At 71.0% G+C, this 56,320-nt stretch carries 55 protein-coding genes and 4 tRNA genes (2 of these 59 only partly in view); 21 read left to right on the top strand and 38 right to left on the bottom strand.

The window, feature by feature from the left end:
- Positions 1–997: the 3' portion of a nucleobase:cation symporter-2 family protein gene (locus tag QSK39_RS34735; protein WP_285482095.1), read on the top strand. The gene continues 335 nt to the left of window position 1, outside the view; only the last 997 of its 1,332 coding nucleotides appear in the window; the start codon falls outside the window, past its left edge; the stop codon is at positions 995–997.
- On the opposite strand, the gene QSK39_RS34730 is transcribed toward QSK39_RS34735, so the two are convergent.
- Positions 948–1,523, bottom strand: a complete 576-nt coding sequence (locus QSK39_RS34730; RefSeq protein ID WP_285482094.1) for a TetR/AcrR family transcriptional regulator — start codon at positions 1,521–1,523, stop codon at positions 948–950. The genes QSK39_RS34735 and QSK39_RS34730 overlap by 50 nt on opposite strands.
- A gap of 88 nt (positions 1,524–1,611) precedes the next feature.
- Here QSK39_RS34730 and QSK39_RS34725 point away from each other — a divergent pair, with 88 nt between their 5' ends.
- Complete coding sequence (locus tag QSK39_RS34725; protein ID WP_285482093.1) at positions 1,612–2,058, top strand: pyridoxamine 5'-phosphate oxidase family protein; 447 nt, start codon at positions 1,612–1,614, stop codon at positions 2,056–2,058.
- Here QSK39_RS34725 and QSK39_RS34720 read toward each other — a convergent pair whose 3' ends face one another.
- On the bottom strand, positions 2,059–2,562 hold the full coding sequence (locus tag QSK39_RS34720; protein ID WP_285482092.1) for a hypothetical protein: 504 nt from the start codon (positions 2,560–2,562) through the stop codon (positions 2,059–2,061).
- Between the two features lie 171 nt (positions 2,563–2,733).
- On the opposite strand from QSK39_RS34720, the gene QSK39_RS34715 reads away from it, so the two are divergent.
- Both QSK39_RS34715 and QSK39_RS34710 read left to right on the top strand, forming a co-directional pair.
- Positions 2,734–3,483: a rhomboid-like protein gene (locus tag QSK39_RS34715; protein WP_285482091.1), complete on the top strand. Its 750-nt coding sequence runs from the start codon at positions 2,734–2,736 to the stop codon at positions 3,481–3,483.
- 40 nt (positions 3,484–3,523) lie between these two features.
- Entirely contained in the window at positions 3,524–5,836 is a 2,313-nt protein-coding gene (locus QSK39_RS34710; protein ID WP_285482090.1) for a sensor domain-containing protein, read from the top strand.
- On the opposite strand, the gene QSK39_RS34705 is transcribed toward QSK39_RS34710, so the two are convergent.
- From QSK39_RS34705 to QSK39_RS34670, 8 genes are all read right to left on the bottom strand, one after another.
- Positions 5,830–6,615, bottom strand: coding sequence for an arylamine N-acetyltransferase family protein (locus QSK39_RS34705; protein WP_285482089.1), 786 nt, complete (start codon positions 6,613–6,615; stop codon positions 5,830–5,832). The genes QSK39_RS34710 and QSK39_RS34705 overlap by 7 nt on opposite strands.
- A gap of 33 nt (positions 6,616–6,648) precedes the next feature.
- Positions 6,649–6,999, bottom strand: a complete 351-nt coding sequence (locus tag QSK39_RS34700; RefSeq protein ID WP_285482088.1) for a YciI family protein — start codon at positions 6,997–6,999, stop codon at positions 6,649–6,651.
- Between the two features lie 49 nt (positions 7,000–7,048).
- Positions 7,049–7,630, bottom strand: coding sequence for a class I SAM-dependent methyltransferase (locus tag QSK39_RS34695; protein ID WP_285482087.1), 582 nt, complete (start codon positions 7,628–7,630; stop codon positions 7,049–7,051).
- A 68-nt stretch (positions 7,631–7,698) separates the two neighbouring features.
- Positions 7,699–7,772, bottom strand: a tRNA-Phe gene (locus QSK39_RS34690).
- A 31-nt stretch (positions 7,773–7,803) separates the two neighbouring features.
- Positions 7,804–7,877 (bottom strand) — tRNA-Asp (locus QSK39_RS34685).
- A 29-nt stretch (positions 7,878–7,906) separates the two neighbouring features.
- A tRNA-Glu gene (locus QSK39_RS34680) sits at positions 7,907–7,979 on the bottom strand.
- A gap of 99 nt (positions 7,980–8,078) precedes the next feature.
- Complete coding sequence (locus QSK39_RS34675; protein WP_285482086.1) at positions 8,079–8,867, bottom strand: SCO6745 family protein; 789 nt, start codon at positions 8,865–8,867, stop codon at positions 8,079–8,081.
- A 151-nt stretch (positions 8,868–9,018) separates the two neighbouring features.
- Positions 9,019–9,273, bottom strand: coding sequence for a hypothetical protein (locus tag QSK39_RS34670; RefSeq protein ID WP_284744594.1), 255 nt, complete (start codon positions 9,271–9,273; stop codon positions 9,019–9,021).
- 1,522 nt (positions 9,274–10,795) lie between these two features.
- On the opposite strand from QSK39_RS34670, the gene QSK39_RS34665 reads away from it, so the two are divergent.
- Entirely contained in the window at positions 10,796–11,224 is a 429-nt protein-coding gene (locus QSK39_RS34665; RefSeq protein WP_285482085.1) for a hypothetical protein, read from the top strand.
- Between the two features lie 84 nt (positions 11,225–11,308).
- On the opposite strand, the gene QSK39_RS34660 is transcribed toward QSK39_RS34665, so the two are convergent.
- Positions 11,309–11,512, bottom strand: coding sequence for a cold-shock protein (locus tag QSK39_RS34660; RefSeq protein ID WP_003097368.1), 204 nt, complete (start codon positions 11,510–11,512; stop codon positions 11,309–11,311).
- A 427-nt stretch (positions 11,513–11,939) separates the two neighbouring features.
- On the opposite strand from QSK39_RS34660, the gene QSK39_RS34655 reads away from it, so the two are divergent.
- From QSK39_RS34655 to QSK39_RS34640, 4 genes are all read left to right on the top strand, one after another.
- The gene (locus QSK39_RS34655) at positions 11,940–13,181 is read left to right on the top strand and encodes a L,D-transpeptidase (protein ID WP_285482084.1); all 1,242 of its coding nucleotides are present in this window, start codon (positions 11,940–11,942) and stop codon (positions 13,179–13,181) included.
- Between the two features lie 196 nt (positions 13,182–13,377).
- The gene (locus QSK39_RS34650) at positions 13,378–13,680 is read left to right on the top strand and encodes a hypothetical protein (RefSeq protein ID WP_285482083.1); all 303 of its coding nucleotides are present in this window, start codon (positions 13,378–13,380) and stop codon (positions 13,678–13,680) included.
- 4 nt (positions 13,681–13,684) lie between these two features.
- Positions 13,685–14,239: a SigE family RNA polymerase sigma factor gene (locus tag QSK39_RS34645; protein ID WP_285482082.1), complete on the top strand. Its 555-nt coding sequence runs from the start codon at positions 13,685–13,687 to the stop codon at positions 14,237–14,239.
- A gap of 5 nt (positions 14,240–14,244) precedes the next feature.
- Positions 14,245–14,712 carry a hypothetical protein gene (locus tag QSK39_RS34640; RefSeq protein WP_285482081.1) on the top strand — a complete coding sequence of 156 codons (468 nt, stop codon included), beginning with the start codon at positions 14,245–14,247 and terminating at the stop codon, positions 14,710–14,712.
- Positions 14,713–15,051: 339 nt separating this feature from the next.
- Here the strand turns inward: QSK39_RS34640 and QSK39_RS34635 are convergent, their stop codons facing one another.
- Positions 15,052–16,386: an MFS transporter gene (locus QSK39_RS34635; RefSeq protein WP_285482839.1), complete on the bottom strand. Its 1,335-nt coding sequence runs from the start codon at positions 16,384–16,386 to the stop codon at positions 15,052–15,054.
- 237 nt (positions 16,387–16,623) lie between these two features.
- Between QSK39_RS34635 and QSK39_RS34630 the strand changes: the two genes are divergently transcribed.
- On the top strand, positions 16,624–17,220 hold the full coding sequence (locus QSK39_RS34630) for a PaaI family thioesterase (RefSeq protein WP_285482080.1): 597 nt from the start codon (positions 16,624–16,626) through the stop codon (positions 17,218–17,220).
- A gap of 6 nt (positions 17,221–17,226) precedes the next feature.
- On the opposite strand, the gene QSK39_RS34625 is transcribed toward QSK39_RS34630, so the two are convergent.
- The 13 genes from QSK39_RS34625 to QSK39_RS34565 form a co-directional block, all read right to left on the bottom strand.
- Complete coding sequence (locus tag QSK39_RS34625; RefSeq protein ID WP_285482079.1) at positions 17,227–19,878, bottom strand: tetratricopeptide repeat protein; 2,652 nt, start codon at positions 19,876–19,878, stop codon at positions 17,227–17,229.
- A 55-nt stretch (positions 19,879–19,933) separates the two neighbouring features.
- On the bottom strand, positions 19,934–20,905 hold the full coding sequence (locus QSK39_RS34620; protein WP_285482078.1) for a glutamate ABC transporter substrate-binding protein: 972 nt from the start codon (positions 20,903–20,905) through the stop codon (positions 19,934–19,936).
- On the bottom strand, positions 20,902–22,323 hold the full coding sequence (locus QSK39_RS34615; RefSeq protein ID WP_285482077.1) for a GlnX family signal transduction membrane protein: 1,422 nt from the start codon (positions 22,321–22,323) through the stop codon (positions 20,902–20,904). The genes QSK39_RS34620 and QSK39_RS34615 overlap by 4 nt, the downstream gene beginning before the upstream one ends.
- 170 nt (positions 22,324–22,493) lie before the next feature.
- Positions 22,494–23,621 (bottom strand): sensor histidine kinase, encoded by a 1,128-nt coding sequence (locus tag QSK39_RS34610; protein ID WP_502873333.1) that lies wholly within the window; start codon positions 23,619–23,621, stop codon positions 22,494–22,496.
- 23 nt (positions 23,622–23,644) lie between these two features.
- The gene (locus QSK39_RS34605) at positions 23,645–24,907 is read right to left on the bottom strand and encodes a helix-turn-helix domain-containing protein (RefSeq protein ID WP_285482075.1); all 1,263 of its coding nucleotides are present in this window, start codon (positions 24,905–24,907) and stop codon (positions 23,645–23,647) included.
- A gap of 162 nt (positions 24,908–25,069) precedes the next feature.
- Entirely contained in the window at positions 25,070–25,378 is a 309-nt protein-coding gene (locus QSK39_RS34600) for a hypothetical protein (protein WP_285482074.1), read from the bottom strand.
- Complete coding sequence (locus tag QSK39_RS34595) at positions 25,375–26,376, bottom strand: alpha-ketoacid dehydrogenase subunit beta (RefSeq protein ID WP_285482073.1); 1,002 nt, start codon at positions 26,374–26,376, stop codon at positions 25,375–25,377. The genes QSK39_RS34600 and QSK39_RS34595 overlap by 4 nt, the downstream gene beginning before the upstream one ends.
- A gap of 12 nt (positions 26,377–26,388) precedes the next feature.
- Complete coding sequence (locus tag QSK39_RS34590; RefSeq protein WP_285482072.1) at positions 26,389–27,345, bottom strand: thiamine pyrophosphate-dependent dehydrogenase E1 component subunit alpha; 957 nt, start codon at positions 27,343–27,345, stop codon at positions 26,389–26,391.
- Positions 27,342–28,376, bottom strand: coding sequence for an ATP-NAD kinase family protein (locus QSK39_RS34585; RefSeq protein WP_285482071.1), 1,035 nt, complete (start codon positions 28,374–28,376; stop codon positions 27,342–27,344). Before QSK39_RS34585 ends, QSK39_RS34590 begins: the two co-directional genes overlap by 4 nt.
- A 478-nt stretch (positions 28,377–28,854) precedes the next feature.
- Positions 28,855–29,079 (bottom strand): heavy-metal-associated domain-containing protein, encoded by a 225-nt coding sequence (locus QSK39_RS34580; protein WP_284744579.1) that lies wholly within the window; start codon positions 29,077–29,079, stop codon positions 28,855–28,857.
- Between the two features lie 64 nt (positions 29,080–29,143).
- The gene (locus QSK39_RS34575) at positions 29,144–29,347 is read right to left on the bottom strand and encodes a cold-shock protein (RefSeq protein WP_013222289.1); all 204 of its coding nucleotides are present in this window, start codon (positions 29,345–29,347) and stop codon (positions 29,144–29,146) included.
- Positions 29,348–29,552: 205 nt separating this feature from the next.
- A complete protein-coding gene (locus QSK39_RS34570; protein ID WP_285482070.1) occupies positions 29,553–29,726 on the bottom strand; it encodes a hypothetical protein in 174 nt (57 codons plus the stop codon).
- Between the two features lie 214 nt (positions 29,727–29,940).
- On the bottom strand, positions 29,941–31,599 hold the full coding sequence (locus tag QSK39_RS34565) for a thiamine pyrophosphate-binding protein (protein WP_285482838.1): 1,659 nt from the start codon (positions 31,597–31,599) through the stop codon (positions 29,941–29,943).
- 135 nt (positions 31,600–31,734) lie between these two features.
- Between QSK39_RS34565 and QSK39_RS34560 the strand changes: the two genes are divergently transcribed.
- On the top strand, positions 31,735–33,015 hold the full coding sequence (locus QSK39_RS34560) for a hydroxyacid-oxoacid transhydrogenase (RefSeq protein ID WP_285482069.1): 1,281 nt from the start codon (positions 31,735–31,737) through the stop codon (positions 33,013–33,015).
- Positions 33,009–33,422 (top strand): acyl-CoA thioesterase, encoded by a 414-nt coding sequence (locus QSK39_RS34555; RefSeq protein ID WP_285482068.1) that lies wholly within the window; start codon positions 33,009–33,011, stop codon positions 33,420–33,422. The genes QSK39_RS34560 and QSK39_RS34555 overlap by 7 nt, the downstream gene beginning before the upstream one ends.
- 234 nt (positions 33,423–33,656) lie before the next feature.
- Here QSK39_RS34555 and QSK39_RS34550 read toward each other — a convergent pair whose 3' ends face one another.
- The 4 genes from QSK39_RS34550 to lanKC all read right to left on the bottom strand — a co-directional run bounded on the left by QSK39_RS34550 (position 33,657) and on the right by lanKC (position 39,965).
- Positions 33,657–35,462, bottom strand: coding sequence for an ATP-binding cassette domain-containing protein (locus QSK39_RS34550; RefSeq protein WP_285482067.1), 1,806 nt, complete (start codon positions 35,460–35,462; stop codon positions 33,657–33,659).
- A complete protein-coding gene (locus QSK39_RS34545; RefSeq protein WP_285482066.1) occupies positions 35,459–37,126 on the bottom strand; it encodes an ABC transporter ATP-binding protein in 1,668 nt (555 codons plus the stop codon). Before QSK39_RS34545 ends, QSK39_RS34550 begins: the two co-directional genes overlap by 4 nt.
- A 104-nt stretch (positions 37,127–37,230) precedes the next feature.
- Positions 37,231–37,371 (bottom strand): SapB/AmfS family lanthipeptide, encoded by a 141-nt coding sequence (locus QSK39_RS34540; protein ID WP_285482065.1) that lies wholly within the window; start codon positions 37,369–37,371, stop codon positions 37,231–37,233.
- 32 nt (positions 37,372–37,403) lie between these two features.
- Positions 37,404–39,965, bottom strand: a complete 2,562-nt coding sequence (lanKC, locus tag QSK39_RS34535; protein WP_285482064.1) for a class III lanthionine synthetase LanKC — start codon at positions 39,963–39,965, stop codon at positions 37,404–37,406.
- 449 nt (positions 39,966–40,414) lie between these two features.
- On the opposite strand from lanKC, the gene QSK39_RS34530 reads away from it, so the two are divergent.
- Together QSK39_RS34530 and QSK39_RS34525 are read left to right on the top strand one after the other, a co-directional pair.
- A complete protein-coding gene (locus QSK39_RS34530) occupies positions 40,415–40,780 on the top strand; it encodes a hypothetical protein (protein ID WP_285482063.1) in 366 nt (121 codons plus the stop codon).
- A 22-nt stretch (positions 40,781–40,802) separates the two neighbouring features.
- A complete protein-coding gene (locus QSK39_RS34525; RefSeq protein ID WP_285482837.1) occupies positions 40,803–41,174 on the top strand; it encodes a hypothetical protein in 372 nt (123 codons plus the stop codon).
- Here QSK39_RS34525 and QSK39_RS34520 read toward each other — a convergent pair.
- Positions 41,164–43,047, bottom strand: a complete 1,884-nt coding sequence (locus tag QSK39_RS34520; RefSeq protein ID WP_285482062.1) for a glycosyltransferase family 39 protein — start codon at positions 43,045–43,047, stop codon at positions 41,164–41,166. The two genes, QSK39_RS34525 and QSK39_RS34520, sit on opposite strands and share 11 nt — an antisense overlap.
- 255 nt (positions 43,048–43,302) lie before the next feature.
- Between QSK39_RS34520 and QSK39_RS34515 the strand changes: the two genes are divergently transcribed.
- Positions 43,303–44,016, top strand: coding sequence for a S1 family peptidase (locus QSK39_RS34515; RefSeq protein ID WP_285482061.1), 714 nt, complete (start codon positions 43,303–43,305; stop codon positions 44,014–44,016).
- A gap of 61 nt (positions 44,017–44,077) precedes the next feature.
- On the opposite strand, the gene QSK39_RS34510 is transcribed toward QSK39_RS34515, so the two are convergent.
- The 4 genes from QSK39_RS34510 to QSK39_RS34495 all read right to left on the bottom strand — a co-directional run bounded on the left by QSK39_RS34510 (position 44,078) and on the right by QSK39_RS34495 (position 46,683).
- Complete coding sequence (locus QSK39_RS34510; RefSeq protein ID WP_285482060.1) at positions 44,078–44,578, bottom strand: SixA phosphatase family protein; 501 nt, start codon at positions 44,576–44,578, stop codon at positions 44,078–44,080.
- 38 nt (positions 44,579–44,616) lie between these two features.
- A tRNA-Lys gene (locus QSK39_RS34505) sits at positions 44,617–44,692 on the bottom strand.
- Between the two features lie 262 nt (positions 44,693–44,954).
- Entirely contained in the window at positions 44,955–45,800 is an 846-nt protein-coding gene (locus QSK39_RS34500) for a COG1361 family protein (RefSeq protein WP_285482059.1), read from the bottom strand.
- 238 nt (positions 45,801–46,038) lie between these two features.
- Positions 46,039–46,683, bottom strand: coding sequence for a TMEM175 family protein (locus tag QSK39_RS34495; RefSeq protein ID WP_285482058.1), 645 nt, complete (start codon positions 46,681–46,683; stop codon positions 46,039–46,041).
- Between the two features lie 69 nt (positions 46,684–46,752).
- On the opposite strand from QSK39_RS34495, the gene QSK39_RS34490 reads away from it, so the two are divergent.
- Together QSK39_RS34490 and QSK39_RS34485 are read left to right on the top strand one after the other, a co-directional pair.
- Positions 46,753–48,192 (top strand): nitrosuccinate lyase, encoded by a 1,440-nt coding sequence (locus QSK39_RS34490; RefSeq protein ID WP_285482057.1) that lies wholly within the window; start codon positions 46,753–46,755, stop codon positions 48,190–48,192.
- A 107-nt stretch (positions 48,193–48,299) separates the two neighbouring features.
- Complete coding sequence (locus tag QSK39_RS34485) at positions 48,300–49,289, top strand: SCO0930 family lipoprotein (protein WP_285482056.1); 990 nt, start codon at positions 48,300–48,302, stop codon at positions 49,287–49,289.
- Between the two features lie 16 nt (positions 49,290–49,305).
- On the opposite strand, the gene QSK39_RS34480 is transcribed toward QSK39_RS34485, so the two are convergent.
- Positions 49,306–49,941, bottom strand: coding sequence for a DUF4383 domain-containing protein (locus QSK39_RS34480; protein ID WP_285482055.1), 636 nt, complete (start codon positions 49,939–49,941; stop codon positions 49,306–49,308).
- 190 nt (positions 49,942–50,131) lie between these two features.
- Between QSK39_RS34480 and QSK39_RS34475 the strand changes: the two genes are divergently transcribed.
- Positions 50,132–51,019 (top strand): serine hydrolase, encoded by an 888-nt coding sequence (locus tag QSK39_RS34475; protein WP_285482054.1) that lies wholly within the window; start codon positions 50,132–50,134, stop codon positions 51,017–51,019.
- A gap of 154 nt (positions 51,020–51,173) precedes the next feature.
- On the opposite strand, the gene QSK39_RS34470 is transcribed toward QSK39_RS34475, so the two are convergent.
- Both QSK39_RS34470 and QSK39_RS34465 read right to left on the bottom strand, forming a co-directional pair.
- Complete coding sequence (locus tag QSK39_RS34470) at positions 51,174–52,379, bottom strand: alpha/beta hydrolase (protein WP_285482053.1); 1,206 nt, start codon at positions 52,377–52,379, stop codon at positions 51,174–51,176.
- Between the two features lie 147 nt (positions 52,380–52,526).
- Positions 52,527–53,489: an alpha/beta hydrolase gene (locus QSK39_RS34465; protein ID WP_285482052.1), complete on the bottom strand. Its 963-nt coding sequence runs from the start codon at positions 53,487–53,489 to the stop codon at positions 52,527–52,529.
- 156 nt (positions 53,490–53,645) lie between these two features.
- On the opposite strand from QSK39_RS34465, the gene QSK39_RS34460 reads away from it, so the two are divergent.
- The 3 genes from QSK39_RS34460 (at position 53,646) to QSK39_RS34450 (ending at position 55,488) form a co-directional block, all read left to right on the top strand.
- Positions 53,646–54,095, top strand: coding sequence for a MarR family winged helix-turn-helix transcriptional regulator (locus QSK39_RS34460; RefSeq protein WP_285482051.1), 450 nt, complete (start codon positions 53,646–53,648; stop codon positions 54,093–54,095).
- A complete protein-coding gene (locus tag QSK39_RS34455) occupies positions 54,092–54,934 on the top strand; it encodes an SAM-dependent methyltransferase (RefSeq protein WP_285482050.1) in 843 nt (280 codons plus the stop codon). The genes QSK39_RS34460 and QSK39_RS34455 overlap by 4 nt, the downstream gene beginning before the upstream one ends.
- A gap of 86 nt (positions 54,935–55,020) precedes the next feature.
- Positions 55,021–55,488 carry a hypothetical protein gene (locus tag QSK39_RS34450; protein WP_285482049.1) on the top strand — a complete coding sequence of 156 codons (468 nt, stop codon included), beginning with the start codon at positions 55,021–55,023 and terminating at the stop codon, positions 55,486–55,488.
- On the opposite strand, the gene QSK39_RS34445 is transcribed toward QSK39_RS34450, so the two are convergent.
- Positions 55,471–56,320: the 3' portion of a patatin-like phospholipase family protein gene (locus QSK39_RS34445; protein ID WP_285482048.1), read on the bottom strand. The gene runs 89 nt beyond the window's last position; the window shows 850 of its 939 coding nt (coding positions 90–939); its start codon lies off the right edge, out of view; the stop codon is at positions 55,471–55,473. The two genes, QSK39_RS34450 and QSK39_RS34445, sit on opposite strands and share 18 nt — an antisense overlap.

Genomic DNA, 56,320 nt, shown 5'->3' with positions numbered 1-56,320 from the left:
GGCGTCCGGCGTCTTCGGGCTGATCATCGCCAAGCCGTTCGCGAAGCTGATCCGGTTCTTCCCGCCGCTGGTCACCGGGACGCTGCTGCTCGTCATCGGCGTCTCGCTGCTCGGCCCGGGCGCGGGGCTGATCGCGGGCAACGACCCCACCGCGCCCGACTACGCGGCCCTGTCGCACATCCTGCTGGCGTTCGGCGTCCTCGCGCTGCTGGTGCTGTTCACGCGGGTGCTGCGCGGGTTCGCCAACCAGATCGGGCCACTGCTGGCGCTGGCGATCGGGCTGGTGGCCGCGCTCCCGATGGGACTCGTGCACTGGGACGGGCTCGGCGCGGCGAGCTGGTTCGGGCTCGCGTCGCCGTTCCACTTCGGCGCGCCGACGTTCCCGGTCGCCGCGGTCCTGTCGATGTGCGTGGTCATGCTGGTGACGTTCACGGAGTCGACCGCCGACATGATCGCCGTCGGCGAGATCACCGGGCGCCCGCCGACGGACTCCGACCTCGCGCGCGGCCTGGCGACCGACGGCTTCTCGGCCGTGCTCGGCGGCGTGCTGAACTCCTTCCCCGACACGGCGTTCGCGCAGAACGTCGGCCTGGTGCGGATGACCGGCGTGCGCAGCCGCTGGGTGGTCGCGGTGACCGGCGGGATCCTGGTGCTGATGGGCCTGGTGCCGAAGATCGGCGCGTTCATCGCGGCGATCCCGCAGCCGGTGGTCGGCGGGGTCGCGGTGGTGATGTTCGCGATGGTCGCCGCGGTCGGTGCGCAGAACCTCAAGAAGGTGGAGTTTTCCGGCAACCACAACACTTTCATCGTCGCGGTCGCCCTCGGCGTCGGCCTGCTCCCGGCGTTCGCGCCGAAGATCTTCCAGCACTTCCCGGCCTGGCTGCAGACGATCTGCGGCAGCTCGATCACGGTGGCGGCGGTGCTGGCGTTCGCGCTGAACCTGCTGTTCAACCACCTCGGCCGGCGCGCGGAGCCGGATCTGCTGGAAGCGCCGTGAGCAACCGCTCGACGAGCCGGGCCCCGGTGCCCGGCTCGACCGGGCGCCGGAACAGCACCCGCAGGTAGAGCGGGGCCAGGACGAAGTCCAGCACCTCGTCGACCGTCGGCACGGGTTCGCCGCGCGCCGCGGCCTTGTCGAGGGCGGCCTGCAGGTCGTCCCCGCGAGCCTTGAGGTACTCCACCGGCTCCTGGTCCGGCGCCATGGTCGCGACGAGCGCGCGGAGCAGGATCTGGCCGCGGCGGTCGCGCATCGCGCGTTCGACACCCTCGGCCCAGCCGCGCAGGTCGTCGCGCAGGGAACCGGTGTCCGGGATCGGCGAAGTCGCGCGCAGGCGCGTCACGGCGGCGTCCAGCAGCAGGTGGTCGCGGCTGCCCCAGCGCCGGTAGATGCTGGTCGGGTTCACACCCGCGCGCTCGGCGATCTTCGGGATCGCGGCGTCGATCTCCCCGGCGGCGAGCAGCTCGACGACGGCTTCGTGCACCGCGTCGCGGACGCGGGCGCTGCGGCCACCGGGTCGGGTCATGCCACCACCTTAAAGCAAAGGCACTTGCTTTTGCAGTCCACCCGTGGCTAGCCTTAAGTCAAATCAGATTGCTTTAAGGAGAGCCGAGATGGCCCGCAAGATGACCAAGGACGGGCGCGAAGCGTTCCTCGCCCAGCCGCAGGTCGGCGTGCTGAGCGTGGCGGCCGAGCCCGGCCGGGCGCCGCTGACCACGCCGATCTGGTATCGCTACGAGCCGGGCGGCGACGTCGTCGTGATGACCTCACCAGGCCTGCGCAAGACCCGGCTGATCGAGGAAGCCGGCCGCTTCGCGCTGTGCGTCCAGCAGCAGGACGGCGTCTACAAGTACGTATCGGTCGAGGGCCCGGTCGTGGAGTCGTGGCCGATGACGAAGGCGCAGCGGCACGAGATGGCGGCCCGCTACCTGCCCCCGGGCGTCAGCGAGGCCTACACGGACGCGACCGACGACACCCACGGGAACAACATCGCGATCGTCATGCGCCCGGAGCGCTGGAACACCTCGGACTTCAGCGACCTCGCGGAGAAACTGGCCTGATCACCAGCAGATGATCAGCAGGCACGACGGCGGCGGTGGCGCGGGGGTCGTCGTGGGGTGGTGCCCACCCGGCGGGGTCGAGGTCGGGGTGACCGAGCTGCCCGGGGCGCCACTGGTGGGCGTGGTGGTCGGCGTCGCGGACTCGGTGCTGCTCTCGGTGGTCGTCGTGCGGCCCGGCACCTCGGTGACGGTCTCGCGGGGGACGCCGGCGCCGGGGACGACGTCGCCGCCGCCCGTGCCACCCTCCGGCGGGGAGTCCGTCGCCTGGCCGGCGCCACCGAGCCCGGTGGTGCGCTGCGGGAACGGGATCACCTGGATCTGGTCGACCGGGGACGCGTTCTCGGTGCCCTTGCCGCTGAGGCCGACCAGGACCGCGGCCGCGCCGCAGCCGATGACGACGGCGAGCATCACCGCGAGCACGCGCCAGCGCGACTGCCCCGTCCCCGAACGGTCGCCCCAGCCCTCGCGCACGAGCAGCTCGGCGACCGATACCTCGTCGTTCACCCCGACAGACCTTCCCGAGAGGGCCTTTCGGCCGACGTCGTGATCGTATTTTTACCGCACAAAGCACCCGAACGGGTGAGGTGTAGGCAAAAATTCGTCACGTAACGTTCGAATTGACCGTGAGTGACATTCCACAGCGGATTCACAGCTGCGGTTCGGGAGACTCCCAGCATGACCGGCGAAGCTCGAACCATGCTGCTGAAAGCCGATCGGCCGATCCCCCGGATCGCCGTGCCGCGTCGCAGCCTGACGGCATTCGCCAAGATCATCCCCAATCCGAAGGTAACCCCCTTCACGTTCGGTTACCTCCTTCTCCTGCTCGGCACGACCCTGCTGCTCAAGTTCGCCGACCCGGAGCTGACCAACCGGCTGCTCCAGCTGTCCAGCACCGACGCCCACAACCTGTGGCGGCGGCCGCTTACGTCGCTGCTGACCAGCGCGATCTGGCTGTCCGACGAAGGCTGGCTCGCCTACGTCGTGATCTTCACGATCGCCGTCGCGCCGCTGGAACGCCGCTTCGGCGCCCGCCGCGCGGCGACCGTGTTCTTCTCCGGCCACGTGCTGGCCACGCTCGTCACCGAGCTGCCGGTGATGGCCCTGATCAGCGCCCACGTCCTGCCGAACTCGGCCGGGCACTGGCTCGACATCGGCGTCAGCTACGGCTTCTTCACCACCGCCGGCGCGCTCGTCTTCCTGCTGCGCGGCCGCGCGCGCCTGGCCGCGCTGGCGGTCGTGGAAGCGTTCATCGCGGTGATCTGGCTCGGCGACGACCCGGCGAGCCTCGACTCGATCGTCACGCTGCTCGGTCACGCGGTCGCCGCGCACTTCGGGCTGCTGTTCTGGGGGCCGCGGCTGCGCGGCCCAGCCGCAGGCCGGACCCGGATTCCGGCGGGTAGGCAGGGGCCGGAGTCGGTGGTGTAATCGACCGAGCCACCCGCCGACCGCCAGGGGGACGACGCTCATGGAGGCAGGCTCCCTCGCCGCACTGGTCGAGCTGAGTCCGGACGCAATCTGCGTCCACGAGCACGGCGTCCTGACCTACGCCAACCGCGCGGCCCTCGAGACGTTCGCCGCGCGGTCCGCGGCCGAGGTCGTCGGCCGCCGGTTCACCGACTTCGTCGCCGACGAGTCGCGCGCCGCCCTGGTGGAGAAGCTCGCGCTGCTGACCGAACCGGGGCAGGCGAGCGAGCCGGTCGAAGCGCTGATGTCGCGGCTGGACGGGAGCAAGTTCGCCGTCGAGACGGTGTCGGTGCGCCTCGACGGCCGGCTCGCGTACCAGGTCGTCATGCGGGACATCACGGCGAAGAAGGCGGCCGCGGACGCCCTGCGCTACCAGGCCGCGCTCGTGTCGCACGTCAGCGACGCGCTGATCGCGACCACCGGCGAAGGCGTCGTGACCAGCTGGAACCCGGCCGCCGAAGCGGTTTACGGCTGGACCGCGGCCGAAGCCGTCGGACGGCGGGCGAGCGAGCTGGTCGGCGCGCCGCTGGACCTGTGCGGCGGCGGGGTCACCGAAGCGGTGCACCGGCGGCGGGACGGCGCTCCCCTGGCGGTCCGCGTTTCGGCAGCTGAGATGAACGACGGGTACGTGCTCGTCTGCGCCGATGAGACCGCACGGCGGCGGGCCGAGCAGAACTACCGCACGGTCGTCGCCTCGCTCGACGAAGGCGTGCTGGTGACGGGCCCGGGCGGGCTGATCGAAGCGGCGAACCCGGCGGCCTGCCGGATCATCGGCGTCACCGAAGCCGAGCTGATCGGCGTCCCCTGCCACACGCTCGTGCTGTTCACCGAGTCCGGGCAGTGGATCCCGCCCGACGAGACGCCGTCGGTGCAGACGCGGCGGACCGGCGTCACGCACAACGGCCTGGTCGTGCGCCTGCGCCGGCCCGACGGCCGCGACGTCTGGGTGTCGCTGACCTCGCGGCTGCTCAACCCCGACGACCCGGCGGCGCTGGCCGTGGTCACGTCGTTCACCGACATCACCGAGACCCGCGCGATCAGCGCGCAGCTCGCGCACGACGCGACCCACGACCCGCTCACCCGCCTGGCCAACCGGACCCTGGTGCTCGACCGGCTCGCCGGCACCGGGCGCGGCGCGCTCACCGTGCTGTTCCTCGACCTGGACAAGTTCAAGGTCATCAACGACTCGCTCGGGCACTCCGTCGGCGATCAGGTGCTGCGGATCGTCGGCGAGCGCCTGCGCCGCTGCTCCGGGCGCGACGACCTGGTCGGGCGGCTCGGCGGCGACGAGTTCGTCGTCGTCACCGGCGAGGTCACCGAGCCCGGCGAGGTCCGGGCGCTGGCCGAGCACCTGCGGGCCGCGCTGGCCGAGCCGATCGGCGTGCTCGGCAGGCAGCTGCACCTCGACGCCAGCATCGGGGTGGTGCTGGTGGGCGGCGCCGACCGCCGCAGCGCCGAGGACCTGCTGCGCGACGCGGACGTCGCGATGTACCAGGCCAAGACGCTCGGCCGCGGCCGCCACCACTTCTTCGACGTCGGCCTGCGCGAGCGGATGCAGCGGCGGCTGCGGATGGAACAGGACCTGCGCGACGCGGTGCACGACGGCCAGCTCTGGCCCGCCTACCAGCCGGTCGTCGACCTGCGGACCGGCGAGATGGTCGCGGTCGAGGCGCTGCTGCGCTGGACGCACCCCCGGCACGGCGCGATCTCGCCGGTGGAGTTCATCCCGCTCGCCGAAGAGAGCGACCTGATCAACGTGATCGGCAAGGAGATGCTCCGCGCGACGACGCGCGAGCTGGCCACGCGACGCCGTGATCAGGGCCTGGACCTGACGCTGAAGGTCAACCTCTCCACCCGCCAGCTCGACGACCCGCACCTGGTGCCCGCGGTGCAGGACGCGCTGGCCAACACCGGGCTGCCGCCCGGGGCGCTCTGCCTGGAGGTCACCGAGAGCGCGTTGATGCGCGACCAGGAAGCGGCCGGGCAAGTACTGGCGTCCCTGCGTTCGCTGGGCGTGCTGCTGGCGATCGACGACTTCGGCACCGGGTATTCGTCGCTCGCGCAGCTGCGCCGCCTGACGCTGGACACGCTCAAGATCGACCGTTCGTTCATCACCGGCATCGCCGAATCCCGCGACGCGGCGGCGATCGTCACCAGCATCATCGCGATGGCCCACGCCGTGGACCTGACGGTGATCGCCGAGGGCGTCGAGTCCGCGGAGCAGCTCGACCTGCTGCGCTCACTGGGCTGCGACCAGGCCCAGGGCTACCACCTGGGCCGGCCGGTGCCGGCGGCCGAACTCTTTGGTCAGTAGACCTCTTTGAGCCGGCTCAGTTCGTCGGCGGTCAGTTCGATGCCGAGATCCTTGAGGGTGGCGTCGAGCTCGTCGGGCGCGATGGTGGTGGTTTCGCTGCTGCCGCCGGGCTTTTCGACGGTCAGCTCGCGGCCCAGGAGCTTGCGGCTGACGCCCGGTTCGAGCGTCATGATCACCAGCCTCCCGGTGAACGGCGACTTCGGGTGCGTCGAGGTGTAGTGGTGGTAGACCTCGTAGTCGATCGGGTGCATGCCGTCGAGCCGGAAGTCGAGCAGGTCCTCGTCACCCTTCTTGAGCGTCCACCAGCCGTTGTTCTCGACCAGCCGGTGCGGCCAGCCGGCCTGGTCGGTTTCCCGGCCGTCGACGAGCGGCATCGGGGCGAGGATCCCGGCACCGAACCCGACGTCGGCGTGGAAGCGCTTCCCGTCGGCCTCGGCGACGAGGGTCATGTGGGTGTACGGCCCGGGCCGCCGCGGCTGGACGCGCGCGGCGAGCCGGTGGACGCGGTAGCCGAGCTGCTCGAGGACGGCGGCGAAGAGGCCACTCTGCTCGTAGCAGTAGCCGCCCCGCCGCCGCCCGACGAGTTTCGCGCTCACGACGTCGAGGGAAATCCCTTGGTGCTGCGCGAGAACGACGTCGATGTTCTCGAACGGGATGGCTTGGACGTGGGCGCGCATGAGGTCCTGGAGCGCGTCCTCCGACGGCGGCCGGCGTTCTTGCCCGATCCGCGTCAGGTAGGCGTCCAGGTCGACGGCGTCGATGCCCCATTCGGTGCTCATGGGTCCAGCGTGCACCCTCGACCTTGATCGAGGTCAACCCTCGTGGACGACCTTCCGCACCTCGACGGCGGTGTACTGCGCATCGGGAATCATCGCGGCAAGCTCGACGGCGCGCGCTTCGGTCTCGACGTCGACGACGTAGTAGCCGCAGAGGAAGGCTTCCGACTCGACGAAGGCGCCTTCCTGGATCCGGGCCGCGCCGTCCTGGACGCGGACGGTCTTGGTTTCGGCGGGTTCGGCGAGGGCTTTGGTCTCGACCATCTCGCCGGTTTCGGTGATGTGCTTGATGAAGGCGCCGTGGCCTTCGTAGACGCCGTTCTTCTGGTCGTCGGTGAGGGTGCCCCAGAGGGCCGGGTTCATGTGGAGGGTCAAGAGGAATTTCATGCCCGGTGGTCGGAGCGTGTCCCGGCTTCCGGACACGGCTGGCCAGATGTCACTCGTTCGGCCTAGCGACGAGGAGAAACCGCTGGTCGTCGATGGGCTTGCCCCACCACCTCGGGTCATCGAGCATCCGCAGCTCGACCACGGTTCCCCGCGCTTCGACGAGCTCCCGGCACTCGTCCGCACCGATCCCGGCGCCGGTGAACCACCGTCCCTCGACGAGGATCAGCCGGCCGCCGGGTCCGAGCAGCCCGAACCACCGGGCCACGGTGCCGGCCGGATCGGGCAAGGCCCAGAGAACGTGCCGCACGAGCACGACGTCATAGGTCCGCGTGGTGGGCGGATCGGCGGCGTCGCCTTGCCGGAAGTCGATGTCCAGGCCCGCGGCTTTCTTCCTTGCCACGTCGAGCATGCAGCTCGAGAGGTCGACCCCGCAGACGTCGTGCCCGGCTTCGGCGAGGAGGACGGCGAGACTGCCGGTGCCGCACCCGAGGTCGACGACTTTCGTCCTGGCGGCGGGCATGAGCGGGAGGAGGAGCTCCGCCCAGGCCGCGCGGACGGCGGGGTCCTTGAGGCCGTGGTCGGGCTGGTCGTCGAAGGTCGCGGCTTCCGCGTCCCAGGGGTTCGGCGTCACCCCGGAAATCTTGCCTTGCCCACCGACGAAAAAACCGCCCCGAACACTCGGGGCGGTTTTCGTAGCGGTGGCCAGGGCCGGGGTCGAACCGGCGACCTTCCGCTTTTCAGGCGGACGCTCGTACCAACTGAGCTACCTGGCCGGGAACGCCGGCAAGGAGCCGAACGATCTTGCGACCCTGACGGGACTCGAACCCGCGACCTTCGCCGTGACAGGGCGACGCGCTAACCAACTGCGCCACAGGGCCTTGCGTACTACTGGTGTTACGGTACTGCGTACTCCCAACGGGATTCGAACCCGCGTTGCCGCCTTGAAAGGGCGGAGTCCTAGGCCGCTGGACGATGGGAGCCCGGCCGGTTTCGGGTGACCGACCGACCGCGCTCTCAGGTCCCCCCGGGAGCGATTACAAGCATAGGGCACGCCGCCACCGCTTTGCACGGGGGTTCCCTTAAGCCGCCGGCGATGCCGCGACCTGCGCAAACAGCTCGGCCAGGCGGCTTTCGAGCTCCGCCTGCTCCGGGGGCGTCAGTGCCGACGTCAGAAGCTCGTCGATCCGATCGTCCGTCAAGGACTCCGCGCGCTGCCAGCGGTCGCGCAGATCCGGCTTCCGCGAAGCCGCCGCCACGAGCTCGTCGGCCGCCTCCGCCGGCCACGCCGTGCGCAGCAGCCGCTCGCGGCCGCCCTCCGGGTCCGCGATCACCGCCTCCGGCACCGACAACCCCATCGCCCGCAGCGCCGCGAAGTGCAGGCCGCCGCGCAGCTCGCGGAAGACCATCAGCGCGAACCCGAGCCGTTCGACGTCTCCGGCGGGGCGCGACGCGGTCTTCCAGCCGGCGAACAGCGCCAGCCCGCTCGCGTCCGCGGCGTCGACGACGCGGAACAGCAGCTCCGCCAGACGGCCGGGCTCCGATACGGCCGAAAGGCTGACGCGCGACCACCGAGCCGATGACTCCGCGTAGGCGCGGACGGCGGCGGGTGCGTCCAAGGCCGCCGTCGCCGGCGGCAGGACGAAGTCGAACAGCCAGTGCGGGAAGATCCCGAACAGCTCCGCGGCCACCTTCGGCGGGACGTCCCCGAGCACGGCCGAGCGCCCCCGCACGTACAGCGAACGCGGCGGCAACCCCACTTCCGCCTCGACCGCCGCCAGCTCTGGTGACGTCATGAACCTGCCACCCAGCACCTGGACCACCCCGCGGATCCGGTTCGCCAGTCCCGCCGCGCCTTCGATCGTCGTCATGACCGTCCCCTTTCGACCCAGCAAACGTAACACTGTTACGAAACTCGCGTCAAGAAGCTCGGACACCCTCGCGAATCACTCACCGAAAGCGGTGACAACCAGCACGAACATCACCGGACAGGCCCGGCGGCACCCGCCGGGCCACCCGAACTCAGCGCTGAACAGGCGCCTGCCCGTCGTCATCGAGGTTCAAGCCCAGCATCTCCAGCAGCTGCGCGCAGTCCTCGACCCCCAGCGCACCGTTCGCCACCGCCAGCCGGGCCCGCCGAACCTGATCGTCCGACACCCGCTGCGCATCCGCGGCCCCACTCCGCTGCGCCGGCAACCCCCCGGCGAACGGAGCACTCCCCCCATCGGCACCTTCGTACCGAAGGAGGAACTGCCGCACTTCAACAGACCCGCTCATAGCCCCTCCATACGGCTCACAACAGCTTGGCCGCGAGGCTAACCAGCACCGGCCGCCACACACAGCCCCCCGGAGAGTGAACCTGAGGCCACGCTCCGCTCAACGCAGCGCAATCAGCACGGAGAGAGAAGGGGACCACCCGAACGACGGTCACCTGGCCCGGAAGTGACACGGGGCGCGGAAATTTCCCGCTCTCCACTCGCCCAGAAGGGGAACTCGTGCAACAATCGAAGTGCTGACACACCCCCGGTCAGCGCCTGTGGAGATCCCCTCCGACCCCCGCGTTCCTCCCCCTGGCGCGGGGGTCCTCCATTTTCTGGGGTGCTCGGGCTTCGCCCTTCGCTCCCCAGTTCATTTCGGCGTATTACCCGGGGGGCCGAGCCCCCCGGACCCCCCACGGTGCCTCTGGTTCGGCTTCCAGCGTGGCCGGGTTTTCACTTCGGGCGCTGTGCGCCCTGGCGGCTGTCTCCGGCTCTCGCTCCACGTCCCGCTCTGTGGTCAGCTGGCGGCTCCTGCCTCTCCCGCTGGTCGCTGCCGCCGGCCCCCTTTGCTCGTTCTGCCGCTAGCTGCCTGGCGCTCACGCGCCCCTTCTCCCCGTGCGACCTCCGGCGCTCCTCCGCGTCCGTTCCGTGGTCGGCAGGCGGCTCCAGCTCTGCCTCTCCCGCCGGTCGCCAGCTGCCCCTCCACTCGTTCTTCCGCTAGCTTCCTGGCGCCGGTGTGCCTTTCCCTCCTGTGCAGCCCTCCGTTCTCTTCCGTGCAGCCCTTCGTTCTCTCCCGTGCTCGCCCGTGCAGCCCTCCGTCCTCCTGGCTGCCCCCTTCTTCCTCCTTGCTGCTGCCTACCGCCGCCCCGTGTGCCCCCCCTACCGCGAACGCGCCGCCCTCTGCCTGCGGCCTGCTGCCACCTTCGGCCCCCTCCGTCCGCCCTGGCTGCGCCCCCTTCCCCGCGCAGCCTTCGCCCTCCCGCAGCCCCCTGCCCTCCTGGCCGGCCTTCCTCCGCTGCCGCCCCAGCAGAGCCCCTCTCCTGTCGCGGCAACACCAACTCCTGCTCAGCTCGACTTCGATACAAGCCCCCTAGCCACTTGCCCCTCGCACCGCTTCCAGCTGCCGCCTCCCCACCCTCCGCCCGCCCTGCCGCCCCCTGCTCCCCCCGCCCCGCTCACCGCTCACCGCTCCTGCGGGGCTACGTGCCAACCCCCGGCACCCCGCCCCTCCCGCCCCAGGTGGCCCCCTGCGCGCTGCCGCCGCCCCTGACCCCTACCGACCCTTGGCGCGCCCCCTCCCCTACCCCCTTATGGCCAGCTGCCGCTCCGGCGTTGTCCCCTCCCGTGCCGTTGGCGCTGTCCGCACCGGCGCAAGACCCCTTGCCCCTTTGTGATCGACTCGTTGGGTTAGTGGGGGGTTGCCCTGTGTTCATGGTGGGTTGGGCTGAACGGGTGGTCGTTGGGCTGAATGGGGAAAGTCGGCAGCGTGTCGTGGCTCACAGTGGTTTGCGGGGTGAGACCTAACCGTTATCGTGGCTGGCGTGCCTCTTCCCTCCCTTGGCCGCCTAAGCAGCCGGACGAACCTCAAAGCCGCGTCCTCCGGACGCCATCGTGGTGCCGCTAAGCCTGCGGATGATGGTGTTGTCGAGGACAAGGAACTCACCTCCTACCTTGCCGCCCTGGCTCCCGATGCCGACAACGAAAGCACCGGGACCGGTAAGCGGTTCGGGGAAGCCCAGGTCATTCAGCTGCGGATGAGCCTCATCGCCAACCAGCAGCTCAAGGACATCGCCGCCGATCGGGACATCTCGCCCCAGGCGCTCGCTCAGGAATGGATCCTCGAGCGGCTCAACTGGGAAGGTCAGGCAGCCTCGCTGCAGGACCAGCGACAGAGCGACCTCACCGATCTCACCGACGAGTTCCACTTCCCCGCCGACGCCTTCGACGCGCCGGCCGTCGGACGCCGCTGAACTCGAACACCCCATGAGAAAGGGCCCCCGGCAGCAACCGGGGGCCCTTCACTCAGGCCTTAAGACAACGCTAAAGGGCCTGTCTCAGATCGCGCGGACCTTCTGGGCCTGCGGACCCTTCTGTCCCTGGCCGACCTCGAACTCCACTCGCTGGTTCTCCTCGAGGGTGCGGAAACCGCGGCCCTCGATCTCCGAGTAGTGAACGAACACGTCGCCTTCGCCGCCGTCCTGCGCGATGAAGCCGAAGCCCTTCTCCGCGTTGAACCACTTCACAGTGCCTTGCGCCACCGCTGTACTCCTCGTTACACAGATCCGCTTCGAATGCCACCGAAGCGGCACCCCGACCGTCCCGGGCGGTTCCAACGAGACGAGTCAAGAGCGGTTCGGCTCCATGGCTCGCGTCAGAAGTTCCGCGAGTGTGAAGCCACGAACACGCAAAACGACGGCCTGAGAGCAGACTACCGGGATCTGGCCAAAGTTGAACCCCGTGATCGAGGCGAAAAACGCCTGCCCGGGCCAAGGTCACCGGAACGTCGTAGGGCTCCCGCCACGTTCTGTCGGACCCACCGGTTAGTCTTGCGCAGCACAGCGACACCGTGATCACCGGATACGGCTCGGAGTCACTCGTGCCCCCTCTGTGAAGCAGCGTGGGCAAGCAGTTGTGACCTTCGTCACGCCACTCTTGCTCAACGTCGCAGGTCCGCGGGACGTCTCGATGAGGGGAAGCACCAAAGGGGCAAAGGGGAATGGGTTGACGGTGAGGACTTCCACGCGGCGCCGGGGCGCTGCTGTGGCACTGGGCTTGGTAGCCGTGCTCACGCTGGGGGCGTGCAGCAGTGAACCGACGGTGTCGGCGAGCGGGACGTCGGGCGGGGGCCCGACTTCCGCACCCGCGCCGACCGCGCAGCCGGCGAAGCTGACGGTGACGCCGGCCGGCGGCGCGCAGGACGTGCCGCCCGGCGAACCCGTCGAGGTCAAGGTCGACAGCGGCACGATCGTCTCGGTCACGCTGACCAACCCGGACGGCAAGCAGGTCCAGGGCCAGACGTCGGCGGACAAGAAGAGCTGGAACACCACCGAGCAGCTCGGCTACGGCAAGACCTACACCTGGTCCGGCCAGGCGCAGGGCGCCGACGGCAAGAACGTGCCGATCGGCGGCGCGTTCACCACGGTGAAGCCGAAGCGCCAGACGTCGGCCAGCCTGAACGTCGGCGACGGGCAGACGTACGGCATCGCGATGCCGATCGCGCTGTCCTTCCCGAGCCGCGTCACCGACAAGGCTTCGGTCGAGAAGGCGCTTTCGGTCGAGACCACGCCGAAGACCGAGGGTTCGTGGGGCTGGACCGACGGCGACACCTCGGTGCACTGGCGGCCGAAGGAGTACTACAAGCCGGGCACCACGGTGAAGGTCAACGCCAAGATCTACGGCGTCAAGATCGGCGAAGGCACGTACGGCAAGCAGGACGTGTCGGCCAGCTTCACCATCGGGCGCTCGCAGATCGTCAAGGGCAACACCACGCAGCACACGATGCAGGTGATCCGCGACGGCCAGCAGATCGCCGACTACCCGGTGAGCTACGGCCTCGACTCGGACCCGGGCCGCGTCACCCACAGCGGCACGCACGTCGTGATGGGCAAGCAGGCCACCTACGCGATGAGCAACCCGAAGTACCACTACGAGAACGTCGTGGTGCCGTGGGCGGTCCGGATCTCCAACAACGGCGAGTTCATCCACGGCCTGGCGGCCTCGGTCTGGGCGCAGGGCAAGAAGAACGTCTCGCACGGCTGCCTGAACCTCTCGCCGGCGCGGGCCAAGGAGTACTACGACGGCGTGCTCACCGGCGACCCGGTCGAGATCACCGGAAGCACGCAGACGCTGAGCGCCAAGGACGGCGACTACAGCGACTGGACCTACGACTGGGCGGGCTGGCAGAAGCTGTCGGCACTGGCCGGCTGAGTCCCTTCACGAACACCGGGCGGCCGGGAAGTCCCTCGCGGGCTTCCCGGCCGTTCGTCGTTCCGGGCCACCGAACGCCCCGCCGAACGTCTTCGAGATCGGCCGGAACTCGATGCAACCCCGGTGACCACCCGTCGCATGACTAAGGGCAGAGGCGCGGCGATCGACGGCCGCGCCCGCGAGAAGAGGAGCTGTCTTGCGTATCCGTATCGCCCTTTCCCTCGGCGCTCTCGTGCTCGCCGGTGGTGCCCTGACCGGTGGCATCGCGCTGGCTTCGGAGGCGCAGCCGCCGGCACCGACCGCGACGACCCGGCCCACCGCGCCGCCGTCCGCGATCCCGACCACCAGCCGCAAGCCGACCAAGGCCCCGACCGCCGTGCCCGCGCCGCCGCGTGAGGCGACGAAGGCGCCGTCCGCGCGTCCGCAGCGCGTTCCCGTCGCCGTGCCCGCCGGGCCGACCGGTGACCTGCACCTGCCGGCCATCGGGGTGACCCGGTAACTCGGTGATCTCCCGCTCCCGTCCGTCGACCGGGCCGGGCTCGCCGTGGGACGGCGAGTTCGCCCGGTACTTCGGCGAGCGCGCGCACAGCCTGCGGTCCACCGCCTTCCTGCTCTGCGGCGACTGGCACCAGGCCGAGGACCTCACGCAGGCCGCGCTGCTCAAGCTCTACCTCGCCTGGCCGAGGCTGTCGCGCCACGACGCCTTGGACGCCTATGCCCGCAAGGTCGTGCTGCGCACGTTCCTCGCCGAGCACCGGCGCAGCAGGTGGAAACGGGAGCGGCTCACCGACACCCTGCCCGAGCTCCCGGCCGAACCCGCCGGGAGCGACCAGGACATGCTGGTCCGGCACGCGCTGGCCGTGCTGGCCCCCAAGCAGCGCGCCGTGCTGGTGCTGCGGTACTTCGAGGACCTGAGCGTCGAGGAGACGGCGCAGGCACTCGGCTGCAGCACCGGCACGGTGAAGAGCCAGGCCTCGCGGGGCCTGGCGACGCTGCGCAACCGGCTCGGCCCGCACTACGAAGCGCTGACCTTCAGCGCGACCACGGAGGGGAGGTGACGAACATGGACCCCGAAGACGACGTCCGCGCGTTCCTGACCGGCGCGGCCGGTGGCACCCAGCCGCCGATGCGCCTCGAAGCCACCGACGTGATCGAGCGCGGTGGCCGGGTCCGGCGCCGACGCAAGCGCTGGGCGGTCGCCGGCACCTCGACGGCGACGGCGGTGATCCTCGCGGTGGCCGGTTTCCTGGCCGGTCACCGCGCCGGGCCGCCCGACCCCGTGCAGCCCGCCGATCCGCCGGGGTTGTCCACGGTCGGCACCACCGCTCCCAGCTCGGCACCGCCCACCGAGGTCCCGGCGACCTCGGTCCCGCCGCCGCCCGAGGCCCAGCCGGGCCGGTCGCCGGCGCGCGCGTCGAAGACGACGGTGCCGACCCCGTCCACCCGGAAGGTGGAGCGGCCGACGTCGCCGCCCTCGGCGAACCCGACGGAGACGAGCGCCAAAGCACCCGTGGCGACCACGTCGCGTTAGACGTTTCCGCAGGTCAGGGACGTGGCGTAGATCACCGCCGCGAGGTGGGTTTCCGACGAAATACCGAGCCGGGTCGTGGCGATATGCCGAGTGGTGTTCCGATCGGACGCCGGACAACTGCTCAGCCGGACGCTCAGCCGCCGGCCCGAGAACCCGAGGAGGAAGCACATGGTGTTCGCCGCACTCATCGTCGAAACCGGAATCGCTGTCGTGGTCGCGGGCGCGCTCGCCGCTTGGTCCCGCAAGCGCTTCGCTCCTCGGAGCGACGCCAGCTGACCCGCGACGCACGAGTGCCCCGCCCGGTGATCCGGACGGGGCACTCGTGTTCCCGGCGGAAGCTCAGCGCTGAGCGCCCGCGGAAGTCAGCTTGCCTCCGATGCCTTCGGTCTCGATCTGGTCCATCGGGACCTGCGACGTCTCCGGGATCTTGATGATCGGGAGGATCGCGATCAGCGCCGCGGCCATCAGGTAGTACGCCGGCCAGTCTTCGTTGCCGGTGCTCTTGATCAACGCCGTCACGATGACACCGCAGGTACCACCGAACAGCGACGTCGAGACGTTGTAGCCGATCGCGAACGAGCCGTAGCGCACGCGCGTCGGGAACATCGCCGGGAACGTCGAGCCGATCACCGCGAGCATCAGCACCAGCAGCAGCGCGACGATCAGGAAGCCGACGAACAGCCAGAAGATGCTGCCGGACTGCATCAGCTTGAGCGACGGCCAGCTCAGCACCAGGAACCCGATGGCCGCGGTGAGCAGCAGCGGTTTCCGGCCGATCCGGTCGGACAGCGCCCCGAGCGGGATGATGATCGCCATCTGGATCACTTCGACGGCGATGATGATCAGGGTCGACGTGTTGTCGTTGATCTTCAACGTGTCCGTGAAGTACGTCGGCATGGTCGTCAGCAGCAGGTAGTCCGCGACGTTCAGCAGCAGCACGATGCCGATCAGGTTGAGGATCATCCGCCAGTTGCGGACGAAGATCTCCTTGAGCGGCGCCTTCTGCGGCTTCTCGCCCGCGGCCTCCATCCGGCGGAACTCGGGGGTGTCCTCGAGCTTGTTCCGCAGGTAGAGCCCGATCAGGCCGAGCGGCAGCGCGACGAAGAACGGGATCCGCCAGCCCCACGCGTCGACCTGGTCGGCCGACAGGGAGAGCGTCACGGAGAGCACGACGAGGTTGCCGAGCACGTAGCCGCCCAGCGTGCCCAGCTCCAGGAAGCTGCCGAAGAAGCCCCGGCGTTTCGTCGGCGAGTACTCGGCGATGAACGTCGCCGCGCCGCCGTATTCACCGCCGGTCGAGAAGCCCTGGATGATCCGGAGCAGCAGGATCGCGATCGGTGCCGCGATGCCCATGCTGTAGCCGCCGGAGTACGTCGGCAGGACGCCGACCAGGAACGTGCACCCGGACATCAGCAGGATGGTGACGGCGAGGACCCGCTTGCGGCCGATCTTGTCGCCGAGCGGACCGAAGAACGCCCCGCCGAACGGCCGCACGATGAACCCGACCGCGAGCAGCGCCAGCGACTTGAGCACCGCGTTGCCTTCACCGGGGAAGAACTGCGTGCCGATGCTGACGGCGATCGCGCCCGAGGTGAAGACACCGTAGTCGTACCACTCGGTGGCGTTGCCCATCGCGGACGCCCACACGGCGCGCTTGACGGTTCTCTCGTCCACTGACGGTTTGCCCGTCGTTGCTGCTTCTTCGCTCATGCCGGCGACGACCTCCTCCGTGCAGTGCCCTTAGGGCCGTTCGAGCTCATCCCTTCAGTCTTGCCGGATCGACGCAGGTCGGCAGGCTGAGCCGAGAAATCTCTACGGTGGGGAACTTTCCGGCTACCGAGAGGTATACGTTGCCTGATTACCGCGCGGGCCGGGCGCGCCGGGCGGCTACCGGCGAGTTAACGTCAGCGCATGAGTCGTGTTTCTCAACCCTGGCCGCCGGTGGCCGTGGAGCCCGCGGTCCCGCACCCGAAGGCGCCGGCGCCGGGTACCGAGCTCGGCGTCCACTTCAGCGAGTGCTTCGGCTGCGGCGACGAGGCCGACGCCGGGCTGCACCTGCGCTCGACGGTCGGCGAAGGCCAGGTCGTCCACTCGCGGTTCACCGTGACGGCGGCGCACCAGGGCGCACCCGGGCTGGCCCACGGCGGCCTGCTGGCCTGCGCGTTCGACGAGGCCCTCGGGTCGACGGTCGGCAACCTGATCCGCCGGCCGGCGGTGACGGGCAAGCTCGAGACGGACTTCCGCCGCCCGGTCCCGGTCGGCTCGACGCTGTTCATCGAGGCCCGGCTGGACGGCATCGCGGGCCGCAAGATCTACGTCAGCGCCGACGGCCGCCTCGACGCGGAGGACGGCCCGATCGCGGTGAGCGCGCGGGCGCTGTTCATCGTCGTGGGCTTCGAGCACTTCAGCACGCACGGCGACGCCCAAGCGCTGGAGAAGCTGGCGGCGCAGCACGAGAAGAACCAGCAACGGCAGCGCGAAGAGCGCGACTGGGAGATCAACCCCTGACCCAGGTCAGGTCAGGGTGCGGGGGCGGATGGCGTTCGCCCGGTCCACGAGCTGCACGCGCTCGTCGACCGTGCCCGCCAGCCGCGCCAGCGCGCGGTAGCACCGCTCGAGCCCCAGCCGCAGCTCACGCTCGTCCAGCGAGCACCCCAGCACCCGCACGCCCGGGGTGGGTTTGCCCTGCTTGATCCAGTCGTGCGCGGCTTCGAGCACCCCGGCGGACAGCCGCGTCTGGCGCTCGAGGTCCAGCCGCAGCCGCTCCAGCCGGGCTGACGCGTCCAGCAGGTCGTGCTCGGTCACCGGCGTCTCGCGGCCGTTCGCCTTGGTCGCCGTGGTCTTGATCCGGATGGCCGCGACCTGCGCGTCGACGTAGTGCGTCGAGGACGGCGGGACCGTCTCCAGCACCTCCACCGCGCTGTTGCGCGCGCCCTGCGCGAGGTACACGCGCGCGAGGCCGAACGCCGCGCTGACGTACGTGCGGTCGGTCCGCCAGACCAGCTCGTAGAACCGCGCGGCGGCGAAGTAGTCGCCGACGCCCTCGGCGCTGATCCCCAGCGCGAGCTTCGGCGCGATCTCGCCCGGCAGGTCGTCGTACACGGATTCGAACGCGACCTGCGCGACCCGCGACCGGCCGCCCGCCAGCTCGATCAGGCCGCGGTACCAGTCGATCCGCCAGTCGTGCGGGAAGCCGTTCTTGATCGCCAGGTACTGCCCGGCCTGCAGCTGCCGCTGCGCCTCGGCCAGCTCGCCCAGCTCGATCCGGGCGCGCACGATCCGCAGCCGCACCTCGATCGACTCGCGCGGCGCGCCGGCCAGCGCCTCGATGGCGCCACGCGGCTCGAGCGCGGTGGTCGTGGCGAGCACGCCCGCCGCCGGGTCGTCCGTGTCGACCTGCGGGATCGGCAGGCCGGCGACGACCTCGTCCGCGCCGGGCAGCGGCACGCTCCGGCCGGCCTCCGGCACCACCAGCTGCACGCCGAACGTCCGGCTCTCCGGGCCGAACACCGTCGACGCGCCGGGCCGCGGCTTGCCGGTGCCGAGCGCCATGATCTCGCGCAGCACGCCGGTCAGCTGGTCGCCCATCTCCTCGGCGGAGAGGAACCGCCGGTCCGGGTCGGCGTGCGTCGCGCGCCGCAGGAACCGGTAGTACGAACCGAAGAGCGCGAACAGCGGCACCGTGTCCGGGCCGGGCAGCGTCGTCTTGAACTTGCTGGTGTAGCCGGTGAACTCGAAGCTCAGCACCGCGAGCGTGCGCCCGACGGTGAACAGGTCCGACGCCACCGACGCGCCCTGCTTCGCCAGCTCCGGCGCGCTGTAGCCGGTGGTGAAGAACAGCGGGCTCTCGTAGTCGTCCATCCGCCGGACCGCGCCCAGGTCGATCAGCTTCAGCTGCTCGTTGGTCTGGATCACGTTGTCCGGCTTGAGGTCGCAGTAGAGCAGGTTCTGGCTGTGCAGGTACCCGAGCGCGGGCAGGATCTCCAGCCCGTACGCGATGACCTGGCCGATCGGCAGCGGTTCCGGACGGCGGCTCTCGCGGTGGTGCGCGAGCGCGAGCTGCCGCAGCGACTGGCCGCCGACGTACTCCATGACGATGTAGCCGACGGTCGTCCCGCTGTGGGCGTCCGGGTGCTGCACGAAGTTGTGGATCTTGACGATGTTCGGGTGCTCGACCTCGGCGAGGAACCGCTGCTCGTTGGCCGCGGCCGCCATCGCCGTCTGGTCACCGGTGTCGATCAGTCCTTTGAGGACGACCCAGCGGTCGCTGACGTTGTGGTCCTGCGCCAGGTAGATCCAGCCCAGGCCGCCGTAGGCGAGCGCGCCGAGGACCTCGTACTGGCCGCCGACGAGCTCGTTCGGCCGCAGCTTCGGCACGAACGAGAACGGCGTCCCGCAGTTCTCGCACTTTCCTTCCGCCGCACCGGGTTTCCCGTCCTTGCCCCGGCCGACCTTCGCACTGCACTTGCTGCAGAACCGCTTTTCCTCCGACACCATCGGGTTCGTCAGCACCGCGGACGCCGGGTCGCGCGAGGGGACCGCCGGCACCTCGACGAGCCCGGCGCCGAGGCGGCCGCGGCGGGAGCGGGACGTCCGGGACGACGTCCGCCTGCCGGTACCCGGGAACGCGCCGGAGCCGGAGCCCGAGCCGCTGCCGGTTCCCGAGCCGGTCCCGGTGCCGGTGTGCCGGCCTTCGCTGGTGCGTTCGGGCAGGACGCTTTCGGTGCCCGGGTCGGGCAGCGGCGTGTCCGGGCCGGCGTCCGGCCGCGGCGCCGGCGGCATGATGCTCTGCGTCTCCGGCGCCGGGGCGGCGAGCACGCTCGTCGGCTGCGGCGCGTTCGGGTCCGGGCGGATCGCCTGCGTCGGCTGGACCGGCGGCACGACGGGGTTCATGCTGCCCGGCGGGCGGGTCGGATCGTCCGCGCCCGGGATCGTCCCGCGCACGGACGTCGGCTGGCCGCGCGGCGGCGTCGGCGGACGGCGGACGGGCGCGCGGAAGACGTTCTCCTCGCGGCGGGGCGGCTCACCGTCGTCGAGGCGGCCCGAAATCGACGGCTCGGGCGTCTCCCACCGCACCGGGGGCGGCGGCTGCCAGCTCGGCGGCGCCACCTGCTGCTGCTCGTCGTCCGGTGCGGCGTGCCGAGGACGGCGCGGCTCCTCCGACACTGCTACCTCCCAGATCCCCGGCGACGTACGGAGATCGATCCTAGTCGCGACCGGTTCACTTGTACTGCGGCGACGGCGGCGACGCCGGGCCGAGCGAGGGCTCCACCCAGCGGCGGTAGCTGTTCTGCCACACATCGCTGCTGCGGATCTTGTCCAGCACGGCGTTGACGTACCTGACCATGTCCTCGTTGTCCTTCGGCACGCCGATGCCGTAGTTCTCCTCGGTGAACTGGTCGCCGACCACCTTCAGCGTCGGGTCCTGCGCGGCCATCCCGGCGAGGATCGTGTCGTCGGTCGAGACGGCGTCGACCTGGCCCTGCTGGAGCATCACCAGGCAGTCCGACCAGTTGTCCACCGAGATCGGCACCGGCTTCGACGGGTCCGTCGCGATCTTCGCCGCGGACGTCGACTTCTTCGCCGCGCACACCCGCTTGCCGGTGAGGTCGGCCAGCTTGGTCACCTTCGACTCCTTGGTGACCAGGATCCGCTGCCCCGCCTTGTAGTAGACGGACGAGAACTGGACGTTCTTCTTGCGTGAGCAGGTGATGCTGTAGGTCCGGACCACGATGTCGACCTGGTGTTCTTCCAGGACGTCCTCACGCTGCCCCGACGTGATCGCGCGGAACTGCACGCGCCCCTCCGGCGAGCCGAAGATCGACCGGGCGATCTCGTTGACCATGTCGATGTCGAAGCCCTCGAGGTTGCCCGTCGTGGGGTTGCGGAAGCCGAACAGGTAGGTCGTCTGGTCGACGCCGGCGATCAGCTTGCCGCGTTCCTTGATCTTCGCCATGGTCGAGCCGTCGGGAACATTGGTCCCGTTCGGCGCGAGGCTGACCAGGGGGTCGCAGCTGGTGTCGGTGGCGCCGCCGGCCGACGAGTCGGGGCCGCCGACGTGCGCGGGCTGCGGCCAGGCCGCGTTGCTCACCGGGGCCGGGTCGACCGGCTTGCCGGGGCTCCCGCAGGCCGCCAGCAGCAGCGCGGCGACCGCCAGCGCACCCGCCCGGACCGTGTTCCCCCGCCTGCTCACCGGTACTCCCTCAGTCGCTCCCGGATCCCCATGGTGACACCCGCCGCGGCGACCACGGCGAGCACGGCCAAGCCGGGCGCGAGCAGCGTCAGCGCGGCCTCGCCACCGTGGGTGTCGTCGAGGAACTCCTGCCTGCCGACGTCGATCGCCGCCTGGAGGCTGTCGTCGAGCCGCCGGAAGGCCGGAGCCGAGCCGTCGGTCTTGTCCTCGAGGACCGCGGCGTCGACGGCTTCCTGGTATGCCCCGGCGTTGTCCTGGTCGCGCACCTGCTTGTGCGCCTTCATCCAGTCTTGCGCGGCCTTCGTCGCGTCGGCGACCTTCGCGGCGCCGTCGCCGTCCTGGATCAGGCCGCGGGCTTCGGCGAGCAGGCCGCCCTGGCCGTCCGGGCCGACCAGCTGGGCCGCGTTGGTGCCGAAGTCCTTCTCGTAGGCCGCGCCGTCGCCGCGGGCGACCAGCGTCAGCGTTTCGTCGGCGCGGGCCTGCAGCGCGGCGATCCGGGCGCGGACGAGGACGTCGACGCGGTGCGAGCCGTCGTCCTGGCCGCTGCCGACCAGGCTGCCCTGCACGACCAGCGCGACCGCGCCCCACAGCAGCGACACGACGACGGCGGCCGTCGCGACGACGAGCCCGACGTTGAGCAGCCGGTTCGTACGCCGGGTCAGGTAGACCTGGGCGACGATCAGCGCGGCGAGCAACGCGAGCACGAGGATCGTGGCGAGCCACGGGAAGCCGGTGGCGCTGTCCTGCTCCTCGACCAGCCGCTCGGTGTCGACGCGGTAGAGGTCTTGGGCGGCCGGCAGGATCTTCGCGCGCATCAGCTCGGACGCCTCGCGCAGGTAGGAGGCGCCGACCGGGTAGCCGAGGCGGTTGTTCGCGCGGGCCGTCTCGACGAGCCCCGTGTAGACCGGCAGCGACTGGTTGAGGACGTCGACCGGACCGGCCGCGCCGGCGACGTCGGAGGAGTCGGAAGCGGCCTTCGCGAGTGCGGCGCCGGCTTCGGCGATGTCACGCTCGTAGCGCGAGCGAAGTTCGGGCGGCTCGGTGCCGATCGACAGGAACGCGCTCGCCGCGGTCGCGTCGGCGTCCGAGAGCGACTTGTAGACCTGCTGCGCCGCGGCGGCGAGCGGCTCGCGGTGGTCGATGACGCCGGTGATCGTGTCGTCGCGGTCCTGCACCGACAGCGTCGCGGCCAGCCCGGCGACGAGGGCCAGCAGCACCAGCCCGACGGCGATCACCGTGAGCCGGCCCGGCGTGGTCGCGGCGGACCGGATGATCGCGCGCACCGCCTGGCCCGGCAGGTCCAGCAGGCCGAGGAGGCCACTGCGCCCCCCGGCGCGGTCGCGGCCGTCCGGTGGCGGCGGCGGTGGGGGTCCCGGCGCGGGCGCCGTGGGACCCGGGGCCGTCGCAGTGCTGGTCATCCCCGATTCCTCCCCGTGCCTTCCGGGGCTTCACCCCAGGCCGGGGGCTTCGCCACCCGGACCCCCGAAAAGCTGCTGTTTAGCCGTACCCCGAGAAGGTAGCCGAGTCGCCGTCCGCGCGGGCACGGGCACCGCCCGCTGTCACCAGCACGTGATCTCGGGCGTGCCGGTCAGTGCCGGATTACGGCGAGTACGCGCCAGTAGCCGTCTTCTGGTCCCGATTCCAGCGTGCCACCGGCGAGAGCCAGGCGCTCCCGCATGCCCGCCAAGCCGAAACCTTCACTCGTCCGAGTGAATTCGCCGAGCTTGTTGCGGACGTCGAGCCGGACGGCGCCGGGCTCGTGCTCCAGCCGCACCCGGACGTCCTCGCCGGGCGCGTGCTTGCCCGCGTTCGTCAGGGCTTCCCGCGCGACGCCCACCAGCGCGACGACCGCCGCCGACGGCAGCGGCCGGGCCTCGCCGGCGGTCTCGAACCCGACGTCGACACCGTGGTTGCCGGCGTGCTCGGCGGCCACCGCGGCCAGCGCCCCCGCCAGCGGCGGGACGTCCCGGCGGAGTGCGGCGACGGCGTTGCGCGCTTCGGCCAGCCCGTCGGCGGCCAGGCGCCGCGACCGGCGAACCGACCGCAGTGCACCGTCCACATCGGACCGTTCGGTGAGCAGCGCCTCGGCGAGCTCGAGCTGGACTCCCAGCGCTCCCAACGAATGCGCCAGGACATCGTGGATCTCGCGGGCGATGCGCGTGCGTTCGTCGAGGGCGGCGGCGCGCGCGTGCTCGGCCTGCGCGAGCCGGGTCTGTTCGAGCAGGGCCCCGGACTGGATGGCCTGGACCTCGTACTGGCGGCGGTTGAGCCCGACCAGCACGAGCATCAGCATCACGGCGGCGTCGGCGAGCGCCGCGCCGAGCGAGTGCCCGGCGACCAGGTGCGCCGTCACCGCGAGCGCGACGTCGAGCAGGCCGGTCCCGAGGATCACGCCGACGCTCACCGTGGTGAGCGCCGCGAGCCGGCCGAGCGGGATGACGGACAGCAGGATCGCCGACGAGTCCCCGGCCCGGCCCACGAGGGCCGCCGGCAGCACGCTGGCCGCGGCGAGCAGGGCGGCCGCGGTCTTCGGCAGCCGGGACGCGAACCCGACGAACCCGAGCCAGCAGGCGCTCGCGACGCCGTAGGCGGCCCAGATCCGCGCGTCCGGCTCGCGCGCGGTCACCAGCGTCGCCGCGACGAACAGGGTGCCGAGGACCTGCACCACGAGCCAGCTCGGCGCGATGGTGTCGGGCAGCAGCGGACGTTTCGGCACGTCCCCCATCCTGCCCGGCGGGATCAGCCCCGGATGGCGGGGGCGAGCGAGTGCGGCAGCACCTCTTCGGGGCTCGGCGGGCGCCGGACCAGCACTTCGACGTCGTCGGCGAAGCGGTACGGCTTCGCGCCGAGGATGCCGCCGAAGTGGCGGCGCAGCCGGGACATCTCGGCGCGGACGGTGACCGTGCGGCCCGCGTCGCCGAACAGGTCGGACGACAGCTCGGACGCCGACCGGCCGCCGCGGTGGCTGGCCAGCACGTACAGCATCTCGGCGTGGCGCGGGCTGAGCCGGTGCGTCCAGGTCCCGGCCGCGCCGGCCACGGTCAGCTCGGGTTCGCGCGGCGACCGGACGTCGAGGACGACGCGGGTCGGCGGGGCGGCGTCGTTGTCGGCGGGGCGGATCAGCCAGCCGCCGGGCACGGGCTCGACCGCGCAGTGGCCGTACGCCGGCAACCAGACCCCGCCGGGCGCGAGGTTCGCGGGCAGCGCGATCCGGTCGACCGGCGCGAGCCCGGCGGCCGCGGCGACCCAGCCGTGTTCGTCGGCGACGACGGCCTGCCCGCCGACCTTCGCGAGCACCGGGACGGCGAAGCCGCGCAGCCGTTCCAGCTCGGTGAGGTGGGTGGTGCGCAGCTGGGACTCCGCGAGCCGCGTCACGGCGTCGACCAGCGCCAACGTCGTCGCGTGGACGGTCGAGGCCGGCCCGGAGAGGTCGACGACGCCGAGCAGCCTGCCGTCGCGCGGGTCGTGCAGCGGCGCGGCGGCGCACGTCCAGGAGTGGTGCGCGCGGACGTAGTGCTCGGCGGCGTACATCTGGACCGGGCGGCGCGTGACCAGCGCGGTGCCGATCGCGTTGGTGCCGACGGATTCTTCCTGCCAGTCCACGCCTTCGACGAACCCGAGCCCGTCGGCGCGGCGGCTGACCGCGGCGCTGCCGTCACGCCAGAGGACGTGTCCCCCGGCGTCGACGATCACCATGATGTGCGCGGCCTGCTCGGCCAGGCTGATCAAGCCGCCGCGCAACGTCGGCAGTGCCTCGGCCATCCCGCTCGTGCGGCGGCGCGCTTCCAGCTGTTCGACGCTCAGGACGGGCGCGGCGGACCGGCTGTCGGGGTCGATGCCGAGCCGGCGCATCCGCTGCCAGGACGCGTCGATGACCGGCCGCGGCCGGCTGGGCAGCGCCTTTCCGGCCAGGGCCGCTTCGTGCACCTGCGCGAGGACACGAGCGTGCCGCCGGGGGTCCGCCCCGGCAGGCAACGCTGCCTCGAGGTCTCGCTGCCCCAACCGCCGCTCCTTGCGCTCCGCCTCCTCAGTCTGCCTTTTCGGTCCGCTGATCGGAAGGTGGCGACAATCTCGCCGAAGGACTCTTCGCCGGCGAGGGAGATGCCGGCGAAGAGCCCTTCAGCGTCCTCCGGCGGGGCCAAGAGCCACCGGAGGGCGGGCGGGTCAGCCCGTGATCGCGGTGAGCACGGCTCCCGGGACTTCGAGGTGGACCAGGTGCCCGGCGTTTTCGACGTAGACGTCGGCGTTTCCCGGCGGCAGGACAGCGTCCTGGCCAGCCCAGATCGTCGTGGTCGGTACGTCCACTTCGGATAGCAGTGGAGCTGCGTCGATGGCCTGCGCGTCGCCGTCGAGAAGCGTGTCCAGCAGGGTGCCGCCGACCGGCACCTCCTCGCCGGCCGCGGCGATCACCCGCCGCATCCGGCCGCGCTCCGTCGAAAGGCCCCACTCGGGCATCGTGACCGGCTGGATCATCGCCGGTACTCCACGACCGCCTTCGCCGCGTTGAGGACCTTCTGCGCGTCCGGGATGTAGAGGTCCTCGAGCGCGTCGGAGAACGGGACGGGCGTGTGCGGCGGCGTCACCATCTCGATCGGGGCCCGCAGCGAGCCGAACCCCTCCTTCGCGACGAGCGCGGAGATGTCCGTGGCGAGGTTGCAGCGCGGCGAGGCCTCGTCGACGACGACCAGGCGTCCGGTGTTCCCGACGCTTTCGAGGATCGTTTCGGTGTCGAGCGGGCTGGTGGTGCGCGGGTCGATGATCTCGGCTTCGATCTCGCTGGCGGCCAGTTCTTTCGCCGCTTCTTCGGCCACGGCGACCATGCGGCCGATCGCGACGATGGTGACGTCACCGCCGTCGCGCACGACGTTCGCCTCGCCGAACGGGATCGCGTAGCTGTCCTCCGGGACGTCGCCGCTGGTGTCGTAGAGGGCCTTGTGCTCGCAGAAGATCACCGGGTCGTCGTCGCGGATGGCCTGGATGAGCAGGCCCTTCGCCTCGTACGGGTTCGACGGCACGACGACCTTCAGGCCCGGGATGTGCGTGAAGATCGGGTAGAGGCACTGGGAATGCTGCGCGGCGGCCCGCAGGCCGGCGCCGTACATCGTGCGGATCACCACCGGCGTCCGCGCGTTGCCGCCGAACATGTACCGGAACTTGGCCGCCTGGTTGAAGATCTGGTCGAAGCAGACACCCATGAAGTCGATGAACACCAGTTCCGCGACCGGTCGCTGCCCGCGCGTCGCGGCGCCGATCGCCGCGCCGACGAAAGCGGACTCGGAGATCGGCGTGTCGAGCACGCGGCCGGGGAACTTGTGGAACAGGCCTTTCGTGACGCCGACGACGCCACCCCAGGCGTCGTCGCCGGCGCCGCCCGCGTTGTCCTCACCCATGACGATGACCGACTCGTCGCGTTCCATCTCCTGGGTGAGCGCCTCGTTGATCGCCTCGCGGTAGCTGATCGTCCTGGCCATGACGCGCGCTCCTTAGTACGACACGTAGACGTCGGTCTCGAGGTCTTCCTTCGTGGGTTTCGGCGCGGCCTTCGCCTCGGAGACGGCGGCTTCGATGAGCTTCGCGACTTCGGCGTCGATGTCGTCGAGGACCGGTCCGGGCAGCTCGCCGCTGTCGGTGACGCGTTCCCGGAACCGCTTGAGGCAGTCGAGGTTCTCGCGGGCGTCGGCGGCTTCGCCGGCCCGGTAGGTCTGCTGGACGCCCTCGAAGTGCCCGAAGTAGCGGGTGAACTTGACCTCGATGAGCGTCGGGCCACCGCCGCCGCGAGCGCGTTCGACGGCTTCCCCCGCGGCTTCGTGGACGGCGAAGAAGTCGAACCCGTCGACGATCACGCCCGGCATGCCGAACCCGGCGGCGCGGTCGGCGATGGTGTCGGAGGCGACGGACCAGGTGCTGGAGGTGGCTTCGGCGTAGCCGTTGTCCTCGGCGATGAAGAGGGCGGGCAGGTCCCAGACCGACGCGAGGTTCAGCGCCTCCAGCGTCGTCCCCCGGTTGCCGGCGCCGTCGCCGAAGAAGGCGACGCCGACACCGCCGGTGTTCTGCTGTTTCGCGGCGAGGGCGGTGCCGCAGATGAGCGGCGGGCCGCCGCCGACGATGCCGTTGGCGCCGAGCATGCCCTTCGAGAGGTCGGCGATGTGCATCGAGCCGCCCTTACCGCGACAGGATCCTGTCTTGCGGCCGTAGATCTCGGCCATCATGGCTTTGACGTCGACGCCCTTGGCGATGCAGTGGCCGTGGCCGCGGTGGGTGCTGGCGATGGCGTCACGGTCGTCGAGGTGGGCGCAGACCCCTGCGGCGGAGGCCTCTTCACCGGCGTAGAGGTGCACGAACCCGGGGATTTCGCCCGTCGCGAACTCGTCGTGCACCCGCTCTTCGAACGCTCGGATGGTGCGCATCACGCGATACGCCTCCCGCAGGGTGTCCGTCATCTTCGACGCTCCTTCCCCAGTTCGGTTTCCGTGCGCAACAGCCCTTTCCGTGCCGCTTCCGCCATCGCCGCCCGGACGTCCAAGACCCACGGCCCGTCCGGTTTGAGCTCGACGAACGCGCTTTCGCCGGTCTTCAGTTCGAGTTCGCGCTCCCCGTCGAGCGCGATGACGCCACCCGACGCGGCGAGCTCGACGCGCATCCCGGGTTCGAGCACACCCCACCCCCGCACCCCGACGGGCCGCACGAGCCCGGGCGCGATGGGCGCGTGCACGACGTACGGCGTCTCGTCGACCGGCCCGAGCTGCAGCGCGACGCCGTCCGGGCTCGACCGCGGGCTCGGGCAGAGCTGCCCGGGCACACTCGACATGCCGATGCCGTCGGGTTCGGCGAAGGTGCAGTAGAGCTCGGTGAGCGAGGCCGGATCCCAGAGCGCCCGCGCCCCGATGTGCCGGCTGGTCGAGACACAGACGTCCACGAGCGCGATCTCCCGGCGAGCCTTGGTGACGACTTCGAGAACGCTGACGCGGTGCGTGACGAGATCGGGGTCGATCTGCCCGGAGGCGATCAGCCCGGCGGCCAGCCCGGCGACAGTCGCCTCCCGCATCTGCGGAAAGGCGTTGTTGGTGCCGGTGGAGAGGGCGAGGATGGGAACGTCTTCGCAGGCAGCGGCGGCAACGCGAGCGGTGCCATCCCCACCGAGCACGACGATGACCCCGGCCCCGGCCTCGACCATCCGCCGCACGGCGTTGGTCGTATCGGCGGCGGTGCCGGTGATGGGATCGTCGGCACAGAAGTCGACGGTGGGCCAGGTCCCACCCCGCCCGAGCGCCTTGAGAACCGCGGCGGAGATGCCCCCGAGGTCAGTGGAGACCAGCGCCCGATCAAGCCCGGTCACAGCGAAGGCGGCCAGCAGGCGCTGGACCATGTTCGCCTTTTCCGCGGTGGGGAACACCGAAGCCTGCGCGACCAGCCGGCGGATGTCCCGCCCCGAAGCCGGATTCGCGACGATCCCCGCCACCGTCTCGCCCAACCTGACCTCCCTGTCACGGCCCAACCGCGGCACCGGAGCACAAGCAGACTCCGTAGCCGCCCGAAAGGGAAGGGTTGCAGGCCGTTGCAGTATTCACAGGGACGGTCACGCGCGGTCGAGGAAGTCGGATCGAGCGGCCGTGCAGGGCCGGCCGCGCGCAGGTCAGGCGGGATCGAGCGGCCGCGCAGGGCCGGCCGCGCGCAGGTCAAGCGGGATCGAGCGGCCGCGCCAGGCTCGCCGGCGGCGCGCGCGGCGCCGGCTGAATCGAGCGGCCGCGCAGTCCTCGCAGTCGCTGCGCATTGCCGAACCGAGCGGGCGCGCCGACCGCACCACGCGCTGCGGGCCGGATCGGGCGTGCGTGCCCGGCCGCTACCGGACTGAGCCGGAGGTCACACCGGCGCCGATCTCCAGTGGACTGTCCAACTTGGAGATCAATCCGGCGGAGAAGAACGAACCGGGGTCGACCCCGGGCGAAGAACTACGGGACCAGGCTCGCCGTGCCCTCATAGGAGAAACCGGCCTCATCGACCGCCGCTCGCACGTCGTCCTCGGCCAACGGACCGTCGGCGCGCACGATCACCCGGCCGGTCGCGACGTCGACGTCCACTTCGGTCACTCCCGGCAGGCCGGTGAGTTCTTCGGTGACCGACTGGGCGCAGTGTCCGCAGCTCATCCCGGAGACGGTGTAACCGTGCTCGATCATGGTGCGCAGCATACGAAAAGGGCCGCCACCCCGAACGGGTGACGGCCCTTTCCCAAGATCAAAGTCAGATCACGGTGACCGACGTGGCCTGCGGGCCCTTCTGGCCCTGGCCGATCTCGAACTCGACGCGAGCGTTCTCTTCGAGGCTCTTGAAGCCGTTACCCTGGATCTCGCTGTAGTGAACGAAGACGTCGCCGCCACCGTTGTCGGGGGTGATGAAGCCGAACCCCTTCTCGGAGTTGAACCACTTCACAGTGCCCTGAGTCATCAAAATCTCCATATGCAACCACAAAACAGGAAGCCACTTCGGCGCCCCGGGTCAACACGGGGACGGTTTGCTTCCTCGGCGAGGAGACACTACGCCCGCTGAAATCTGCGAGCGTGACTCAACACGAACACAAAAATCGAGACCATGAGCAGTAAAGCACACCTTGAGCAGGGCGGACAAGCTGTCGTCACCCGGACAGGGTGAGCTATTCGCCACTCGCCGGCCGCAACCCTTCCGCGCTGAACGGCGACCGCCAGGTCGTGTCGCGCTCGGCGGCGACCACGGCGTCGTCGTGGGCCTCGGCGCTGGCGCTGAACAGCACCGGTACGACGCCGGAGGACTTCCGCGCTGCTTCGGATGCGTGCTGGTGATCGGTCACGTCGAAACTCCCCTCGTTCCCTGCCCGCTTCGGCGCGGGTCATGACCGTGATGGTGCCATGCGGCACCGACAGAAACCGGTTGTTTCCCGCCGGGACCCGGCCGGGAAGGTTCAGCGGCGAACCACCACCGGAACAACGCCAGATTACCTGAGCCGCCGCCGTGCTACCACACAACTTCCCCGGCGTTTTCCGAAGCGAAACCCGCGCAAACCCTTACTGGGCGGGCGGTTGCGGACGGGCTTGCCCGAGCAGGGCGGAAAGCCGCACGTCCGGGGTCACGACGTCCGGGTCGGTCCGCACGTCGATGACGCACGGTCGCTGCCGCACCAGCGCACTGGCGATGATCGGCTCGAGTTCCTCGCGATCGTCCACCGTGTACCCGGCCGCGCCGAGTCCACGCGCCCAAGACGCGAAATCCGTCAGCGGGATGGACACCCCGGACAGCCTGCCGTGCGTGCGGGCCTGGTGCATGGCCAGCGCGCCGTGAACGCCGTTCTGGAAGACGACGACCATCACCGGCGCCCGGTACCGCACGGCCGTTTCGATCTCCTGTCCGGTCATCAGCGTCCCGGCGTCGCCGACCATGGCCACGACGGTCCGCCGCGGCTCGGCCAGCTTCGCCGCGACCGCGGCCGGCACGGCGTAGCCCATCGCGGCGTTGCTCGGGCCGAGCTGGCTGCGCGGCGCGGTGAAGCACCAGTACCGGTGCATGAACTGCGCGAAGTTGCCGGCGTCGCTGGTCACGATGGTGTCCTCGGGCGCCAGCTTCCGCAGCGCGCGGACGACGTCGACCGGGTGCACCCGGGTGTTCCCGCTCGTGTCGGGCGGGGTCATGAAGGTGTGGACGGCCGCGTTCGCCGCCGAAGCCCGCCGCGTCCGCGGCGACGCCACCTCGCGCAGCTCCCGCAGGAACGGCTCGACCTCGGAGTCGACGCGGAACGTCAGCCCGCGCCGCCGCGAGCTGACGTCGATGCCGGTGCCGACCAGGATCAGCGTCTGCTGGGCCGTCGGGTAGCGGTAGGCCTGGGTGGTGACCTCGTCGAGCTGGGTCCCGAGCGCGAGCACCAGATCGGCCCGTTCCAGGGCGTCCAGCTGCCGCGCCGGGATGCCGAGCCCGAGGTGGCCGGCGTAGCGAGCGTGGTTCTCCGGGAAGGCGTCCTGCCGCCGGAAGGCGTTGTAGACGGGCAGCGCGAGCTCGTCGGCGACCGCGATCAGCTCGTCGCGCGCCGACCGGGCCCGCCCGCCGACGATGACCACGGGGTACTTCGCCTCGTCCACCAGTTGCGCCACGGCATCCGCCGAACGGCCCAGCGTCCCGGAAGCCGGTGGCCGGACCCGGGCCATCGGCTTCGCCGCGTCGTAGGGCATCCCCCAGACATCACAGGGCACGCCGAGCACGACCGGCCCCGGCCGGCCCTCCTGCGACGTCGTCAGCGCGTGCGCGAGCAGGCTGGGCAAGCTGTCCGGATCGGTGACCCGCAGTGTCGACTTGGCGATCGACTCGAACATCGCCGTCAGGTCCGACGTCGGCAGCTCCCCGGACGACGACGGCACCGGTTCGCTCGCCGGCGTCTCCAGCAGCACGACCATCGGGGTCTCGTCCTGGTACGCCGTCTGGACGCCGATCGCCAGGCTCGCCGCGCTCGGCCCCCGGCTGGCGAGCAGCACCGCGGGCCGCTCGGTGAGCTTGCCCTCCGCCTCCGCCATGAACGCCGCGCCCGCGTCGTGGCGCGCCGAGACCAGCGTGATCTCCCGCTCGCGCTGCAGCGCGTCGAGCAGTTCCAGGAAAGACTCGCCGACCACCGCGTACACGCGGCGGACCCGCGCCTCGGTCAGGATCCGCACGGCCGTCTGGGCGACGGTCGCTCCCAGTTGGTATCTAATGAGGAGAGCTTAGGCGGGCACCGTTCAGTGCAGTCAAGTGATCTTCGCCGAAACCCGGTAAGGATGGACTGAATGTCCGCTTTGACCGACTGCTAGCCGATCAAGGGAGCGAGGACCGCAGTCTTGACCGTGACCGAACATGAAACCGTTTTTACTTATGGCGCACCGGCGTTGAAGTACGGCACCGGCGCCAGCGACGAGATCGGCTACGACCTGACCCAGTACGGCGCGCACCGCGTGCTCGTCGTGACGGATCCGCAGGTCGCCGCCACCGGCTGGCCACGCCGCATCGCCGACGGGATCGCGGGCTACGGCATCGAAGCCGAGGTCTTCGACGGCGTACACGTCGAGCCCACCGATGTCAGCATGCAGAAGGCGGTTGACTTCGCTCGCGGAACCGGTCCGTACGACGCCTTCGTCGCCGTCGGCGGCGGGTCCGCCATCGACACCGCCAAGGCGGCGAACCTGCTCACCAGCAACGACGGCGAGCTGATGGACTACGTCAACGCCCCGGTCGGCGGCGGCCGCGCGCCGGACCGCCCGCTGAAGCCGCTGGTCGCCGTTCCCACGACCACCGGCACCGGCTCGGAAAGCACCACGGTCTGCGTGCTCGACGTGCTGTCCCTGCGCGTCAAGAGCGGGATCAGCCACTTGCGGCTGCGCCCGACCCTCGCCGTCGTCGACCCCCGGCTCACCGTCAGCCAGCCGGCCGGCGTGACCGCCGCCAGCGGCATGGACATCCTCTGCCACGCCGCCGAGAGCTACACCGCGAAGCCGTACACCGAGTTCGAGCGCAAGCGCCCGGAACAGCGCGTGCCGTACTGCGGCTCGAACCCGCTGGCCGACATGTTCGCCGAGCAGTCGCTGCGGCTGCTGTCCTGGGCCCTCCCGGCCGCCGTGCGCGACGGCGACAACCTCAAAGCGCGCGAAGCCATGGCCTTGGCCGCGACGTTCGCCGGGCTCGGCTTCGGCAACGCCGGCGTGCACATCCCCCACGCCAACGCGTACCCGATCGCCGGCCAGGTCAGGGATTTCCACCCGGACGGCTACCCGGGCGAAGAACCCATGGTGCCGCACGGCATGGCCGTGTCACTGACCGCGCCCGCAGCGTTCCGCTTCACCTTCGGCGCGGCGCCGGACCGCCACCTGCGCGTCGCGCGCCTCCTGGCGCCCGACTTCGAGTGGCCCGGCGACTTCGCCGACCACCTGCCCGCGGTGCTGATCGACCTGATGCGGCAGATCGGCATCCCGGACGGCATCGGTGCCGTCGGTTACGCGGAGTCCGATGTGGACTCGCTGGTCGAGGGAACGCTGAAGCAGCAACGACTGCTGGCCACCGCACCCCGTGAGGCGTCCGAGGAGGACCTGGCCGGCATCCTGCGCGAGTCGGTGTCACTGTGGTGAATGAATACCCGCACTGGCAGACGGTTCCGTTGCGCTGGAAGGACAACGACGTCTACGGGCACGTCAACAACGTGGTGCACTACTCGCTGATGGACACCGTGATCAACACGTGGCTGATCGAGCAGGGTGGCCTCGACATCGAAGCCGGGGAGGTGATCGGGCTGTGCGTCGAGTCGCACTGCGGGTACCACTCATCGGTTTCCTTTCCTGGAGCGTTGCGGATCGGTTTGCGCGTGGCGCACCTCGGGAAGTCCAGCGTGCGCTACGAGATCGGCATGTACGCCGCCGACGAGTCCCTGGTCGCGGAAGGGCACTTCGTGCACGTCTTCGTGGACCGCGAGTCCCGCCGGCCGACACCACTCGCCGGCAAGCTGCGTGAGGCATTGGAAGCACTGCAACCCGGATGACGTCGACCGCCGGCGGTTCACCTCCTCTCTGACGGTGCCGGTTCCGGGCCGGGTTCTTCCCGCGCTTCCGATCATGCACGACGGCACCGACAGAACCGGCCCGGCAGCGCGAGTTGTCCACAGGGGGCCCGAAGATCGGCGAGTTGTCCACAGATTCGCCGACGGGGCTTCCGCGGGCCGCCGACGGCGATAATCTGGAACAGCGGGTCGAGCTAGTCCACAGTGGATAGGTGGTCAGCTCGCCCGTGTGGTCCGGGAAACCGGGTGCCGGCGCACCACACCGGCGCCGCCCGGCACCGCGTCGCCCGCCGGCGACGGGACTTCGGTGGCTGCTCCCCCGGCCACCGGCGCCCACGCCTGCATCAGCTCGGCGTACCGGGCTGATCGCGCGAGCAGCTCGGTGTGGCTGCCCAGGGCGGCCTCCCGGCCGTCCATGACCAGCACCCGATGCGCGCGCAGGGCGGACGACAACCGGTGCGCGATCACCACGAGAACACCGTCCCGCGCGGCGAAGGCCCGCTCCGCGCGGGCTTCCGACGACGGGTCCAGATGGGAGGTGGCTTCATCGAGGATCACCACACGCGCTGAAGTCGCGTACACCCGCGCGAGAGCCAGCTGCTGTGCTTCACCCGCGGAGACACCTTCGCCGCCGTGGCCGATCGTGCAGTCCAGCCCGCCGAGCCGGCGGAGCAGGTCGTCGGCGCCGACGGCCGCCGCCGCGGCAAGCAAAGCGGCGTCGGAGGCGCCGGGGGTGAACAGGGCGAGGTTGTCCCGGACCGTGCCGGCGAAGACGTAGGCCTCCTGGGGGATCAGCGCCACCAGCTCGTGCCGGAGCGCCGGGGGTACGTCCCGCACCGGCACCCCGCCGAGCAGTACGGAGCCCTCCTGCGGCGTGAGCAGGCCGGTCACCAGCCCGGCCAGCGTCGACTTGCCGATCCCGCTCGGGCCGACCACGGCCAGGTGGTCACCCGGCCGGAGGTCGAGGTCCAGGTGGCGCAGGATCGGTTCGGCCGCGGCGCCCCAGCCGAAGGTCAGACCGCGCAGCCGGACGTCCGAGCCGCGCGGCCGGGCGTCGCCGTCGTGGACCGCCGGCAGCTGGGCGGTCTCGGCCAGCCGGCGCAAGGCCACGAGGAGGCGGAGGACGACCGTGCTGGCGGTGGCGGCCAGGCCGCGCACCGCGGGCTGCATCGTGGTGGCGAGGTAGACGAGCGCCCCCAGCGCCGCGCCGGCGGTGAGCTCGCCGCGCGCGACCATGCCCGGCGCCAGCAGCAGGGCCAGGAGGAGCGGCACGAACGCGCCGACGGAGATCACCAGCGACCGGAGCGCGCCCGACCGCGCCACCCGGACCGCGGCGGTGGCCTGGGCGTCCACGGCGTCGTACACGGCCAGTGCGGCGATCGGTTCGCCACCGCAGGCGACGACGTCGCGCAGGCCGGACAGCGACGCTCCGGCGGTCGCCGCGAGGTGTTCCTCGGCGATGGCCGCGGCGCGCTGACGGCGGGCCAACGAGGGCAGCAGGCACGCGAACGCGGTCACCGCGAGGACGACCGGGATGGCGACCGGCACGACCAGGCCACCCGCCACGGTCATGAGTCCGGCGAGCGCGCCGATCGTCGTCACGAGCATGCCGCGCGCCTGGACGAGCAGGCCACCGGTGGCGTCGCGGACGACTTCGACGTGCTGGGTGATGCGGGCGACGCCGCTGGCGTCGGGGCGGTTGCGGGGTGGCGACTCGTCGTGGAGCACGCCGCGGACCACCGCGGTCACCAGCTCGTCGCGCAGGGGCTCGACGACCTGGCCGAGCTGGTGCCACACGAGGCGCGAACCCAGCGCGCCGAGCAGGGCGGCGAGGCCGAACAGGCCGAGCCACGCCAGCCCGGTCGCGGGCCGCCCGGCGGCGAACCCGCGGTCGACGGCGAGCTCGACCAGGCGTCCCGAGAAGAATGCGGGCAGGCCTTCGAGGGCCGAGCACAGGAGCAGGACCAAGCCGCCACGCCACTGGCCGGCGAGCGTCGCCCAGTACAGCCGCCGCAGGCTCACGCGCTGTCCTCGGTGAAGACCGCCCGGTAGCCCGGCTCCCGCCACAGCGCCGGGTGGGGGGCCACCGCCCGGATGCGGCCGTCCTCGAGCCAGACGACGAGGTCGGCCCGGGCGGCCGTGCTCACGCGGTGGGTGATGACGACCCGGGTGCGGCCGGGCAGCGCGGTCGCCATCGCCCGCTCGACCGCCGCCTCGGTGATCGTGTCGAGGCTGGCCGTGGCGTCGTCGAAGATGAGCACGCGCGGGTTGTGGACGATCGCGCGGGCGAGCCCCAGCCGTTGCGCCTCGCCGCCGGACAGCGGGGTTTCGGCCAGTGGCGTGCGGTAGCCGTTCGGCAGCCGGATGACGACGTCGTCCACCTGCGCGGTCCGGCAGGCGGCGCGCACGGCGGCGTCGCCCGCCCAGGAGCCGTAGCCGACGGCGTCCGCCACGGTCGTGCCCAGCAGCGCCGGGCGCTCGAACGCGTACCCGACGACCGCGCGCAGCTCCTCCGGGCGCAGCCGGTCGAGTGGCCGGCCGTCGAGCAGGACGCTGCCCTCGTCGGGTGGCACCAGCCCGCCGAGCAGGCCGGCCAGCGCCGACTTCCCCGAGCCGGAGCGGCCGACGACGGCGGCGAACGTCCCGCCCGCCACCGTCAGATCGATGTTCTCGAGGGCACCGGCCACCCGGGCGTGCCGGACGACGAGAGTGCCGTCGCCCGGCAGCAGGCCGAGCCGGCCCGGTTCGGGCACGGGCAGGTCGAGGACCTCGGTCAGGCGTTCGGCGCAGGACCGCGCCTTCGAAACGGCCGTGAGCAGCGGGATCTGGGAGACGAGCCGCATCCCGAGAGCGACGTAACCGAGCGCGGCGAGGACGTCGCCGATGCTGAGCCGGCCTGCCTGCACCCCGAATCCCGCCGCCACCAGCACGGCGAGCTCGACGGCGGGGAAGAGCAGGGCGGCGCGCCAGACCATCCGCGCCTGGGTGCGCCACATACCGCGGCCCGCCCGGCTGAGCCGGGGCAACGGCTGCAGCACCCGGGCGGCCTCGCGGTCCGCGATGCCCGACGCCGCGATCGTGCGCAGGCCGGCGACCGCGTCGAGCATGCGGGCCGCCAGCTCACCCGCGACGCGCTGGTAGGTGAGGACGTCATCGGCGGTGTGGCGGAGGTGGGACCGGGCGATGAGCAGCGCGAACGGGACGCTGACGAGGAAGACGACCGCGAGCCGCCAGTCGAGCAGCGCGAGCAGCACGACCGAGCCGGTGGCGATCAAGAGGATCGCGACGAGCTGGACCACCAGCGTGCCGATCGCGCCGGCGCCGGTGCAGTCGCCGCTGAGCCGGCTGATCGCGTCGCCCTCGGCGAACGGTGAACGCACACCCAGTGCGAAGAGCCGGCCGGAGAGCTTCCGCCGCAGCCAAGCCGTGGCGGCGCTGACCAACCGGACGGTGAGCAGGCTGCCGGCGATGTCGGCCGCGATCTCGGCCGCGCCGACGATGAGGAGCCAGAGGACCGCGCGCAGGACCGGCCGGCCGGAGACGGCCGCGTCGACGGCGGCGGCGAGCGCACCCGGCAGCACCAGTGCGGCCGCGGTGGCGACGAGCGCGGTGATGCCCAGAGCGCAGAGACGGCCTCGGTCCAGCCGCAGCGTCGCGAGGAGCAGCCGATCCGCGGGCGCCGTCATCTCACTCCTTCGAACGAGTTCCCCGATCGAGGTGCGGGGGCGCAGAATGAAGGTGCGGGAGCGGCGCACTTGGCCTGTGCCGCTCCCGCACCTTGCTCACCCGACTACGGGCAGGCGATCACGCTGAGGGTGCTGTTGTGGCAGTTGGCCAGCAGGCTCAGGTTCGACTGGCCGCCGCCACCGCCACCGCCACCCTCGTGACCGTCGAGGGCCTCCAGCGACTGCAGCTCCAGAACGAGTTCCATGATTTTCCCTTCTGTTTTCTTCTTCCGCCCGGTCAGCGACCGGAGGTGTGGGGGGACGGCGTTCCGTCGAGGAAGGGCAGCAACGCCCTGCCGTCCAGTACCGCGGCGAGGCCGAGCAGGATGCCCGCGCCGCCGGTGGTGACGTCCATCGACAACCGCAGGAGCAGGTTGCCGGGGAACGCGAGGCCGTCCTTGTACGGCACGGCGTGCCAGGACAGCCGGGACAAGTGCATGTCGACCGCGGCGCGGACGGCCTCGTCCGGGTCCGGGTCCATGGCCAGCGCGGCCAGCAGGCCCGTCCGGCCGAAGCACAGCCCGGGGAAGACGACGAACTCGCCGCGGCAGGCTTCGCGCAGTCCGGGACGGCTCTTCAGCACCTCGGCGTCCGGCCGGTGCCGGGCGAGCTGCTCGGCGACCATCAGGATCCCGGCGCTGCCGACGCCGACGTAGGGCAACGTCCGGCTTTCGCCGTCGCGGACCTGCAGCGACCCGTCGTCGGTGGTGACGCACTCTTCGAGATCGCGCAGCAGTGCCTGGTCGGCCAGGGACAGCCACAGCTCTTCGTGCGTCTGCTCGTACAGGCGGACGAACAGCAGTGCGGGCCCGGACCAGCCGTTGAGCAGCCCGGCGCGGCCGGCCTTGCCCGGCGGCGTCGCGGTGTCCAGCGCTTCGGCCAGGCGGACCGCGGTGGCGAGCGCCTGCCTGCCGAACTCGTTGTCGCCGCGCCGCGCCGCGAAGTGCAGCTGCGTGAGCGCGATGCCGGACAGCCCGCCTTCCAACGCGTGGTCGGTGGTTTGCGCGACCAGTTGCGCCGACGAGGCCAGCAGCCGGTTCGCGGCGTCGTGGTGCCCGAAGTTCTCCAGCACGTACGCGATGCCGTGCGTGCCGTCGAAGAACCCGGGACGCGGCGGCGGCTCGCGGCGGACCGAGTCGAGCAGCCATCGCTCGTACTCGGGGAACCGGCCCGCGCTGGCCACGTCCAGGGCGTGCAGGACACCCGCCGCGCCGTTCCCGAAGCACGCGCCGCCCACCCGGAACTGGTCGATGTCCCCGGGGAACAGCCGGTCGGTCCGGTGCGGCGTCGCGGACGCCAGGATGGCCGCGGTGACCTGCTTGCGCACCAGCGCCCAGTCCGGCCGCGCGGTGTCCAGCTCGGTGGTGGTGATCGCCGGACTCGCCGGCTCCGTGCGCGGAGCGAGTCCGGCGACGATCGCGTCGGCGTACCCCTCGGGGACGTCGAACGTGCGCTGCACGAAGTCGGCGTAACCGCGCAGCTTCGCCGGTGACAGCTCGAGCAGCGTGGTGAGCGGCAGGAAGAACCACAGCCGGAACGCGGCGAGGGCGTAGTCGTCGACCTCGAGGCCGGACCGGTCGGCCGGCGCGCGGAAGCCCGGCGCGCCCAGCGCGGGACGGGTGCCGCCGTCGGCGTCCGCCGCCAGCTCGAAGTCGATCAGCGAAAGCTCGTCGGTGTCCGGGTCGATCAGGACGTTCTGCGGGTGCAGGTCCCCGAAGACGATCCCGCGCTCGTGCACGGCGGCGAGGATCCGCTCGAGCTTGCCGAGCAGGCCGAGGGCGCGCTCGGTGTAGGCGGTCACGTCGCCTTCGGTGCGGTTGCGGCGCGTCAGCGGGTAGTTCAGCGCGAGCCAGCCGCCGAGCGGCGTGCCCGGCATGTGCTCCATCGCCAGGTAGTGGTGCTCCCAGACGGTGAACCGCTCGAACGTCCGCGGGATGCCGGGGATGCCGCTCAGCCGCTCGAGGACCTCGTGTTCGCGGCGCAGGCGCTCGACCGCGTCGGTGCGCGTCCGGTCGAGGCCGGCGTGCGGGCGGGCCTCCTTGAGGACGACCTCCTCGCCGTCGCTCTTGCGGGTGGCCAGGTAGACGCCGCCGCCGTTGGAGAAGTGCAGCGAGCTCGTCACCCGGTAGGGGAACTGCGCCGGGTCGCCGGCTTTTCGCGCGGCGATACTGCTGGTCAGGCACGCCGGGACCTTCACCCAGTCGGGCACGGAGAACCGGGGTTCCCGATTATCGGGTACGAGCGTTCCGTCCGGTTTGCTGATGGCCAGGACGCGCGTGCCACCGTGCTCCACCCACCGCTCCGCGAATCCGCCGTAACGGACATAGAGGGGGCCGTCGCCGTATCTGAGGTCACTCAGGATATAAGCGCCCTGTTCGCCTTCGAGCCGGACAGCCAGATCTTCGAGAACACGCCCCAGCTCGTCTTCGTCAGCCGGGTAAATGGTGATGAGCTTGGCGCTGCCGTCACGGGGGGCGTATTTCGAATTGCGGGCGAGCAGGATCATCAGCGAGCGGAGGTGCTTGTAGGAGATCCGGTGCTCGACACAGTACTCGTGCACCTGCACGAGCACGCGCCGGGCATTCTCCAGGCCGGCCGAGACGTGGATTTTCCAGCCTTGACCGGGAAGTTCTCGCCCTTCGGGGCGCAGAGCCCGCCAGACACCACGGTCGGCGGTGGTCCAGCCGGTGGCCGGCGCCGTCAGCGCCTGGGCGAAATCGTCAGCCTGCGCACCGATTTCCTGTTGTTCGTCGTAGAACAACGGGTCGGCGAAGCAAAATGCTTCGTAGCGCAGATCCATCGAAGATACCCCTCCGTGCGTTCCCCCAGGCCGTCGCGGCTCCGGGACAAGGAATATTCCCCCATGCCGGACGGCCTCGCGCCTATCCGCCAACCCGGGGGTTCAACTGGGCTATCCGAGGTAGGCAAAAAGGGCACATACCCGCCAGTACCCGAACCCAGCGTGATTCTTGGCCGATTGCCAACCACCCTGTCGGGGTGTAACACGAAGCTTTTTACAACATTCCTGCAGGTCCACACCAGGATAACATGGAATAAACGTCGGAATTGGCACAATGCCATCAAGGCCTTCTGGTGATCAATTAACCCGATGCGGGCACACCTGGTCGCCTCGGGCGAGTCCACAGTGGAACGGCCTGGGTGGTCCACGCCACCCCGCGGCACCTCGGCGAACGGACCCGGCGGTACTACGGAGTACGTTGGCCTCCGGCGGACCGGAAGGAGGAACGGGTGATCTTCGGATTCGCCGTGACGGTCGCCGTGGCGGCCACGCTCGTCGCGCTCTGGAGCTTCGTCCAGTCGGCCCGCAACCGGCTACCGGACCAGCCGCTCCTGATCGGGGTCGCGGTCGTCGAGGTCCTGCTGGTCGTCCAGCTGGTGATCGGGATCGTGCTGCTCGCCGGCGGCGACCGGCCGGGCAGCCTGGCGACCTACCTGGCCTACCTGATCGGCAGCCTGGTCGTGCTGCCCGTCGGCGCCGCCTGGGCGCTGGCCGAGCGGAGCCGGTCGAGCACGGCGGTGCTCGGCATCGCCTGCATAGCCATCCCGGTGATGGTGCTGCGACTGAACGAGGTGTGGAGTGGAGCAACAGCGTAGGACGGCCACCGGCCCCGGACGGGTGCTCGTCGCCGTGTACGCGATCTTCGCGCTGGCCGCGACGTCGCGCGCCGGCGTCCAGATCAGCACCAAGTTCCACGAGGCGCCGCTCGCCTACCTGCTCTCGGCGTTCGCAGCGGTCGTCTACATCGTCGCCACGATCGCGCTGGCCCGCCGCGGTGACGGCTGGTGGCGCGTCGCCCTCGCCGCCTGCTCGATCGAGCTGCTGGGCGTGCTGACCATCGGCACGCTGAGCCTCGTCGACGCGGCCGCGTTCCGGCACCCGACCGTCTGGTCGGTCTACGGCGAGGGCTACCTGTTCATCCCGCTGGTCCTGCCGGTCATCGGCCTGTACTGGCTCCGCCGCACCGCCCCCGCGAAGGTCACTGCCTGACCCCGCAGTCGAACAGCACCCCGGCGCCGGCGGCGTCCGGGCCGATCCGCGCGGGCGGCACCGGACGGCAGTGCTTCGCCTCCCACGCGATGCGCCCGGTCAGCTCGCCCGCGTCCGCCACCGCGGCGGCGGTCCGCTGCTTCGAGGCGCTGCGGCCGATCTCGAGGAACACCTGCGGCAACAGCACGAACCGGAGCTTCCCGGCCGCGACCCACCGCGGCAGGTCGGCGGCGGACGGCGCCGGATCGAAGCCGAGGTAACCACCCAGTGGCGCCACGCGCGCGTCGGTGTTCAGCAGGAACGGGTCCGCGCCGTACGTACCGCCCTCGACGGCCAAGACGACTCCCGTGGACGACGCCTGCGCGTACGCGAGCACTTCCCGCTGACCGGGGCTGAGCCGGTACGCGCCGTCGATGAACCGGACATAGCCGGCCTCGGCGCCGGCGCCGGTGTTGAGGCCGACGACCGTGCGCACCGCGTCCGTCGACGGCGGCCCGGCACCGGGGTCGGCGGTCTCCAGCACGCTGACCGGCCGCACGGCGGTGTCGACGACGAAGGCCGCGGGACCGGCCACGACGGCGGCCAGCCCGATGACGACGGCGACGCGCGAAGCCCGCAGGAGCACCGCGACGACGGCCAGCACCGCCAGCGCGAGCACGGTGTACCGCAGCCACGGCAGCCACTCCGGCGTCCGGCCGAGGAGGACGAACGCGAGCAGCGCCGTCCCCACCACGGCGGCCGGCAGCACGAACCGGACCGATCCCGATGAGCGCTGCCACCGCCAGGCCGTGGCCAGGCCCGCCGCGGAGAGTGCCGCGATCGCCGGGGCGAGCTCGGCGGTGTAGTACGCGTGGAAGATGCCGCCGGTGAACGAGAAAACCGCGGCGCCGACGACCAGCCAGCCACCCCACAACGCCCAGCCCGCCTTCGTGTGCGGCGCGGCGCCACGAGCGCGGCAGGCGGCGACCACCAAGGACACCAGCGCAAGCGGGAGCAGCCAGGCGATCTGCCCGCCGACCTCGGCGTCGAACAGCCGCAGCGGACCCGATCCGCCGCCGAGCGCCGCGCCGACCGTGGCGCCGTAGCCCCCGCCGATCCCGGTCGACCCACCGACCAGCCGCGTCACGCCGTTGTAGCCGAAGGCCAGCTGCCAGACCGAGCCGTCCGTGGTGCTGCCGACGAACGGCTTCACGCCCGGCCACAGCGTGACGACGACGGGCCACGCCAGCGACACGACGAGTGTCACCCCGCCGGCCAGGCCGGCCCAGGCGAGCCGTCGACCACGAGAGCCGGGCGCCGCGACGAAGTACGCCAGCGCCAGGCCGGGCAGCACGATCCACGCGGCGAGCATCTTCGTCATGAACCCCAGTCCGACGAACACCCCCGCCCACACCAGCCACCGCGCGTTCTCGATCGCCCGGGTCACGCAGTAAGCGGCGAGGAGCAGCAGGAGCACCAAAAGCGTGTCCGGGAGGTTGTCGCGGTTGATCGCCGCGGTGATCGGCGTCAGCGCGAACAGCGCCGCGGCGAGCAGGGCGGTCCGGGGGCCGGCCCAGCGGCGCACCACCCGGTGCAGCACGAACACGGCGGCGACGCCTTCGACGACCTGGACCAGCGCGATCGCCCAGGGGTGGAAACCGAACACGGCCACACCGAGGGTCTGGGTCCAGAACGCGAGTGGCGGTTTGTCGACCGTGACGACTCCCGCCGGGTCGAAGCCCGCGAAGAAGAACGCCGCGACGTCGTGGGACATCGAGTGCACCGCGGCGGCGTAGTACGGCTGCAGCGGCCGGCTGCCCAGCGCCCATCCCCACAGCACCGCAGCGACACCCAGCACCGTCCCCACCGCGATCCGCTCGGCCTTCGCCGTCATGTCTCCCCCTCCGGTTCCCCCTTCGCAACGCTAGGGCGGCGCGGCGCCGGCGTCCTCAAGCTCCGGTTTGAAGTGCCTCCACCCGTGGGTTGAGCGCGGAACAGTACGGGAACTGCACGTAGTCCATTCGGCGAGATAAATACGGATACGACCGGACTTTCGTCGGTTCCGGACATTCCCCCGAAACTCGGACACTCTTCTCGTTCGGTCCCCACCGGCTTTCCCGTGCGGTTCTCCGCACGAAAAGGAGTGAGCGTGAAATTCGGCAAGTTCGTGCTGCTGGCCGCGAGTACCGCGCTGGCCGTCGTCGGCCTCGGCGGCCCGGCGGCCGCCCAGACCACCCCGCAGGCCCAGCCGTCGATCATCGGTGGCAGCAACGCGTCGAGCGGCCCGTGGGCGGCCCGGCTGTTCGTGAACGGCCAGCAGAACTGCACCGCGACGATCATCGCGCCGCAGTACATCCTGACCGCGAAGCACTGCGTCAGCAGCTCCGGGACGTACACGTTCCGGATCGGCAGCCTCGACCAGACCAGCGGCGGCACGACGGCGACCGGGTCCACCATCACCAGGAATCCGAACGCCGACCTGGCGATCGTCCGCCTGACGACCTCGGTGAGCGCGACGTACTCCCCGCTCGGCGCCGTCGGCGACGTGGCGGTCGGCCAGAACGTCTCGGTCTACGGCTGGGGCGCGACCAGCCAGTGCGGCTCCGAGATCAACTGCCAGTCGCGGTACCTGAAGGTCGCGACGGTCCGGGTGAACTCGATCGGCTGCAGCGACTACGCGGGCGGCGTCGCGGTGTGCGCGAACCGCGTCAACGGCATCACGGCCGGCGGCGATTCGGGCGGCCCGATGTTCGCCTCCGGCCGCCAGGTCGGCGTGGCGTCGACCAGCGACCGGTCGAACAACACGGCGTACACGAACATCACGCGTTACCGCAGCTGGATTTCCTCGGTCGCGGGAGTCTGATTCTCCGGAAAGGGCCCGGCCGATTTTCCGGCCGGGCCCTTTGCCGTCAATGCCTGCGGGTTCAGTCCCGGGGCCGGAAGAAAGCTTCGAGTCGCGCGGTCGCCAGGTCCGCCCAGGTGCCGGCAGTGGCGAGCACGGCGGCGGCACCGGTCGGGAACTTGGCCTGAACCGGCCGGGTGTCCTCCCCGTAGCCGGCGAGGTGCAGGGTCAGTTCGCTGACCCCGGGCTCGTGCCCGACGAGGGCGAGCGTGGTGACGTCGCGAGGGATCCGCCGCACGGCGTTCAGGAACTCCTCGGGACCGGCACCGTAGAGATCTTCGTCGTACTCAACGGTCGGCTTGCTCGGAAGCGCCCCGCTGACCAGCTCCCAGGTTTCCCGGGTGCGGCGGGCGGTGGAGCAGACGGCGTGCTGGGGGACGTAGCCGTTGCCGCCGAGCCAGCGGCCGAGGTTGGGCGCGTCCCGGAGCCCGCGGGGTCCGAGAGGGCGTTCGCGATCGGGGACGCCGTCCGGCCAGGCCGATTTCGCGTGCCGGAGGACGATGAGCCGCCTGGTCACGTCCATGTTCACCGCCTGTCGCCCCGGTTGACTGCGCCGAGGAATGGTGGGCCGCCTGGGGCTCGAACCCAGAACCTACGGATTAAAAGTCCGCAGCTCTACCAATTGAGCTAACGGCCCGCGCCCCAAGTTTAGCCAGGGGGCCGTCACCCACCTGCACACCGGGGTCCGGCTGAGGGTGCCGGGAAGGTCGAGGCTGGTTCTCGCCCCCGCCCGGCACGCATGGTGCCTGGCTGCTGATCCTCGCCGAGCCGCCCGGGGCCGGGAACTCACCGACGTCGAGCCGCTCACGGGCACGACACCACGGACCGCTCCGTCGGAGACACCGTGGACGCAGTACGGCGCCGAGCACGCTCGGCGCCGTACTTGCTCTGATGTGGACTCAGCAGGTCACGTACAGACCGGTGTAGGCCGTGCACTTCTTCGATGCCGTGTCGTTCGCCGCGGTCGGGTCGGTCGGGGTGCTGGCCGCTCGCTGGGCCGTTGCCGTGAACGGGCCCCATGCGAAGACGCCGCCCTCCGATGTGAACTTCGCCGTGACCGAAGCGCCCGGGGCCAGGGTGCCGATCGTGCAGTTCACGTTGGCACCCGAGCGGGTGCAGCCGGTTGCCGACGTGACCGAGCGGCCCGAGCCGGCGTTGGCCGTCACGCGGACGCCGGTCGCGGTCGCCGGGCCGCTGTTCGACACCGTGATCACGTAGTCGACGCGGGCGACCAGGCCGACGCGCGGGGTGGCGGTCAGCGCGACCTTGACGTCGGCCTTGGGCGCCGCCGTGATCGTGATGGCGGGACCGTCTTCGACGCTGAACGCGTAGTTGTCGCCCGCGAACTGGTGCTGCAGCGTGAACTGGCCGCCGGCGACGTCTTCCTTCACGCGGAGGGTGAACGTCACGGTGCGGCTCTCGCCCGCGCCGAGGTCGCCGACGCCGCCGCGGTAGCTGCTCAGGTACTGGTCGCAGCCGACCGTGCCGGCGCAGGAGACCAGGTCCACCAGCTCGGCGATCGGCGTTTCCTTGGTGTAGAGCGCGGCTTTCGCGCCGGTGACGGTGAAGTCGGTCGGGTTGTACAGCTGCTCGGTGACCGTGAACGTGTCGCCGGCGTGGACCGACGTGTCGCTGACGTCGATCGTGCTGGGAGCCGGCGCGGCGGACGCGACGGCGGGGGCCGCGAAGAGGGCCGCCGCGGTCAACGCGGCCAGCACGGCGGTTCTTCGACCGGTTCGCTCCATGGTCGTGATCTCCTGATTCCGGACGAGGGGTGCCGCTCCAACCGGTGGGGACGGGTGATCGCAGCAGCTGACGAAGATCAGATCGTCGCACCCCGGCATTCGTTACCGGGTTCGCGAAACCGTGTCTGAACTGGGGTTTCCCGCCGTTGCCCGGTCACCGGCCACGCTCGCGACCCGAAATTGTCAGACCCCTGTGGCACGCTCCGCACATGATCGAACACAGGAGCCAGGCGGCCGATCAGGCTGCCGCCGACGCGCGGCGGCGGAACCGGAAGAGGAGGTGTCCCACGACGGGAACGACGATCCAGCAGGCGTAGGCCCAGTGCGTGAAGAAGGCGACCGGGATCGAGACGGCGAAGGCGAGAGCCATCGTGCCGACCCCGCGGAGAATCCCGCCGAAGAGCTCCGGTGGGGTGTCCTCGCGGTAGAGGTGGTGGCGCCGGATCTGCCTGGTCATCAGGAGGAACAGCGCCAGGGCGACGATCTGCACGAGTGCGTAGAAGACGAAGCGGAACTCGAACCCGCCTTCCTCGGCGATCACCTTCGTGGCGAACGGCGTGATCACCTGCATCAGCAGCCAGCCGAAGCTGAGTTGCAGGAGGCCGCCACCCAGCGTGGTGACGTAGTGGAAGAGGCGGTGGTGGGCGCGCCAGTGTCCGCCGATCACGGCGAAACTGATCAGGAAGGAGATGTATTCGTTCTGATGATCCCCGAGTGAACGCAGCAGTTCGGCGCTGGTGGCGCCCTCCGGCAGCGGCAGCTCGAGCGACAGCAGCGTGATCGCGATGGCGACGACGGCGTCCGAGAAGAAGGTGAGCCGCTCGGCGGCGATCCCCCGGGCTTCGGAGCCGGCGGTGTCCTCGTCGGACGTGGCGCTACTCATGGCGGGTGAGCCTGCCAGACGCGGGCTGTGGGAAGGCAGCCGAAACCGGCCGCGTGCGATGCTGGCGCCATGACCGTCGACCCCGATTCCGGACTCCTGTCCCCGGTCCGGGCCGGTACGCCGGCCGAAGCGTCGACCGGTGACGAGGCCTGGTTGCGCGCCATGCTCGACGCCGAGGCGGCCCTTGCCAGAGCGCAGGCGCGGCTGGGGACGGTGCCGGCCTGGGCCGCGGACGCGATCACGGCGGCCGCGAGCGGTGCGCGGATCGACGTCGTCGAGCTGGCGCGCGGGTCGCGGGCGACCGCGAACCCGGTCGTCGGGCTGGTCAAGGCGCTGACGTCGGCCGTCGACGCGAGCGCTGCCGAGTACGTCCACCGCGGCTCGACCAGCCAGGACATCTTCGACACGGCGATGATGCTGGTCGCCGACCGGACGCTGCGGCCGCTCGTCGCCGACCTCGACGCGACGGCCGAGGCGCTGGCCGAGCTGGCGCGCGAGCACCGGGACACGACGATGCCGGGCCGGACGCTGACGGCGCACGCCGTGCCGACGACGTTCGGGCTCAAGGCCGCGGGCTGGCGGCAGCTGGTGCTGGACGCCGCCGTCCGGGTCCGGCGCGTGCTGGACGGCGGGCTGCCGGTCTCACTGGGCGGCGCGGCCGGGACGCTGGCGGCGTACCTCGAGTACGCGCGCCTGGCCGACGACGTCGCGGTGGCCGGACACCCCGGCGGTGGTCGCGACGCCCTCGACGACTACGCGGAACGCCTCACGGCCGCGTTCGCCGAGGAGACCGGGCTGGCCGCGCCGGTGCTGCCGTGGCACGCGCTGCGGACGCCGGTCGCCGACCTCGCGAGCGCGCTCGCGTTCGCCGCGGGGGCGCTGGGGAAGCTGGCGGTCGACGTCGCGACGCTCAGCCGGACCGAGGTCGGCGAGGTCGTCGAGCCGGCGGCCGAGGGGCGGGGTGGCTCGACGGCGATGCCGCACAAGCGGAACCCGGTGCTCGCGACGCTGATCCGGTCGGCCGCGCTGCAGGTGCCGGTGCTGGCCACGGGCGTCACGCAGTCGATGCTGACCGAGGACGAGCGTTCGGCCGGGGTCTGGCACGCCGAGTGGCAGCTGATCCGCGAGTGCCTCCGGCTGACCGGCGGCGCCGCGCGCACGGCTGCCGAGCTCGCGCGCGGGCTCACCGCGCAGCCGGGGCGGATGCGGGCGAACGTGGCGTCGACGCACGGGCTGATCGTGTCCGAGCGGCTCTCCGCCGTGCTCGCGCCGTTGCTCGGGAAGGCGAAGGCCAAGGAGCTGCTCGGCGAGGCGTCACGACGAGCAGTGCGCGAGGACCGGGCGTTGCGGGAGGTGCTGGACGAGCTGCCCGCGATCACCGAGGTCCTCACCCCGGCGGCGCTGGACGGCCTCCTCGACCCGTCCGCCTACACGGGCGCGGCGGCGACGCTGGTCGACCGCGCCCTCGGCGAACCGCCCCGGCCACCGCACCCTTCTGACCAGGCGTGAGCTTCCGCGGAAAATTCTTTGAACCGCCTCCGCCGAGTGTCCGTGTAGTGGGTATCAGGCAGCCGCACCGAGCGGCGGGAAACCCAACGGATACAAGGAGAACTTCCATGCTTCGCACGCGCATCGCCGTCTCCGTCGCCGCTGCGGCAGCCGGGCTGGCAGTGCTCACCGCTTGCTCGGGTGCCGAAACTGCTCAGCCGGTCATCGCCCCTGCGGCGGCGGGCGGCACCGGTGGCGGCCAGATCGCCAACGGGCAGGTCGGCAACGCAGCCCCCGCGTCGAACGAGTCGAAACTGGTCGTCGCGGACGTCGCCAGTGTCGGCCAGGTGCTCACCGACCAGAACGGCATGACCCTCTACCGCTTCGACAAGGACACGGCCAAGCCGCCGAAGTCCAATTGCGACGGTGACTGCGCCAAGGCCTGGCCGCCGATGCTGGCCACCGGGGACGTGCAGGTGCAGGGCGTCGACAAGAACCTCGTCGGGAAGGTGACGCGCTCCGACGGCACCGAGCAGATCACCGTCGGCGGGTGGGCGCTCTACCGCTACGCCAAGGACACCAAGGCCGGCGACGCGACCGGCCAGGGCGTCGGTGGCGCCTGGTACGCCGCCAACGCCAAGGGTGGCAAGGCCGGGCAGGCCGCGAGCGAGGCGGGCGTCGTCAAGCTGAGCGCCAGCAACATCGACGGCCTCGGTGAGGCGATCGTCGACCAGAACGGCATGACCCTCTACCTGTTCCAGAAGGACACCAAGAAGGCCAAGACCTCCGCCTGCAACGGCGACTGCGCCAAGACCTGGCCGCCGGTGCTGTCCAACGGCAAGGTGGAACTGCAGGGCATCGACTCGAAGCTCCTCGGCAGCATCAAGCGTTCCGACGGCACCGAGCAGGTCACCATCGGCGGCTGGCCCGTCTACACCTTCTCGAAGGACCTGAAGCCGGGCGACGCGAACGGCATGGGCGTCAACGGCACCTGGTTCGTCATCGAGCCCAACGGCTGCAAGGTCGGCACCACCCCCAGCTCCACCGCCAACCAGGCTCCGGCTGACAGTGGCGCTGGGAGCAGCAGCAACTCCGGCTCGGGTGGCACCACCTACTGAGCCACCCAGGAACTACCTAGTGGGCGAGGCCCGGCGGACGCTCTTCGCGAGCGACCTCCGGGCCTCGCTCGTCGTGGTGGCGACGCAGGAACGAACGGCGGCGCGGCTCCTCGGCCGGCAGCGTTTCCGTGCGGTCGGTGTCCACGACGCGGTCGGTGCGCTGCTCGACGACGGTCGGCTCGTCGACCGCCTCGTCCTCGGGGACGTGGATGGTGCGGCGGGCGGGCAGCACGGCGATCAGCAGGCCGACCGCGGCGACACCGAGGTGCAGCCAGGTGTCGGCGCGGCCCATGTCCAGCGGGTTGCCGGCGTTGGCGAAGGGGTTGGTCGAAATGAGACCGTCGATCATCAGGCCCCACACGAAGAGGGCGCCGTAGAAGATGAAGAGCAGCCAGCCGAACGTCCGGGCGCGGCCCGAACCGAACGCCAGCAGCAGGCCGACGACGCCGGTCACGACGCGGACCAAGCTCATGAGCGGATTGCCGGAAAACCGCCAAAGCCCGGCGTCGTGGTGGCCGGCGAAGTTCCCGACCCCGGTCCGGGTGAACCCGATGATGCCGACGACGAGGAACGCGATCCCGGCCAGCCCGGCCAGCACCTGCGCCGGCTGCAGGCCGCGAACCCGGATGCGTGCGCCTTTCGCGTGAGTCATGACTCCAGTCCTTCCCAGCGTGTGGTGACGATCGTCACCGCACACAGGTACCCCGTGAACACAGTGCGCGAAACGACGGCGCTTGCCCGCAGCGCTCCGCAGCGTTGCCGGAACCGGGGCGATCCGAGAGCTATCCCACAAAGTCACCCGATCCGGGGAACGCCGGGACGCGTTCCCGGCAATCCGGATCATGCGCAAGCTGAGCAGCATCTTCCTGGTGGGACTGTGCGTGGGGGCGATCGGCGCGGTGGCCGTCACGATCGGTCACGGTGCTGCCGAGCCGCCGAAAGCGATCGCGGTCACAGAAGCGGTGACAACGATGTCGGAATCGCCCGAAGCGTCGAGCCCGGCTCCGACACCCACCTCGTCTCCGGCACCGAAACCGTCGCCCAAGCCCGAGTCCAAGGTGGACGCCAAGATCGATGCCGCCGAGCTGGACCGGCTGGTGCCCGGAGGCGACGTCAGCGTCGTCGTGTTCGACCGGCAGGCCGGCGCGACGATCGTTTCGGTGCACGCGGATCGCGCGTACACGTCGGCGTCGCTCGTGAAGCTGCTGATCGCCTTGGCCGTGCTCGAGCAGGGCGGTCCCGTGGCGCAGGTGCAGAAGATGCTGTCCCACAGCGACGACGACCTCGCGAGCCGCTTCTGGTCGGCGTACGGCGGGCCGGCGATCGTGACGGGCTGGGCCAAGAGGATCGGCCTCACCGGCACGCGCGCGCCCGCGGATCCGGGGCGGTGGGGCGACACGCGGATCACGGCGAAGGACGTGGTGCGGATCTACCAGTACGTCGTGGCGCACGCGCCCGGCGCGATCCTCGCCGCGCTGCGGGCCGCGAGCGAGCGGGGTTCGGACGGGTTCCGCCAGTACTTCGGCATCCCGGACGCCGCCGGCGGCCGGCCGTGGGCGGTGAAGCAGGGCTGGTCCTGCTGCCGGCCGACGCGGATGCTGCACACCTCGGGCCTGGTCGGCGAGGACGACCGCTACATCGTGGCGGTGCTGAGCGAGCACCCGGCTTCGGTCGACTACGCGACCGCCTCGAAGCGGGTGACGGCGGTGGTCAAGGCGCTCCTCGGCTGAGGCCGACGCTGAGACAGAGACGGAGGCAGCGCGGGTCCGGTGCCGGGCAGCGCGGGACCGGTTGCGGCGGCGCGGCCGGCGGCCTTGACCGCGCAGCTGCCCCGCTGCCCGCCCGCGGCCCCGCGGCCCCGCGGCCCCGAAACCCTTGCCGCGCCTACTGATCCGTGTCGGCCAGCGCGCCGTGTGCGCCGGAGCGGGGCAACGGCCACGGCAGCACGCCGCCGGTGGTCTCGACCTGTCGGCCGACCGGGGCCGGGGCCAGCGAGTGCGCTCCGATCCACGTCAGCACGTCCGGGATCTGCGACTTGAACGTGTTCATGTTGTGCCCCGCGTCCGGGATCCGCCACGACGAGAACTGCAGCGGGGGCCGGGCCGCCGCGCGGATCTGGTCGATCGCGAAGCTCTCGTACTTCTCCTTGTCGCCCGAGATCGCCAGGATGTCCACCGGCGACGGGTGCAGCCGCACGTTCAGCCGGACGTTGTTCGCGTCGTTGATGTCCTGGCGGCCGTGGAACAGGTCCTCGGTCTCCGCGTCGACCTGGGCCTTGTCGTAGCCGCTGACGCTGACCGCCTGGCCGTACCACTGGGGGTGGCGCGTCACCAGGTTCATCGCGCAGTAGCCGCCGGAGGACCAGCCCGCCATCGTCCACGCCCGGCGGTTCGGCGAGACGCCGAGCTTCTGCTGGGCCCAGTCGCGCAGGTCGGCCGTCAGGTAGGTGTCGTTCGCCGTGCCGTTGACCTCGTCGACGCATTCGGTGTCGTGGCCGACCTTCGGGACGCCCGTCGGGTCGGGGACGATCACCACTGTCGGGGGCAACGCCTTGCGGGCGATCGCCGTGTCGAGCTGCTGCGGCATGCCGTAGACGGCGAAGACCTCGGGGCCGGACGGGTAGTTCGGGATCCATTCGATCGCCGGGAACCGCAGCTCCTTGTACGCCGCGTCGAAGTACTGCGGGGGCAGGTAGACCGTGACGTCGCGGGTCAGCTTGGTGCGCCGGCCCGTCACCTTCATGTGGACGACCGTCCCCTTGCCCTCCTTCGCGTGCGCCACCCCCGTGTCGCGCAGCTTCTCGAGGTCCTCGCCGTTCTGCGCCGCCTCGGCGTCGGTGCCCTGGCCGGCGTAGACACCGGTGCCGAGCAGCGATCCGACCGTCGGGAAGAACCCGCCGATCATGTTGCCCGCCATGCCGGTCGAGACGACCAGCAACACGACTGCGAGCAGGATCGTGGCGCTGCGCCAGAGCCGCTTGCGCTTCCAGCGGTCCCAGAACCACGGGACCGCGATGATCGCGAGCAGCGTCAGCACGACCACCACGATCATGTTGACCGGCGAATCCAGCCGGATGCTGCTCACGTTCATGGTTCGGGTCCTTCCGGGCGGGCAGTGAATGCGCACCCGGAACCCCCCGGAGTCGCGTATATATCACGTTTGACCGGGCATGCACGTTGCGGCCCTGTGACTTGCGCCATAGGGCCGCAACGCTCGGCGGACTCAGCGATTTCTCAGTTATTTCTCCAAAGCCCGCGTCAGGACGGTGATGGCCTGGGTGATCGCGGCCTCGGCGGCGTGGGTCTCGCGCAGCGCGTTGACCATCACGAAGTCGTGGATGATCCCCTGGTAGCGCACGGCCGTGACGGGCACGCCGGCCTGACGCAGCTTCGCCGCGTACGCCTCGCCTTCGTCGCGGAGCACGTCCGCCTCGCCGGTGATCACCAGCGCCGGCGGCAGCCCGGCCAGCTCCTCGAGCGACGCGCGCAGCGGGGACGCGGTGATCTCCGCTCGCTGCGCGGGATCCGTCGTGTACTGGTCCCAGAACCACTTCATGCCCTCGCGGCCGAGGAAGTAGCCCTCGGCGAACTTCGCGTACGACTCGGTGTCGAAGTTCGCGTCGGTCACCGGGTAGAAGAGCACCTGCTGGCGGAAGGTGACGTCGCCGCGCTGCTTGGCCAGCAACGTCAGCGCCGCGGTCATGTTCCCGCCGACGGAGTCGCCTGCGATCGCGATGCGCGACGTGTCCAGGCCCTTCGAAGCGCCGTGCTCGGCAACCCACTTCGCCACGGCGTAGCTCTGCTCGATGGCGACCGGGTAGCGCGCCTCCGGCGAGCGGTCGTACTCGGGGAACACGACGGCCGCGCCGACGCCGGCGGCCAGTTCGCGCACCAGGCGCTGGTGGGTGTGGAAGTCGCCGAAGACCCAGCCGGCGCCGTGGATGTAGACGATCACCGGCAGCGGCCCCTCGACGCCCTCGGGGCGGACGATCCGGGTCTCGACCTCGCCGGTCGGGCCACCCGGCACCTTCAGGACCTCGATCGAAGCGGCGGCCATGGCGACTTCGCCGTCCTGGACTCCGTCGACGGCCTTGCGCCCCTCCTCCGGCGGCAGCTGGAACAGGTACGGCGGCTGGTCGGTGGCCTCGGCGAACGCCTGCGCGGCCGGTTCCAGGGCGAGGTTGTGCGGGTTGGCGGTCATGTCGTCCTCCTCGGGGGCGGTGAAGCTGACCCGACTGAAGGTAGCTCTCAACTAAGTTGTGCACAACTGAATGACGTCCAATGAGATTAAGAGCACTTAAGTTGCCTCGATCGACCCGCCCGGGAATCATGGAGAGTCACGAGAGAGGAGGACGCCATGGCGTCGCTGCGACTGGACGACCAGCTCTGCTTCGGGCTGTACTCGGCGTCGCGCGCGGTGACCGCGCTCTACCGGGTCGTCCTGGAAGACCTCGACCTGACCTACCCCCAGTACCTGGTCATGCTGGCGCTCTGGGAGCGGGACCACCGGCTCGTGAAGGAACTGGGCGCCGAGCTGAACCTCGACTCGGGCACGCTGTCTCCGCTGCTCAAGCGCCTGCACGCGGCCGGGCTCGTCGAGCGCAACCGGCAGGCCGACGACGAGCGCGCGGTCATGGTCAGCCTCAGCGACGCCGGCAAAGCGTTGCGGGAGAAGGCCGAGGGCATCCCGGACGTCATCGGCACCGCGATGGGCCTCGACGACGCCGGCGTGGCCCGGATGCGCGCCGAGCTGGACCGGCTGACAGAGTCGGTGAACGCCTACCGAGAGGCCCGGTCCCCGGCATGATCAACCACGACGACGCGCTCAAGGCCGTCGAGAGCAGTCTCGACCGGCCGTCGGCGGCGCGGATCTACGACTACTTCATCGGCGGCACCACGAACTACGCGATCGACCGTGACTTCGCCGAGAAGGTGCGCGCCCGGCTGCCGCTCATGGGCGACTACTGCCTGACGAGCCGCCAGTTCCTCGGCCGCGCGGTCCGCGAGTGCGTGCGCGCCGGCATCCGGCAGTTCGTCGACATCGGCTCGGGCCTGCCGACCGCGGGCAACGTCCACGAGGTCGCCGATCAGCACAGCGCGCACCTCGACACGCACGTGCTCTACATCGACAACGAGCCGATCGCCCTCGCGCACTCGACGCTGCTGCTCGCCGACACCGCCGATCCGGAGCGCCACCACGCCATCGCCGCGGACTTCCTGCAGCCGGAGGACCTCTGGGACCGCGTGACGGCGTCGGAGGTGATCGACGTGCGCGAGCCGGTCGCGCTGGTGATCAACGCCGTCATGCATTTCATCAAGGACGAGCAGGATCCCGACGAGCTGCTCGAGTACTACCGCGAGCGCCTGGCCCCCGGCTCGCTGCTGGTGCTCTCGCAGATGACGAACGAGAACCCGGTCAACGAGGACGAGCGGCAGGCGCTGGTCGACCTGCTGGAGTACTACGAGACGACGACGAACCCGGGTTTCCTGCGGCCGATGGCCGAGTTCGAACGCTTTTTCGGCGGCTGGCCGATGCTCGAGCCGGGGCTGGTCTACGCGCCGGCTTGGCACCCCGACGAGCGGACGGTGTTCGCCGGCTCGCCGTCGGAGTCGCGGGTGATCGGCGGCATCGCGCGCAAGCCCTGATCCACCTGGCTTCAACCCGGGGGTTGACGTCCCGGCGGCGCGCGGCGGGGACCGTGGTGGTCGAACGGATCACCAAGGGGGAACGCGTGGACAGCTCGGTCAACATCCTTGTCGGACTCGTCGTGCTGGCGTGGCTGGTGTGGCGGCAGACGCAGCGGCGCCTGGTGCGCGAGGACCGCCGGCCGGTCGTGCTGCTGATCCTGCTGGTGCTCGGGGTCCTGCAGCTGAGCACCTACCTGAAGACCGCCTCGACGTCGGCCATGCTGATCGTCGCCCTCGTGGTCAGCCTGCTGCTCGCGGCGGGCTTCGGCGTCGTGCGGGCCCGGAGCACGCGGCTCTGGCGCAAGGACGGGCAGCTGTGGCGGCAGGGCACCTGGGTCACCGCCGCGCTGTGGGTGGTCGGGCTCGGTGTCCACATCGGACTGGACCTGCTCTTCGACAGCGCCGCGAAGGGGCTCGGCGCCGGGTCGATCCTGCTGTACCTGGCCGTCTCGCTCGGGGTGCAGCGGCTGGTCGTGCAGGCGCGGGCCGATCGGCTAGGAAGCTTCGCGTAGCCCGTCCAGCACGTCGAGGACCGCGCTCTTACCCAGCTCCACGGCCTTGCGCAGCACCTCGGGGTCGCGCTCCAGCACCGCCACGTCCGGCGAGCCGGCCGGTGGGCGGATGCTCAGGATCCGCGGGTCGGACGCCAGGACCTCCTCGTCCTCGACGTCGCGCCGGTAGGTGTCGCGCCACGCGGGGATCGCGCCCGGGGCCTGGCGGCGCAGGAAGCGCGGGACGACGACGTCGTACGCCCGCGGTGGCGGCAGCGGCAGCTCGTCCGCGCGGCGGGTGCGCAGCACGAGGACGTCGGTCGCGTCCTGGGCCAGCGCCGTGCGGTACGGGATCGGCTCGGCGACGCCCGCGTCGACGAACCGGCGGCCGGCCATCGGGATCGGCGGGCCGGCCAGTACCGGCATGCAGGACGACGCCGCGAGCGCGACCTTGATCGCGGCGACGTCGTCGAGAAAGGGGTGGAGGTCGGTCGACTCCCCCGTGTCGGCGTCGGTGGCCAGCGGGTGGAACGTCACCGGGTTGGCCAGGATCGCCGGGAAGTCCATCGGCTCCAGCACCGAATAGACCTGGTGGACGAGGTATTCGAGGTCGATCACCGCGCGGCCGCGCAGGGTGTGCAGCGGGTTGATGATCCGGCGCATGACCACCGGGTTCCACCAGGTCCGCACGCCGGTCGACGACCGGCCGCAGAGCAGCCACGCACCGTTCAGCGCGCCCGCCGACGAGCCGTAGACGGCGTCGAACGCGGGGGTGATGCCCAGTTCGTCCAGGGCCAGGACCATGCCGCTCGAGTACGTGCCGCGGCTGCTGCCGCCTTCGACGGCGAGTGCG

It is taken from the genome of Amycolatopsis sp. NBRC 101858, assembly GCF_030269325.1.
Lineage (GTDB): Bacteria > Actinomycetota > Actinomycetes > Mycobacteriales > Pseudonocardiaceae > Amycolatopsis > Amycolatopsis ponsaeliensis.
The sequence above is the reverse complement of the archived record's forward strand: the minus strand, read 5'-3'. Positions and strand labels throughout refer to the sequence as shown.

Coding starts and splice junctions, on each gene's coding strand:
- QSK39_RS34730 (WP_285482094.1), bottom strand. CDS start 1,523: ATGACCCGACCCGGTGGCCGCAGCGCCCGCGTCCGCGACGCGGTGCAC.
- QSK39_RS34725 (WP_285482093.1), top strand. CDS start 1,612: ATGGCCCGCAAGATGACCAAGGACGGGCGCGAAGCGTTCCTCGCCCAG.
- QSK39_RS34715 (WP_285482091.1), top strand. CDS start 2,734: ATGACCGGCGAAGCTCGAACCATGCTGCTGAAAGCCGATCGGCCGATC.
- QSK39_RS34710 (WP_285482090.1), top strand. CDS start 3,524: ATGGAGGCAGGCTCCCTCGCCGCACTGGTCGAGCTGAGTCCGGACGCA.
- QSK39_RS34705 (WP_285482089.1), bottom strand. CDS start 6,615: ATGAGCACCGAATGGGGCATCGACGCCGTCGACCTGGACGCCTACCTG.
- QSK39_RS34700 (WP_285482088.1), bottom strand. CDS start 6,999: ATGAAATTCCTCTTGACCCTCCACATGAACCCGGCCCTCTGGGGCACC.
- QSK39_RS34675 (WP_285482086.1), bottom strand. CDS start 8,867: ATGACGACGATCGAAGGCGCGGCGGGACTGGCGAACCGGATCCGCGGG.
- QSK39_RS34670 (WP_284744594.1), bottom strand. CDS start 9,273: ATGAGCGGGTCTGTTGAAGTGCGGCAGTTCCTCCTTCGGTACGAAGGT.
- QSK39_RS34655 (WP_285482084.1), top strand. CDS start 11,940: ATGAGGGGAAGCACCAAAGGGGCAAAGGGGAATGGGTTGACGGTGAGG.
- QSK39_RS34640 (WP_285482081.1), top strand. CDS start 14,245: ATGGACCCCGAAGACGACGTCCGCGCGTTCCTGACCGGCGCGGCCGGT.
- QSK39_RS34630 (WP_285482080.1), top strand. CDS start 16,624: ATGAGTCGTGTTTCTCAACCCTGGCCGCCGGTGGCCGTGGAGCCCGCG.
- QSK39_RS34615 (WP_285482077.1), bottom strand. CDS start 22,323: ATGACCAGCACTGCGACGGCCCCGGGTCCCACGGCGCCCGCGCCGGGA.
- QSK39_RS34600 (WP_285482074.1), bottom strand. CDS start 25,378: ATGATCCAGCCGGTCACGATGCCCGAGTGGGGCCTTTCGACGGAGCGC.
- QSK39_RS34595 (WP_285482073.1), bottom strand. CDS start 26,376: ATGGCCAGGACGATCAGCTACCGCGAGGCGATCAACGAGGCGCTCACC.
- QSK39_RS34590 (WP_285482072.1), bottom strand. CDS start 27,345: ATGACGGACACCCTGCGGGAGGCGTATCGCGTGATGCGCACCATCCGA.
- QSK39_RS34580 (WP_284744579.1), bottom strand. CDS start 29,079: ATGATCGAGCACGGTTACACCGTCTCCGGGATGAGCTGCGGACACTGC.
- QSK39_RS34575 (WP_013222289.1), bottom strand. CDS start 29,347: ATGACTCAGGGCACTGTGAAGTGGTTCAACTCCGAGAAGGGGTTCGGC.
- QSK39_RS34545 (WP_285482066.1), bottom strand. CDS start 37,126: ATGACGGCGCCCGCGGATCGGCTGCTCCTCGCGACGCTGCGGCTGGAC.
- QSK39_RS34540 (WP_285482065.1), bottom strand. CDS start 37,371: ATGGAACTCGTTCTGGAGCTGCAGTCGCTGGAGGCCCTCGACGGTCAC.
- lanKC (WP_285482064.1), bottom strand. CDS start 39,965: ATGGATCTGCGCTACGAAGCATTTTGCTTCGCCGACCCGTTGTTCTAC.
- QSK39_RS34520 (WP_285482062.1), bottom strand. CDS start 43,047: ATGACGGCGAAGGCCGAGCGGATCGCGGTGGGGACGGTGCTGGGTGTC.
- QSK39_RS34510 (WP_285482060.1), bottom strand. CDS start 44,578: ATGGACGTGACCAGGCGGCTCATCGTCCTCCGGCACGCGAAATCGGCC.
- QSK39_RS34500 (WP_285482059.1), bottom strand. CDS start 45,800: ATGGAGCGAACCGGTCGAAGAACCGCCGTGCTGGCCGCGTTGACCGCG.
- QSK39_RS34495 (WP_285482058.1), bottom strand. CDS start 46,683: ATGAGTAGCGCCACGTCCGACGAGGACACCGCCGGCTCCGAAGCCCGG.
- QSK39_RS34490 (WP_285482057.1), top strand. CDS start 46,753: ATGACCGTCGACCCCGATTCCGGACTCCTGTCCCCGGTCCGGGCCGGT.
- QSK39_RS34485 (WP_285482056.1), top strand. CDS start 48,300: ATGCTTCGCACGCGCATCGCCGTCTCCGTCGCCGCTGCGGCAGCCGGG.
- QSK39_RS34480 (WP_285482055.1), bottom strand. CDS start 49,941: ATGACTCACGCGAAAGGCGCACGCATCCGGGTTCGCGGCCTGCAGCCG.
- QSK39_RS34475 (WP_285482054.1), top strand. CDS start 50,132: ATGCGCAAGCTGAGCAGCATCTTCCTGGTGGGACTGTGCGTGGGGGCG.
- QSK39_RS34470 (WP_285482053.1), bottom strand. CDS start 52,379: ATGAACGTGAGCAGCATCCGGCTGGATTCGCCGGTCAACATGATCGTG.
- QSK39_RS34465 (WP_285482052.1), bottom strand. CDS start 53,489: ATGACCGCCAACCCGCACAACCTCGCCCTGGAACCGGCCGCGCAGGCG.
- QSK39_RS34460 (WP_285482051.1), top strand. CDS start 53,646: ATGGCGTCGCTGCGACTGGACGACCAGCTCTGCTTCGGGCTGTACTCG.
- QSK39_RS34455 (WP_285482050.1), top strand. CDS start 54,092: ATGATCAACCACGACGACGCGCTCAAGGCCGTCGAGAGCAGTCTCGAC.